Genomic DNA, 47,197 nt, shown 5'->3' on the forward strand with positions numbered 1-47,197 from the left:
TGGAGCGGCGCTTCTGGGAACCGGAACAAGGCCTGTACGCCGATCGCGCCAGCGCCGACTGGAACGTGTTGTTTCCCTACCGCGGCCAGGCCGCCAACATGCACGTCTGCGAAGCGCTGCTGGCGGCCTGGCGCGCCACCGGCCACGTGTCCTTTCTGCAGCGCGCCGAAACGATTGCCTGGAACGTGACCCAGCGCCAGGCCGCGCGCGCCGGCGGCATGCTGTGGGAGCACTATCGGCAGGACTGGAGTCCGGACTGGGACCTCGACCGGCGCGACGACCCTGGCCTGTTCCGTCCCTGGGGCTACCAGCCGGGCCAATTCACCCAGTGGAGCAAGCTGCTGCTGCAGCTGGAGGCCCACTGGTCGCTCCTGATGCGCGACCCGGACTGGCTGCTGCCGAGCGCGCAGGCACTGTACGCGGGCGCGCTGCGCCACGCGCTGGACCGGCGCCATGGCGGCCTGCACGCCGGCCTGGCGCCGGACGGCGGCGTGTGCGACGCCGACAAGCTTGCCTGGGTCCAGGCCGAGACCCTGGCCGCGGCCGCGCTGCTCGGCGCGCGCACCGGCCAGCAGCATTACTGGTCGGACTACGAGCGCATGTGGACCTATTGCTGGGAGCATTTCGTCGACCACGAACACGGCGCCTGGCATCCCGTCCTGCGCGCCGACAACGGCAGGTATTCGATCGGGAAGACCGCGGCCGGCAAGGCCGACTGCCACATCATGGGCGCCTGCTACGACATCATCCCGGCGCTCGACAAGCACCACGGGTAAACCGGCGGCCGGATCGCCGCCGGCGTGCTTGTCGGTCCGATTCTGGCCGATAATAGGCGACTGCATCCACCACGAATCAGGTTTACCGCATGGCCACGCTCTCTCCCCATTCCCTGCCGTCGCTGCGCCTGGGCGCCGGCCACTATCGCGAAATCGACGTCCTCGAGCGGCTGCGCGACCACCTGCCCGACGGCTTCGAGGTATTCCACAACCTGGCCCTGCACACGGTGCAGGGCGGGCGCGATTGCTATGGCGAGATCGACATCGTGGTGCTGGCGCCGCACGGCGCCCTGCTGCTGATGGAAGTGAAGGCCGGCGGCGTGATCCTGCGCGACGGCGGCGTCTACAAGGTCTACGGCAGCGGCGAGAGCGACGTGGCGCGCCAGGGCAAGCTGCAGCGCGCGGCGATGCAGAACCGGCTGCAGGCGGCCGGATTGCAGCCGCCGCTGGTCAGCTGCCTGGTGCTGCCCGACTACGACATCGGCGCCGGCCAGGTGCTGTCGATCCCGCGCGAGCGCATCATCGACGCCGCGGCCTACCCGGACATGGTGGGCACGGTGCGCGACTGGTTGGCCCAGGCCGACGCGCAAGCCCAGGCCAGGGCCCCGCTCGAGCGCGCCGCCCTGCGCCGCCTGCTGCTCAACCAGTTCCAGGTCACGCCGCAGCTGGACGCGCTGCGCGACCAGCTGCAGGGCGCGGTGCGGCGCCTGGCCGACGGCCTGGCCACCTGGGCGCCGCGGGTCGAGGCGCCGTCCGGCATCGTGCGGGTGCAGGCCACCGCCGGCTCGGGCAAGACCCAGCTGGCCCTGCAGCTGCTCGAGAGCGCCCAGGCCGCGCGCCTGAACACGGCCTACGTCTGCTTCAACCGCAGCCTGGCCGACCACGTGCGCCGGCTGGCGCCGGCCGCGTGCGAGGTGGTCAACTTCCACGAGCTGTGCGTCGAGCACTGGCGCCGCCACGGCGAACCCGACTTCTCGCCGCAGGGTTTCGAGCGCATGGCCACGGCCTACCATGAAGCCAGCGCCGGCTTCGCGCAGCGCCTCGACCTCTTGATCATCGACGAGGCGCAGGACTTCGAGGCCGGCTGGGTCGAGAGCCTGTGCAGCCAGCTCAAGCCCGAAGGCCGCCTGTACGTGCTGGAAGACGAAGCCCAGCGCCTGTACCGCCAGGATGGCTTCGAGCTGCGCGATGCGGTGACGATCCGCTGCAGCGACAACTTCCGCAACCCGCGCGCCATCTGCGACACCATCAATGCGCTGGCGCTGGTGCAGCCGCCGGTGCGCAGCCTGAATCCGTATGCGGGCGAGGTGCCCGAGATCCGCACCTATACGTCCGACGCGGGCCTGCTGGCCGCCACCGAAGCGGCGGTGGCGGCGCTGCTGGCGCGCGGCTTCGCGCCGCAGGACATCGCGATCGTCTGCGGACGCGGGCGCGAACGCTCGCTGCTGCTCAACCGCGTCGCGATCGGCCCGCACCGCACGCGCCGCTTCACCGGCGAATACGACCGCAACGGCGAGCCGCGCTGGAGCGATGGCGACCTGCTGGTGGAATCGGTGTACCGCTACAAGGGCCAGAGCGCGCCCGCGGTAGTGGTGGCCGAATTCGACTTCGACCGGCTCGGCGACAGCGAACGGCGCAAGCTGTTCGTGGCGCTCACGCGCGCCCAGATGGCGCTCGAGCTGGTGCTGTCGGCGCCGGCCGAGCGCTGCCTGGCGGCGCAGCTGGAAGCGGCGCTGGCGGACGCATAGCCGGCGCCTGGGCCAATGCGTCAGGCGTAGGCGGCCGCCATCCGCTGCGCGATGCCGGCCAGTTCGGCGCGCAAGGCCGCCGGCTCCTCGATCACGACGCCGTCGCCGAAGCCCAGCAGCCACCACACCAGCGCGCGCGTATTGGGCACGTCGGCGCGCAGGTGCAGGCGGCCGTCCAGCCCCACCGTCAATTCCTGGTCCTGGTCGAGCGGGGTCTCGTACAGGTGCTCGCCGGCGGCGCGCGCGAACACCGCGTGCAGCCGCACCGGTGCGCCGGCGATCACGCCAAACTGGCCCGATGCGATGTAGTCATCGAGGTCGAAATCGGGCTTCGGGCGCGCCGGCTCGTACAGCGCCTCGGCCTGCTGCACGCGGTGCAGCGCGATGGTGCGCACGTCCTCGTAGCCGGCGAACATGCACACCAGGTAGACCAGTGCGCCGCGCTGAACGATGGCCAGCGGATGCACGGCCGGGTACAGCGTCGCTTCGACGGCGTCGCGCTTGAGATAGTGCAGGCGCAGCTGGCGGTCTTCCATCAGCGCGCGGTAGACGATGCGCTGGCAGTCGGCGTCCATCCGCGGCGCGACCAGCGGCTGCTGGGGCGGCACGCTGCGCACCTTGTTCAGCCACGCCTTCGATCGGGTCGCGCCGTCCACGGTGGACAGGGCGCGTTTGGCCGACGCGAAGTGCGGCTGCAACGCCTCGACGGTGCTGGGCGGCAGGTGGTGGTGCAGGTGCTGCTCGACAAGGGTCAGGGTCAGCGCCTCGGGCAGCGACAGGCCGGGCAGGTCGAAGCTGGACGCGTCACGCAGCCAGCTCCAGCCATACGGCTTGCTCTCGTAATCCACCGACAGCGGGAACACCTGCGACAGCTCGTTCAGGTCGCGCTCGACGGTGCGCTTGGTGACCGGGAATTCGAGCGCGCGCAGGCGCTCGCACAACTCGCCGGCCGAGATGCTGAGCGGCGCGCGCGGCACCAGCCGCAGCATGTTCCACTGGCGCAGGAGCGATTGCTGGTTGGTCGCCATTCAGGACTCCCGCGCCTGAGGGAGGGAATGAAACGCGTTCGTGGTGCAAAGGTGATGCGATGCGGGCATGGGGTGTGTGGTCAGGTGCGCCGTGTGGCGCGTTCAAGAAGCGATGGTAGCAAAATGCTTACCGACAGGAAACTCCGGCCTGCACTTCAGGTGCGGGAAGCTACCCTGGGGACGCGACAAATGCCGTCGCACCGTTCGCACCTTTTGTCCCAGCCCGGCCTGTGATGAGCGACACGCTTTGTCGCCACGCGCCTTTATGCTGTTTTCTTCACAACGTTGAAGGGAACCGATGTCTGGACCGCGCTGGGATGTGCAATGGTATCTTCCGCTCGAACACTGCCGCAGCCTGGACGAGATCCGCCAGCGCTTGCAGCCCCTGCTCGAGGCCAACGACAGCCTGCCGGACCAGCAACCCCAGCGTCACCACGACGCCCTGCTCGCCTTCATCGGCATGTCGTCCCTGTCGCCGCACCTGAAACTGGCCGCGATACTGGCCTGCGTTTCCAGCACCGATTTCGATCCGCGCCTGGCGCTGGGCGCGCTCGACGACGCGGTACGGGCCGGTCGCGCGCTGTGGCCCGGCTCGGTGGCCGGCGCGGTGGCGCACCACGGCCCCGCGATGCAGGTAGCGAGCGAGGAAGACTGGCTGGGCGCCTTCGTGGTCGGGCGCCTGGCCGGCCTGCGCGACGCGATGGCGCTCGACGGCGGCGGCGCCAATCTCTGGCACGCCGCGTTCTGGAACCGTTTTTTTGCGATGGCGTCGCGCCGCGGCAGCGCCGCCGGAATGCGGCTGGCGCTCGAACAAGGGGCCGATCCGCGTGCAGGACACGATCCGCAGCGCCCGGCCGGGCCGGCGCGTCTGACGCTGGTGAAGTGACTGAGCGTTTGACAGAACCGTCAGACATACCGCCAGCAAATGCGCGAGCAAGCAAGCGAAAGGAACGCCTGATGAATGCCTGCTCGTCGTTAGCGCAAGATGCGTAGCCTGCGAAAGCTTCAGAAGACCCAGTTGGGGGCGCGTACTCATTGATACGTGGGCGCTCGACCTTCGGCAATTGTCGGTGGCGCGGAAGATGGACGGCAATCAGCACCCAAAGTCATCGCGAAGAATGCTCGGGCCATGCGATCACTCCGGTTGCGAGCACGGCCGCTGCTTTAAATCTCAGACATGAGTCCATTTACATCCGCTATCGATCAAAAGCAGACAAAGTGTTCTGCTCACGTGAGCACTTCCATCTAGTTGCAAAAGGACGACAATGGAAATTTTCCAATGGAATTTTCGTTTCCAAAAAGATACTATGCAGTGCAGCACTTACAACAACTATAGGGATGGAAAATGAAGAATATTCTTTTGGCTGGACTCTTACTTGCGACTCTGGCTGGCTGCGCGACTAGACCCGAGAGTATCCCCGCGTCATATGTCTCCCATGAGAAGTACAGTGCAATCGACTGCATGCAACTTTCTACTCACTTGGGTGATGCACGTGCTCAACTTCAAAAAGTCTCTGCAATGCAAGACTCCAAAGCTAACATGGATGCCGCTACGGTATTTTTAGCGCTTGTTCCTGCTAGCAAGCTGACTGGCGACCACGCTGCAGACGTTGCAAAGTTCAAAGGCGAAGTTGAGGCTATTGAAACAGCTCAGATCAAACAGGGCTGTAAGTCCGCAAAAGTAATTTAAGTTAGCATTAAAGCAGTCGGTGGCGATGGAGCGACTACAGTTGGGTCATCGCCACCCCGCGACCCATCAACTAAACGCTTGAGGAAGTATCTGCGGCTTGGTATACAGGCAGGTCGAGAAAGGTCCGCTGTTGGCCGATAACAGACCATCAGCGAAGCTCAGTGTATGAGCTTGTCACCATCAGAAAAAGTAACTAGCCTTGTCAGCCGTTCAAGCCGCTCCGCGATCGGATGCAGCGCCCGCGATGCGCACCTCGACACGGTGGTCGCGCCGGTCGCCGCCCAGCGGGACGATGCCATCGGCGCACGGCTGGCCGTCCAGCAACACCTCGTCCCTGTCCGCCCCCGCATGCATCGTGATTTCGTAGATCGCGCCATGGTGGCGGTAGCACAGGCGCAAGCCATCCCATTCCGGCGCCAGCCGTGGCCGCAGGGTCAGCTGCGAACCGCTGCAGCGCACGCCCAGCAGGCCTTCGGCCAGCGCCAGCCAGCTCCACGCCGCGGCACTGGTGAAGCAAGCGCCGATGGCCCGTCCCGGGTACGGTGCGATGGTGCGCACGCCGTCGACCACGAAATACGGCGGCGCGGCGTAACGTGCGCAGTCCTGCGGCGTGCCGCCGCGCGCCAGCGGATCGAGCAGGCGCGCCAGACGCCATGCCGCCTGCGCGTCGCCCAGGCGCGCGAATCCGAGCGCGGCCAGCGCCAGCGCGCGATGCTCCTGACCGGGCCAGGCCTCGACCCGCTCGGCCCAGTGGCCGTCGACCGCCGGCTCGCACAGCGCCACGGCGCCTTGCGCATCGTCGGCCAGGCGCCGCGTCGCCGCCTGCAGCGCGTCCAGAGCGCGCGGCGCGCCGGCCAGCACCGCCCAGCCCTGGGTCAGCAGGTCGACGCGACAGGCGGGATTGGCTGCCGCGCCCAGCACGTTGCCGCTTTCGAGATAGCACCAGCGGTACCAGTCGCCGTCCCAGCCGTGTTCCTCGCACTGCGCGCCAAGGGCCAGCGCGGCGCCACGGCAGGTGGTGGCGAAGCCGAAGTCGCCGCGCCGGTCGGCCAGCTCGGCGAAGCGCTGCAGCGTGGCCGTCATGAAGAAGGCCAGGCGCACGCTCTCGCCCTGCCCGCCCGGCGTCTGGTCGTGCAGGATCGCGGCCGCCGGCGGCAGGCCGCGGGTGCCGAAGCGCAGGCTGCCGCGCAGGCCGTGCACGCAGTGCAGGTACAGGTCGTCGGTGGCGGCCAGCCGGGTAGCGGCGTCATTGGCGGCGTCACCGAACGGCAGCGCCGACAGCACCTCAAGGTCGCCGCTGGCCGTCACATAGCGCGTCAGGGCGAACGGCAGCCACAGGAAGTCTTCGACCGCCGGGTCGCCGGAGGCGAAGTCGCGCGCCGCGCGCAGCAGCTCGGCGCGCAGCAGTTCGGGGCGTGCGTGCAGCAGCGCCAGCGCCGACTGCAGGCGCGTGGCGGTGCAGCGCTCGCCCATCATCGCCATGTAGGCCTGGTACGGCAGCCAGCCGTTCAGGCGCAGGTCGAGAGACGGCTCGGGCGACGCGATGCTGAACGCGCCGAGCGTGTCGTCCCACCACGCGCGCAGGCTGTCCCACGCGGCGCCGGCCGCCTGCGCGCCGCCATGCTGCTGCACCATGCGGCTGGCGTCCAGGCTGGCCGGGCCGGCCACGCCCAGCACGAACACCAGCTCGCGTGTCTCGCCCGGCGCCAGCGTGAGCGCGACCTGCAGCGCGGCGCACGGATCGAGCGCGGCGCCGCTGCGGCCGGACAGGCCGGCGCGCTTCAAGCCTTCCGGCCGCGCCAGGTCGCCGTGGCGGCCGACGAATTCCTCGCGGTCGCAGGTCGAGGCCACCTGCTCTCCATCGACGTGGAAGAACGCCACCTTGTCCGCGAAGCCGGCGCCGAAGGCGTTACGGGCCAGCAGCGCACCGCTGGCGAGATCCGGCTCGGTGACCACCTGCAGTCCGGTCGTGGCGTCGGCATTGTTCGCATCATCGAGCAGCCAGTCGACGTAGCCGGTGGCCGACAGGCGCCGTGGCGCGTCGCTGTCGTTGCGCAGCGTGAGCACCGTGTACCTGAGCGGCGCGTCGAGCGGCACGAAGGTGCGCAGGGTCGAGCCGATGCCCTGGTGGCGGTGTTCGAACACGCTGTAGCCGAAGCCGTGGCGCGTGAGGTAAGGCTGGCTCGATGGCGCCGGCCAAGGCGTGGGCGACCACACCATGCCGCTGTCCTCGTCGCGCAGGTAGAACGCTTCACCACCCTGCGGCGCCAGCGCATCGTCGCAGCCGCTGATGCGCGCGGCGCGCTCGCCGCTCCAGCTGGCGGCGTGGCCGCGTTCCGAGACCACGCTGCCGAATGCGGCGTTGGCCAGCACGTTGACCCACGGCGCGGGTGCGGCCGGAGTATCCGGCGCGCTGCGGATCACGTATTCGCAGCCGTCCGGCGTGAAGCCGCCGATGCCGTTGTCGTGCGTGAGGGCCAGGACGGGATCGGGCGCCGGCGCCGCGTTCCATGCCGGCGCATCGGCCCTGGGCGCGAACGGCGGCGGCAGCGTCGCGACAGGATGCGCGGCGCGGCGCAAGCGGTCCGCCAGCTCGCCGTCTTCGCTGGACAGCAGCACGTGCGCGCTGGCGCGCAGCAGAAGGCGGTCTTCCTGCGGCACCTCGGTCAGCAGGTGCAGGTGGACGCCGCCCGGGCTGTCGAAGCTGTCCGGGTCGAGCAGCGGCGCGGCCAGGTGCATCAGTTCCTCGCGCGCGGCGCGGTTCTCGCACAGAACCAGCAGGTCGACCGCCAGGCCGCGGCTGCGCCAGCAGGCGTGCGCCTGCAGCAGCTGACGCGCCAGTTCGCTATCGGCGCCCTGCGCCAGCTGCAGCAGCAGGATCGGGCGTTCGCTGCCGACGCCGTATGACGCCAGGGCTTCGCGGCCGCGCACGTTGCGCGCGATGACGGCCGGCTCGGCGCGCAGCGCGGCCCTCGGATGCAGCAGGCAGCCGGCCAGGCGCGTGAACAGCTGGGCTTCGGCTTCGCCCAGCTCCAGCCGGTGCAGGAAGGCCTGGCCGTGGGTCCAGGCGGCTTCGATCGCGTGGTCGAGCGCATTGTTGGCGAGATGGCCGGCGCCGTAGCGCAGCGCCAGTTCGCGCGCGATGGCGCGGCTGCTCGCCGCTCCCAGCACCAGGTCGGCGATGATTTCCTGGCCCGGGGCCAGCGTCACCGTGCGGCGCAGCGCCAGCAGCGCTTCGTCGGGTTCCGGGTCCAGGCCCGGCAAGGCGCCGCCAAGCGTGACCGCCTGCGGCGAACGCAGGTCGTGGCCGCGGCCGATAAAGCGCGCGCGGCTGGTTTCAAAGCTTGGCTGGCCGCTCACGCCGCGCAGCGTCATGCGGTGCACCACCACCGGCGCGTCGGGCGCGGTCACGCACAGCAGGCTGTCGCTGGCGGCGTCGAATTCGACGCGGATGCCGCTCCGCATGCCCGGCACGGGCGGCGGGCCGGCCAGCGCCACGCAGCTGGTCAGCTCCAGCGTATGCGCGGCCTTGCCGTGGTTGACGATGCGGATGCGGCGCAGCTCGACGTCGTGGTCCGGCGCCACCGCGACGTCGGTCCAGGTCTCGATGTCGCCGTCGACGCGGCGCAGGCTGGCGCGGCCTTCGGTGAAGATGGTCTCTTGCTGATCGGGCTTCGGCAACATGGTGCTGGTCCAGCTGCGGCCTGATGCGACATCGCGCACGTGGCACGTCATGCCGCTCTCGCCGCGGCCGGTACGCCGGGTTCGCGTAAGCGGCAGGTCTTCCCAGCGCGTGGCGCCGATGCCGTCGCTGTCGAGCGTCAGGTGCATGCGGCCGTTCGACAGCAGCTGTACTTCGGGCAGCGCCGAACCCTCGGCGCCGATCACGCGCGCATAGGGCCGCGCCGCCGCGCCTTCCACGGCGCTGGCGCTCGCGCGCAGCGGCGCGGCGGCGCCGGACGCGGGCGGCGCTTCCTGCAGCAGGCCGAGCGCGGCGCGCAGTGCGGGGTCGGCGCAGAAGCGGCGCTGCATCGGCTGGCCCAGCAGGTGGCGCGCCAGCGCCAGCAGCGTCATCGCCTGGTGCGGTCCGTCGTAGGCGCGCACCAGCACCTGGCGTTCGCCCTGCGGCAGGCGCTGCGGCGCGTAGTCGATCGCCTCATACATGCCGATCTCGCCCTGCAGGCCCTGGGCCGCCATCCGTTCCAGGTTGCCGGCCGCCAGCGCCGGCGCCGCCTCCAGCGCCAGCGCGGCCGCATACGGCGCCGCCACCAGGTCGTCGGGCGCCGCCCGCAGCAGGCCGGCCGCCGGCAGGCCGAAGCGCCGGAAGCGGTAGCGCGCCGCCGCGTCCACCGCGTTGCACAGCGATTGCGAGAACCCCCATAGCACGCCGTGGCGGCGGGCGTGGATCGCCTGCATGCGCACCACGGCGCGCGCCGCGTCGCCCAGCAGCGTATCGCGCCAGGACGGCATCACCAATTGCGGCGCCAGGTAGTCGGCCAATGCGCCATGGCGCGACAGCAGCAGCGCGCCGCTGTCGGCCATGCGCAGCGGACGGCCCAGCGACCACCAGTGGCGCTGGTCCAGCTGGTCCTGGGCCACGGCGGCGAAGCAGGCCATGCGCGCATTCGACGCCAGCAGGTCGCAGCCGTCACTGGCCAGGCGCTTGTCGTCCACCTGCCAGCCGGCCGACAGCTGGCCCGTGGCGGGGTCGTGCAGCGCGCCGAAGTCGGCTTGCGCCAGCGCGCGCGCGTCACGCGCCAGGGCCGCGATGCGCTCGATGCGCTCGCGCGCGCAGGCGCGGCCTTCCTCGACCAGCTGCGCCAGGCCGGCCGCGGCCTGCGCCGGCGCGTCGAACCCGGCCAGCGCGTGCAGGGTCGGGATGCCGGTCAGGCGCGCATCCAGCACGTATTCCTGCGCCACGCGCACCCATGGCGCCAGCGCGAACAGGTCTTCCAGCTGCGCTTCGCACTGCGCGCTCAGGCGCGCCGACCACGCGATCAGCGCCGGATCGGCGTCCGGCGCCAGGCTGGCCGCCAGTTTGCCGGCTTCCTGCGCTACTCCGCGCAGGCAGTCGGCCAGGCCGGGCAGCGTGTCGGTGGCGCGGCAGCGCTCTGGCTGCAGGGCGCGCGCCACCGCATCCAGGGCCTGGCGCACGGCGGGTGTGGCGGCAGTGGCGTGCTGGCGCGCCACGTTCAGCGTGTCGCGGATGCCGTCCAGCAGCGCGCGGCCGGCGATCGGCTGCGCAGGCAGTTCGTCCAGGCCGGCGGCGAAGGTGCGCAGCGCCAGCACCAGGCTGCCGCTGGCGGCGGTGTCCACCCGCGCCGGTTCGACCGGGGCCAGGGTGGCGCCGTCATACCAGCCGAACAGGTGGCCGTGCCAGCGTTCCAGCAGCGCCATCGACATCAAGGCCTTCTCGCTGCGTTCGACCAGGCGGCCCAATGGGATGAAACCGAAGTCGCGCGCCCCGAGGCCGGCCAGCAGCGACAGGCCCATGCCGGCCGGCGACACACGTTCGTCGAGCGCCGCTTCGGGATGCTCGAGCACCGCCTGCGGCGCCAGGCCGTGCGCGGCGCCGTCGTGCCGTTCGAAGAAGGCCCAGGTGCGGCGCGCCAGCGCGCGCAAAAACTGGGTCTGGCCGCTCGCCAGACGCACGCCGCGCCGCGCCGGCTGGCTGGCCCACCATGCCAGCACCGGCGCCAGGAACCACACCAGCAGCAGTGGCGCGGCGGCGAACAACCCATACGGATTGGCGAAGGTCAGCAGCACGGCGGTGCCGACCGCCAGCAGCGGCGCGAACCACATGCTGCGCCAGTTGTTCTCCATTGCGATGCTGGAGCGCGCCAGCGCGGGCGGACGCAGTTCGAGCAGGTGACGGCGCGTCACGTTGCGGCGCCACAGGCCGCGCACCAGCGCGTCGCCCGCGTACCAGGCCGCATACGGCAGCAAGGCGGCCGAGAAGGCGGCGCGCACCAGCGGCGCCCGCGCGCCGCGCGCCCAGGCGTCAAGGTGCTGGCGCCAGGGCGCGTCGTGCGGACGGTCGGCCAGCGCCACCAGCATGCCGGCCAGCGCCGGCACGAAGAACACCGCCAGCACCGCCGCCGACCAGAACGCGGGCGCGGCCAGCGTGCTCCAGCACAGAACCAATAAGGCGGTCAGCGTCGGCGCCACCAGGCCGGCGCGCAGGCGGTCGAACAGGCGCCACCACTGGCGCGGCGCGCGCAGCGCCTCGGCGCCGCGTTCCAGGCGGCGCGTTTCCTGCCAGGCGGCGCGCAAGGCGCGATGGCGGCGCAGCACGTGTTCGCCGTAGCTGCCGACGTGGCGCGCTTCCAGGCGCAGGTCGCTCACCCAGCGCGCGCGCAGGCGGTCTTCCTCGACCAGGCCCGGTTCGGCACGGCCTTCGTCCCGCAGTTCTTCGCCCAGCGCGCGGCGCCAGGCGTCGACGTCGTGGATCGCAGCCCAGCTGCGCGCGCCATCCGGCCACAGGCGGGCGTAGCGCGCCCCTTCGCGCAGCGGCAGCGCCGCCCGCACCGGCACGCGCAGCATGCCGTGGCCTTCATTTACGCGGCCATCCTTGCCCTGCAGCGGCAGGTGCAGCGGATGCGTCATCGCCGCCACCAGGCTGCGCGCGGCGTCGCGATCCAGTCCGGTGTCGGCGTCGAGCGAGATCACGTAGCGCACCTCGGCCGCGGCGCCGGTGTTGCCGGCGGCGAGGAAGAAACGCTCGCGCGCGCCGCACAGCCAGGCGTTCAGGTCGGCCAATTGGCCGCGCTGCCGCTCGCGGCCGATCCAGAGTCCCGTGCCTGCATCGAGACTGCGCGCGCGCACCAGCAGCATGAAGGGCTGGCTGCGTTCATGTTCGTGCCTGCGGTTCAGCGCTTCGATCGCGGCGCGCGCCGCGTCGCACAGCGCGTCGTCGCTGGGCAGGTGCTGTTCCCGTGCGTCGGGCAGGTCGGCCAGCAGGCAGAAACGCAGGTGGCGGTCGCGGTTGCCGAGATAGCGCACCTCGAGCTCGGCGCACAAGGCGGCGATGCCCTGCGCATCGTTCAGCTGCGCGCAGACCGCGACGATGGTGGCGGCGTCCGGCGGGATGCCGTGTTCCAGGCGCATGCGCGGCGTCGGGCGCGCGGGCGCCAGCCAGCCGCGCATCATGCGCACCAGCGCGCGCGCCAGTTCGCCGGCGCCGGGCAGCGCCAGGATGCCGATCAGGGCCATCAGCGCCAGCCCGGCGCCGCCCTGCTGCGCGTGGACCACGATGGCGGCGACAAAGGCCAGCGCCAGCAGCGCCGTCGCGCCGACCTGCAGCGGCAAGGCCGGGCTGCGCACACGGTCGCGCATTCGATCACGCAATGAGCGGGCGCTGCCCAGCCGCGCCGCGAGCGCCGCGCAACCGGGACCGGCCAGGTAGTAGCCGACGTGACGGGTGCGGCCATCCAGTCCGCCCTCGCCCGGCGCGCGGTGCACGCCGGCCAGCGCCACCGCTTCGCGCGCCACCTCGATTTCGCTGCGGCCCGACCTGCGCGCCAGGCGCTCGACCGCGTGGCGGTAATGGGCGCGCGTGGCCGCGTCCATGCGCGCATGGCTGCCGTCGGGATCGGCGCGCAGCGCCTGTTCCGCCGCGCCCAGTGTTTCGGCCAGCACGGTCCAGTCGACGCCGCCCAGCAGGCGCAGGCTGGCCAGGCTGTTGCCGGCCGAGACGGCGTCGTCGGCCAGCTCGGCGCGCTCGCGCTGCGTCAGCTGGGCGATGCCCGCGCCGTCGTCGGCCAGGCGCGCGTCGAGCCACTCCAGCACCTGGTTCAGCGGCGCGCCGCGGCCCTGCAGGCGGCGCGCCAGCTCGGCCACGAAGCCGCTGTCGCCGCTCGGCGCGCTGCGCACCATGTCGGCCACCTGCAGCAGCAGGTCGCCGGGACGCTGCGCGGCCGTCTCGGCCAGTTGCTGCGCCCACTGCGCCGCCTGGGCGCGGCCGGCGCACACGCGCGCGGCGCGCTGCGCCAGCCGGCGCAGGTTGTCGATCAGCGCCATGCGCAGCAGCGCCGGCAAAGCGTCGAGTTCGGCGATGCTCAGGGGCGCCGTTTCGCCATACGCGGTCAGGAAGCGCTCCAGCGCGGCCGGGTCGAGCGCGCCGTCGCCGTGCGCCACGACATCCAGCGCCAGGCGCCAGGCGCGCGGCTCGCCTTCCGGGTCGAGGCGCGGCAGGCGATACGCGCCGCGCCGGGCGTCGTGCAGCAGTTGGCCGCGCGCCAGGCGCACCTGGGATTCGAACAGAGGGATGGCGTCGAGCAGCCGGACGGCGGCCGGCGGCAGCGGCACGCCCGCGCGTGCGGACCCTTCCAGCGCGCCGCAGGCGTCGCCGATGGCGTCGGCGTTGGTGGCCAGCAGCGCCAACAAGTCAGCGACGGCCGCGCCGGCACGCACCCGGTGGCGCGCGGCCAGGCGGCGGGCGTGGTCGGCCAGCTGCGTCGCGCCGAGCGGTGCGGCGCGCCAGGGCGCATCAAGGCCTGCGGCCGGCGCCGCATCCTCGGACGCCCGCTGCGCGGCGGCCATCGGGTTGTTCTCAACTTTCAACGGGGACCTCGGAGCTGGAGGCGCGCGCATCAAACCGCCGGAATACGGACAACAGGACGCCAGGGCGCCGGGGGGCGGTTCAGGGCAGGAAACGCTGGGCGCGCGCGGTCAACCCCATGCTAGAGAAAGGAAGAGCACACCACCGTGCGCTGGCGTACACACACCGCCGGTGGCGGCAAACGGCGCGTCAGGCGAGCGCGAGACCGCCGGCCAGCGACCAGGCGCGCGGATGGCCCAGGCTGCGCAGGGTGCGCGCCGCGCGCACGCTGCGGGCGCCGCTGCGGCAGACGAACAGCAGCGGACGGGTGTCCGCGTCCAGCCAGTGGCTGGCGTGTTCGGTAACACGCGCCAGCGGCACGTTGAGCGCGCTCCATCCATGCAGGTCGAGCGGGCCGACCGCATGCTCGCGCGCGCAGCGCACGTCGACCACCAGCGCCTCGGGATGCTCGGCCAGCCAGCGCGCCACGGCGCCGGCGTCGAGCTCCATGTCCGCTTCCGTTTGCGGCCTGGCCTGCGCCGTCATCCCTGGCGTGACGACCGGCGCACCTGAGCCATCGAACGCGAAGCGCAGCGCCAGCACGCCGTCCTGCAAGCGCCCGAACAGATACTTGCCGCCGTCGCGCACCAGCACCTCCCGGCCAAGCGCGATCGCCGACAGGCGACGGCCGTCTTCCAGGCGCGCCTCGATGCCGCCGTCCGGCCAGCCGGCAATGCCCTGCCCCGCATGTGCGCACAGGGCCAGCGCTCCGGCTCCGGCGCCGTCGTGCGCGGTCGACAGCGCGGCCAGCAGGCGATAGCCGCCGGCGTTGACCATGGCGGCAGTGCGTCCGGCCAGCGCCGCCGGCGGGTCGATGGCGATGCACGTGCGGCCGGCGGCGTCGAACAGCAGCCAGCCGGCGCCGCCTTCGTGCTCCAGCTGGACCAGGCCGGCGCCATCCGCAGCCAGCGGCGACGCTTGCAGCAGCGGCAGCGCCAGCGCGCGGGCGCAGGCCGCGATGCGCGCGCACGCCTGGTCGATGACGACATCCTCGGCCAGCGGCCCGAACGACATGCGCACCGCCGACGCGCCGCGCCAATCGGGCACGCCCATCGCATCGAGCACGTGGCTCGGCGCCGTTTTCGACGCCGAACAGGCCGAGCCGGCGCTGACGCGCAGACCGGCGGCGTCGAACACTTCCAGCACGTCGGCGCTGGACAGGCCCGGCACCGAGAAGTTGATGGTGGTCGGCAGCGCGTGTTCGAGCGGCGCGTTGAACACCACGCCGGGGAAAGCGTCCTGCAGCGCCGCCACCAGGCGCGCGCGGCAGCCCAGCAATGCAGCGTGGCTGCGGAAGGTGTCGCCGCGTTCGAGCGCATCGAGCACCGCGCCCAGCGCGGCGATGCCGGCCATGTTCTCGGTGCCCGAGCGCTGCCCTTGTTCCTGTCCGCCGCCGCACATCAGCGGCGTGAACGGCGCGCCGGCGCGCACGTACAGCATGCCGATGCCCTTCGGTGCATACAGCTTGTGGCCCGAGAACGGCGCGTAGTCGATGCGGCTCGCGCTCAGGTTTAAAGGCAGCTTGCCCAGCGCCTGCACGCAGTCCACCATCCACAGCGCCGGGCTGGCGGTATCGCGCAGCACCTGTGCGATGCCATCCAGGTCGGACACCACGCCGGTCTCGTTGTTGGCCGCCATGGTGCAGACCAAGGCGGCGCGCGGCGCCAGTTCGCGCAGCACGTCGAGGCGGTGACGGCCGTCGGTGTCGACCGGCAGCGTGCGCAGCTCGAGCCCGGCGCCGAGCAGGCGGTTCCAGTGCGCCAGGCTTTCCGGCACCGCCTTGTGTTCGGTGGCGCCGACCAGCACCAGGTCGCCGCACGGCTGGCCGTTGGCACGCGCGTCACGCAGCGCGACCAGCGCCGACAGCACGGCGGTCTGGATGCCCTCGGTGGCGCCGCTGTTGAACGTCAGGCGTCCCTCGGGCGCGCCGAGCACGCGGCGGGCGCAGGCGCGTACGCTTTCGCGCAGCGCGCGGGCGCGCAGGCCGGCCGCATGGCTGCTGCTCGGATTGCCGAAGCCGTCCGCCATCACGGCCATCGCGGCGCTGGCTGCGGCCGGCAGGACGGGAGAAGTGGCGTTGGCGTCGAGGTAGATTTCCGGGTTCATGAGAGATGCCAAAATATAAAAAAAGGTGTCGCACAAGATGTTAATGTCCAGTAATATGGTACGGAGTTGCGCCGATCGATACGTTCTAAATTTCCCGGTTTTCTGGCGGAATGAAGGATGATTATTCTTAAAAATTATCAAACGGTAATATGAATTCACTGGACAAGTTTGATTGTGCGATCCTCGCCGCCCTGCAGGCGGATGCCACGCTGTCGATCTCGGGCCTGAGTGAAAAAGTCGGGTTGTCCAGCACGCCTTGCTGGAAGCGCGTCAAGCGCCTCGAAGAAGAGGGCTATATCGAAAGCCGGGTCACCATCGTCAACCGGCAGAAGGTCGGCTTGCCGGTGACGGTGTTCGTCAGCGTGCGCACCGCCGAACACGACGAGAAATGGCTGGACCGTTTCGCGTCCGCCGTGGTCGCGCTGCCCGAAGTGCTCGAATTCCACCGCATGAGCGGCGACGTCGACTACCTGCTGAAGGTGGTCACCACCGACATCGCCGGCTACGACCGCTTCTACAAGAAACTGATCAAGGCTGCGCGCCTGACCGGCGTCTCGTCGGCCTTCTCGATGGAACAGATCAAGTCGACCAGCGCCCTGCCGCTGGAACTGATCTCGCACGGCGTGCCGGCCTGAAGTCAGCCGCGTCCTGTTTCGCGGGCCGCATGAATCGTGCGATGATGCAGCCGTTGCCATCAACGGAGACCTTTGGGAATGCCATCGAAAATGAACATGGCGCCGCTGGCGCTGGCCGTGCTGTCGGCCCTGACCTTCGCTCACGCTTCGGCCCACGCCGCCGAGCAGGTGGTCAGGATCGGCGTCAGCGGCCCGCTGTCGGGCGCCAACGCCTTTGCCGGCAAGGACAATGAAAACGGCGTGCGCCTGGCCGTCGAAGAACTCAACGCACAGAAAATAAAGATCGGCGCCGATGTGCTGCGCTTCGAGCTGCGCTCCGAAGACGACGCGGGCGACCCGAAACAAGGCGTCAGCGTGGCCCAGAAGTTCGCCGACGCCGGCGTCAAGTTCGTGCTCGGGCCGTACAACTCGGGCGTGGCGATCCCCGCCTCGCGCGTCTACAACAATGCCGGCATCCTGATGTCGACCGTCGGCACCAACCCCAAGATCACCGCCGCCGGCTACCCGACGGTGTTCCGCATCGTGGCCAGCGACACGCAGGTGGGCGGCTCGGTGGCCGGCTACGCGGCCAAGGAACTGAAGGTGAAGAACGTCGGCGTGATTGACGATCGAACGGCGTTTGGCCAAGGCATCGCGATGGAATTCAAGCGCCAGGCGCAGGCCGCCGGCATCAAGGTCGCGGGCCACGAATACACCAACGACAAGGCGACCGACTTCGCCGCCATTCTGACGTCGCTGCGCGCCAAGCGCGTGGACGCGATCTTCTTCGGCGGCTACGCGCCGCAGGCGGCGCCGATGGTGCGCCAGATGAAGCAGCTCGGCCTGAACGTGCCGCTGCTCGGCGGCGACACCCTGTGCAGCCCCGAGATGGCCAAGCTGGGCGGCGCCGCCGTCGGCGAGAACGTGCGCTGCGCCCAGGCCGGCGCGATCGTCGCCCAGCAGCCGGGCGGCGCGGCCTTCCTGGCCGACTACAAGAAGCGCTTCGGACGCGAACCGGACGTGTACGCGCCGTCGTTCTACGACCAGACCAAATTCATCGCGCAGGCGATCCAGAACGCCAAGTCGGTCGATGCAGCCAAGGTCGGCGCGGCGATGCACGCGATCAGCTACCAGGGCGTGGTCGGCACCTATGGCTACGACGCCAAGGGCAACCTCAAGAAAACCGCGGTGACGGTGTACACCTTCAAGAACGGCGCGTTGACGCCGTTGGCCAGCTACTAAGCAGTCGATAAGGACAACAAGGAATGAAACAGATCTTCAAGCTGGGCGCGCTGGCGACGGCCGCCCTGCTGGCGTGCGCGCCCGGGTTTGCAGCTGACAACGCAGCCGGACAAGCTGCCGCCGCCGCGCCGGCCGCAAGCAGTGCCGACACCCAGGCCGCGAAACAAATCAACAAGCTGGCCGACGAGTACTACGAAGCCTATGCCCGCTTCGAACCGGTGTGGGCCACCGAGAGCGGCGACGGCCGCTTCTTCGACCAGCTCGGCCTGTCGATCGCGCCCAGGAACCGCGACCGACAAATGGCCCTGTACCGCGGCTACCAGAAGCGCCTGCAGGCGATCCCGCGCGATCGGCTGAACGCGCGCGACCAGGCCAGCCACGACATCCTGCAGTTCGAGCTGAACGCCGCGCTGCGCCTGAGCGCCTTCCCCGAGCACCTGCTGCCGCTGGACCAGATGTTCAACATGCCGGCCTTCCTCGCCAACTACGCCGGCGGCCAGGGCGCCCAGCCTTTGGCCACGGCGCAGGACTACCGCGCGTACCTGAGCCGCCTGACGCAGCTGGCGCCGTACATCGACCAGGCCATCGCCAACATGCGCGAAGGCGTCAAGCGCGGCATCGTCCATCCGCGCGAGCCGATGCAGTCGCTGCTGCCGCAGCTGAAGCAACTGGTGGCGGCCAAGCCGGAAGACAGCATCTTCTACACCCCGATCAAGAACCTGCCGGCCGGTTTCTCGGACGCCGACAAGACCAAACTCACGGCGGACTACCGCAAGACGCTGGCCGACAATCTCAATCCGGCGCTCAAGCGCCTGGCGCAGTACGTCGAGCAGGACTACCTGCCGGCCACCCGCACCACGGCCGGCTGGAATGCGCTGCCGCAGGGCGAGGCCTGGTACGCGGCGCGCGTGGCGGCGATGACTACCACCACATTGAGCCCGGCCCAGATCCACGAGATCGGCCTGAAGGAAGTGGCGCGCATCCAGGGCGAGTACGGCAAGATCGGCCCGAAGATGGGCTACGACGGCCCGGCCGCCGGCCTGCCGCGCTGGGTTTCGCAGCAACAAAAATATAAACCGTTTACCTCGGACCAGCAGGTGATCGAGGTGTTCCAGAAGCTGGACGCCACCGTGCGCACCAAGCTGCCGGCGCTGTTCGTCTTGACACCGAAGGCGCCGCTCGAAGTGCGCCTGGAGCCGGAGCTGACGCGCGAGACGGCGTCCGACCACTACACCTCGCCGGCCGCCGACGGCTCGCGTCCGGGCGTGTTCTGGTCGGTGGTGAACGATCCCAAGCAGTACGGCAAGACCGGCATGGTCACCCTGTACCTGCACGAAGGCCAGCCGGGCCACCACTTCCACCTGGCGCTGACGCAGGAGCTGGGCCTGCCCAACTTCCGCAAGTTTGGCGGCAACACCGCCTTTACCGAAGGCTGGGCGCTGTACGCCGAAACGCTGGGCAAGGAGATGGGCCTGTTCGAGCAGCCCGAGGATTACTTCGGCCACCTGAACGACGAAATGCTGCGCGCCGCGCGCCTGGTAGTGGACACCGGCATGCACAGCAAGGGCTGGAGCCGCGAGCAGGCGATCGCCTACTTCAAGGACACGCTCGGCTACTCAGACCTGGAAGCGCGCGCCCAGATCGAGCGCTACATGGTGATGCCGGGGCAGGCGCTGGCGTACAAGATCGGCGCGCTGAAGATCGTCGAACTGCGCCAGCGTGCGCAGGCGGCGCTGGGCGACCGGTTCAAGCTGCCCGAGTTCCACAAGGTGGTGCTGGACGAAGGCACGCTGCCGCTGGCGGTGCTGGAGGCGAAGGTCGATCGCTGGATCGCGGCGTCGAAATAAGCTTGGGCTGATGGGGAGCGTGGCACGTGGCGCCTATATCGCGTCCAACGTCGCCACACTTCGAACAGCCCCACCCTCACCAACGTCATCCCCGCGCAGGCGGGGATCCAAGTTCGTTGCGCTGCCACTAACTGCGAACGTCGTCGGAATGCGAGCTTAACTTGGATCCCCGCCAAGGGGGGGCGCCTAGCCCGGGGATGACGTGCAAGTGGAGCAGGTCGATCNTGCCACTAACTGCGAACGTCGTCGGAATGCGAGCTTAACTTGGATCCCCGCCAAGGGGGGGCGCCTAGCCCGGGGATGACGTGCAAGTGGAGCAGGTCGATCGTAGAAGCAGGTGGTACACGTACAAGATCGACTCGCCAGGTTTTCGGATCAATTCATGCTCGAGGATTCACCGTGACTCTCATCTCCCGCACGGCAGCACTGTGCCTGATCGCCCTGTCAGCCCAGGGCTGCGCCCCGAAAACCGCTGCCGACAACACGGTCGTCGCCACCACCGCGACCACTCCCACCCTGCGCGAGCAGATCTCCATCAACGACGGCATCCGCACGCGCGAGGTCTTTGCGATCAAGGACGGCTTCAAGGAAATCACGCTGGAGGAGAACACCCGCAACGGCCAGCTGCACGGCGCCCAACGCAAGTATTCAAAAGGCCGGCTGATCGAAGAAGTCCACTACAAGGACGGAAAGCGAACCAAGGTCGAGAGCCAGGAATGGATCGACGAAATGAATGAACTGCGCAGCGAGAACTGCGTCCTCGAGAAAACCCAGGACTACGCCGATCCCGAAGCCACCGATCCCGTCGTGCCGCAGGCCTTGCTCGATCAGTGGAATGCGCGCTGCAACGAGCGTCCGTTTGCAACAGACATGTAATCGAACGCGTGGACGGCAGAGCCATCCACGCTACGCAAGCGATCAGCGCTCGATCATGAACACCGGATAGCGATTCCACTCCGGCTCGCGATAGCGTTCGCAGTTGGCATAGATGAAGTCCAGCACCGCCTCCTGGCTGGTGATCAGCCCCGGATTCTCCGCCTTCCACTCGGCGAACTTCGCCGCCAGTTGCGGCTCTTCGCGCAGCAGCGCTTCGGCGGTGTCCTCGAACACGTAGTCCGAATAGTGCTCCTTCTTCTCCAGCACGCTGTTGAAGAAGCCCCAGCGGAAGAAGCTGTCGTGCGCCAGCGGCTCCAGTGTCTCGACCGCATAGCGCGCCCGGTCCTGGTCCAGCGGCACGATGTAGTCGCCGGCGCGCAGCTGCACCTGGCCGATGCGGCGGTCCAGCTTGACCTCATCATGGAACAGATGCCCTTCGTAGGCCGAAGGACGCGACAGCACCGACAGCACGTGGTAGTACGCCACCCGCTGCACGCGGTCCGACTCGACGCGCTCCATCTGCACGCCATTCAGCTGCAGGCGCTCGATCGCCTCGCGCCACTGCTGCGGCACCACGTAGGCTTGCGGCGCCGGCACGCTGACGTCCACCGGGAAGCGGTTGTACCAGGCGATGTCGCGCTCCCAGGGGCTGCTGCGGTCGTAGTACAGGCGCGTGTAGTCGCCGATGACGCTTTTCTTATACTTGGCTTCGTAGCCCTTGAAGCGGAAGCTCGACGGATTGTCGGCATCCATCTTCCAGCGCACCGGCCACTCGCCACGCGTGCGGCCTTCTTCGCGCGCGGCGCGGCGCAGCGCCTGGATGCGCCCGGCGTTGGCCACGGTGAACTCGAGCGCCGTCTCGACCAGCGCGCGCATCGACTCGTAGCGGTCCTTGAAGGGCTTGAGCATGTGGGTCTCGGGCATGAAGCCGATCGTGTGGTGCAGGGCCGCGTAGCCGGTCGAGAAGCGCGCGGTCTCGAGGAAGTCGGCGATGCCGTGGTCCGGGCTGTCCTGCACCGGATTCACGTATGGGCAGGTCGGCCAGCCGCGGCGCTCCATGTCGGCATACATCGCGGGCAGCATCTCGCTGCGCAGGAACTCGCCCAGGCCGCCGCCCAGCTTGTCGGGCTGGGTGTGGATCAGGGTCATGGTGTAGCTGTAGTCGGCGCCGTTGGAAGTATGGGTGTCGACCATCACGTCCGGATCCCAGGTCGTGAACAGGCGGTTGAACACCTGCGCCGTGAGGGTGTCGCACTTGACGAAGTCGCGGTTCAGGTCGAGGTGGCGGCTGTTGCCGCGAAAGCCGAACAGCTCCGGACCGTCCTGGTTCACACGCGAGGTATCGGCGCGGTTGAAGGCGCCGTCGACGTTGTATAGCGGGACGAACAGGAACACGGTCCGGCCCAGCGCAGCCAGACGCTCGGGCTGCAGGCAGAAGTCGCGCACCAGCGCCATGCAGCCGTCGACGCCTTCCGGTTCGCCCGGATGGATGCCGTTGTTGTTGAAGAAGACCGGACGCCCGGCGCGCTTGATCGCCTCGACGTCGAACACGCCGTCGCCGCTGACCACGCCCGCGTGGATCGGCACGCCCGCATCCGACACGCCCACTTTTTCGAAGCGCAGCACGTCGGGGAAGCGGCGCGCCAGGTCTTCGTACCAGGCGATGCACTCGCTCCAGGTGGTGGTCTGGTTCAGGTTGCCCTTCTCGTAGGGCGTCAGCAGTTCAGTGGACATGGATGTTTTGACAGGAGATGAAAATCAGGAAGCCGACGCCGGCGCCGCCGGCGTGGTCAAGGATGGCTGCGCCGGCACGCTCAGTGGCAGCGCGATGGCGACGTCGGTGCCTTCGCCCGGGCTGGAACGCACCTCGATCGTGCCGTGCAGCGCGTAGGCGCGCTCGCGCATGCCGATGATGCCGATGCCTTCCGACGCGCTGGCGGTGTCGAAGCCGGCGCCGTCGTCGACCACGCGGATGCGCAGCACGCCCTTGCCTTCGTCCAGCAGCAGGCTGACGTGGGCCGAGCGCGCGGCGGCGTGCTTCATCACGTTCGACAGCGCTTCCTGCACGATGCGGTAGGCCGAAATCGCCAGCTCGTTCGACAGGCGCGCGAAGTCGCCTTCGCTGTGCAGGTCGAAGCGGCAGCCAGAGGTGGTGTCGTAGTGGCGCACCACCTCTTCCACCGCGCCGTGCAGGCCGAGCATGTCCAGCACTTCGGGACGCAGGCGGCGCACCAGGCGCCGACCGTTGGCGTACAGGTCGAGCGCCAGCTTGGTGATGGCTTCGGACTTGCGCCGGATCTCGTCGACTTCCGGCCCCGGCGGGGCTTTCGCCGCCAAGAGGCCGATCGCCTGCGCTTCCAGGCGCGCCGCGATCAGGGACGCGTTGAGTTCGTCGTGGATCTCGACCGCGATGCTCTTGCGCTCGTCCTCGATGATCTCGTTGACCTTCTGGATCAGCTTGCGCTTGTCGGCGTCGGCGCGCAGCGCTTCGTTGCGCGAGGCGAGCAGGTCGCGCGTACGCTCGGCCACCTTGTTTTCGAGGTCGCGCTTGGATTCGCCCAGCGCCAGCGCCATCTCGCCGATCGATGACTGCAGTTCGCCGATCTCGCCGCCGGTGCTCACCAGCGGATTGACCTGGAAGTTACCGCCGCGGATCTGGCGCAGACTGCCAATCGCTTCGCGCAGCGGCACCGTCAAGGAACGCGCCAGCACCCAGGCCAGGATGCCGCTGGCGGCCAGCGCCAGCGCCGCCATCGACAGCTCGATCTGGAAGCGGTCGGTCTGCTTGGCCATCATGTTCGAGGGCGACATCGTCACCCGCACCCAGCCCACCACTTCGGTGGTGAGGGTGGGCGGACGCGAGTCGCTCGACGCCGACACGTGTGGCGTGCCGTTGTCCGAGAACAGGTTGATCCACACCACCTGCTTGCGGATCGGCGCTTCGTAGAAATGCGGCTGGGCGTCGGTGGCCGATTCGGACACCACGCGCACCGAGGCGCGCCCGGTGACGTCGACCACGTCGACCCGGTAGATGCTGCGGTCGGACTGCACCAGGCCGTTGATGGTCAGGCGCAGGTCGGACAGGTTGCCCGAGATGACGTTGTATTCGGAAGTCTCGGCCAGCGCGCGCGCCAGGATGCGGCCACGCTCGGCCAGTTCCTCGGCCACCTGGGCGCGATGGGCGTACCAGGAATACCAGACGAAGGAAGTGAACAGCAGCGCCACCGGCAGCATGGTGATCACCGCCATGCGGCGCCCAACGCCCCAGGCGCGCCAGAAGCGCAGGTTCATGGCGCGGGCGCCCGGCGCGCGAAATTGCGCGCGGCGTCAGTCACGCGCAGGTCGAGCGAGCTGGCCACGCCTTCGTTGATGATGGTGCGGAAGTAGCGCGGGAACTGCGGCTCGGCCAGTTCGCCGGTGGCGACGAAAGCGGACGCGATCTCGGCCACCTGGGCGTTGATGTCCTCGATCTCGGAATACGTGGTGGCCAGCGCGCCCACCTTCACCATGTCGCTCGAGAAGCCCAGCACGCCCTGCTTGCGGCGGTAGGTCGAGAGCAGGATGTTGCGCACGTTCTCGGCGTTGTAGATGTCGCTGTCGGGCAGCGCCAGCAGCATCTCGGCGCGCGTCATGCTGTTCAGGGTGTGGTTCAGGTCTTCACCGGGCGAATACATCTGCACCTCGGCCGCGTCGTGCAGCACCGGGCGCAGGAAGGCGGTGTCGGGGCCGAGCAGCACGCCGACCCGCACCGGGCGCCCGTACAGCAGCGCGGCCAGGCGCATCTGGTCGCGCGGCGCCGGTTCGGCGTAGATCGCGGTGGCCACCGGACGCCGCGCCTTGCTCTGGCTGGGACGCGAGGTCACGGTGCGCCACACCTGGCTCGAGGTGTAGGCCGAGATCACCACGCAATCGCAGCGGCGCGACAGCGCGTCGCGCAGCGCGGTGGGGCCGATCGCGATGTACAGCATGCGGCGCTTCTGCGCCAGCTCGGTGCGGAAGGCGGCGAAGGTCGGCACCAGGCGTTTATACAGGTCCTCGGCGATGCGGTGGGTGACGGCGGAATCGTCGCCGGTGATGATCTCGAAGCGGAATCCCTGGGCTTCGCCGCGCTCGGCGCGCGTGGCCGGCGTCGCGGGAGTGGCCGGCGGTGGCGCGTCCTGGATCAGCGTGGTGGCGGCCGCGGGCACGGCCGCCGGCGCCTGGCCGGATGGCTGGCCCGGCGCCTGGTTGGGCGCATGGATCGGAGGCTGGCCGGCAGCCTGGTTCGGCGCCTGCTGCGCGGCCGGCGCCGCCTCGACGGCGCCGGCCGCCAGCGCGATCAGCAAGGACAGCGCCAGCAGTGACGCCAGCGCAGGGGCGCCGGCGCCCGGATGCAGGCGGCGCAATGCTCGGTCCAGGCGGTTCATCTGCGCTTACGGTTCGATCAGGCCGTGCTTGACCGCCAGCAGCGTGATGCTGGCCTGGCGGTGCACGCCCAGCTTTTCCTTGATCGACTGGCTGATGTTGCTGATGGTCTTGGTCGACAGGTCGAGCCGTTCCGCGATCTCGGCGTTGGTCATGCCCTCGGCCATGAACTTGAAGATCTCCAGCCCGCGCTCGTCGAGCTGCGACTGCGGCGTGACTTCGCCGCGCACCGCCATGCTGGCCAGGCGCGCCGCGATGTGCGGCAGGAAGTACAGCTTGCCCTCGTGCGCGTGGCGCACCGCGGTGGCCAGGTCGGCCGGGTCGCAATCCTTGGTCACGAAGGCGTGGGCGCCGAGGCGGTAAGTCTCCTTGATCAGGCTGTCCTGGTCAAACTGGCTCAGGAAGACGATCTTGGCCGACGGGTCGGCCTTGAGGATGTCGTGGGCGGCGTCCATGCCGGTCAGTTCGGTGCCGAAGCGCATGTCGAGCACGGCGACGTCGGGCTGCTGGGCGGCGTACAGGGCGGCCGCCTCGCTCGGGGTCTTGGCCTGCCCCACCACCTGCATGCCAGCCGCTTCCAGCGACATGGCGAAGCCGGTCATCACGATCGGGTGGTCGTCCGCGAGCATGACGCGGATGGGTTTGTTCTGGTCTGCCAATTTGTTCTCCTGGCGCGCTGGCCTGTTGCGTTGCTTAGCCAGTCTCTGGCGTTTCAGGGCCGGGCGGGAAGCCACGGCACAGTTGGGAATTATTTCATACAACGGGCGTGGAAGCGATGGGAAAGGGCTGCGGATTTTGAAGTGGGCAGTCATCCGTATGGGCAGTGCGGGCGGTGGTTGGACGCGTGGAAGGCGAAGCCGCCCACCCTGCCGGCTTACAAAAGGAAATGTATTTTTCTAATTAATGGATTTGCAAATTGCTAGTACATAGCATATATTTATTCCAACAGCGGTAAGTGAGCAGTTCTTCCCAGGTAATAAAACCCGGCGGCGCAAACGCCGGGACCAATAAACAGGAGGTAGCCATGCATTTCACTCACGTTGATCAAAGCGCCGGCGGCAAGGCCGGCAAGTTCGCCCTGGTGGCCGGGCTGCACGTGCTGGTGGCGCTGGGCGTCATCAACACCATGAATTCGAAGACGATCTCGCTGCCGGCGGTGCTGGACGATACGCTGGTGTGGGTCAAGCCGGATATTCCGCCGCCGGCCCCGCCGCCGGAGCCGCCCAAGCCGCAGGTGCGCAGCGCGCCGCCGGAAGTGATTGTGCCGGAGGTCGAAGTCGATGTGCCGCCGCCGCCGGTCGAACCGCAAGTCCAGGCCAGCACCGAGGCGCCGCCGGAACCGGCACTGCCGATGCAGACCGAAGCGCCGCCGCAGCCCGCCGCGCAGCCGTCCGCCAACAGCGGCCAGATGCGTAACGCGGTGCTGGCGAATGCCGACGGTTGCGCCAAGCCGGACTATCCGATGCGCGCCGCGCGCAATGGCGAGACCGGCACCGTGACGCTGGCGTTGCTGGTCGGCGCCGACGGCCGGGTGCAGCAATCGCGCGTCCAGTCGTCCAGCGGCTCGCGCGAACTCGACCGCGCCGCCGTGAATGCGCTGAGCCTGTGCCAGTTCCAGCCGGCCAACAACAACGGCACACCGGAAGCAGGCTGGGCGCAGATCGCCTACGTCTGGACACTCGAATAAACCGCTTTCCTCTTCAACCCGCCACCTTCACCGGACCGGCGGGTTTTTTTTCGTCCTTCGGCAGCAGGGCGGTGGCTGCCCGCACCCTGAAAAACATCACAACGACAAAGAGAGAACGACCATGGAGATTGCTGCCCCTGCCCCCGCCCCTGCCTCCTTCGCTACGCCCGCGCCTGCGGCCCGCCTGACGAATCCGGCCACGTTCGCCCTCGCCGGCCTGATGCTGGCCGTCGTCGCCTGGCTGGCCTGGCTGGCGCTGGCGCCGCCACGCATCCCGACGCCCGGGGTCGAGGTCGCGGCGGCAGGATGGAACGCGCGCATGGCGGGCCACCTGCAGGCCCTGGGCGAGCCGCGCCCGATCGCGACCGACGCCAACGCCCGCGCGCGCGACTACCTGCTGGCGCAACTGCGCGCGGTCGGCGTCGCCCCCGAGGTGCAGCGCGCCACCGTGCGCCGCTCGGTGGTGTATTTCTTCGGCGGGCGCCACAACACCATCGGCGTGGTGCACAACGTGGTGGCGCGCATTCCCGGCAGCGCGCCGGATGCGGCGCGGCGTCCGGCGCTGCTGCTGACGGCGCACTACGACAGCGGCGCCAGCACGTTTGACGCCGCGCGCGGCGCCGGCCACGTCGCGGCCCTGCTGGAGACGGCGCGCGCCTTGCGCGCGGCGCCGCCCGCCAACGACGTGGTGCTGCTGTTCGCCGACGGCGACGCGGTGGGCGGCCTGGGCGCGAAAGGCTTCGCCGAACAGCACCCGCTGGCGCGCCGCATCGCGCTCTCGCTCAAGTTCGACGATGGCGGCGGGCCGCTGCGCTTGTTCAGTGCCCGCGGCGCCGGCGCCGCCGCGCTGGCCGGCTGGCAGCGCGCGGCGTCCGACCTGCCCGGCTCCTCGCTGCTGGCGGAGATGGCGCGCATGCTGCCGGACGCGCCGCAGGCCGGCCCGCTGGCCGGGCTGGATGCGCCGCTGCTGCTGTTCACCGGCGGCGGCGCGGCGGGCGCCGCGCCCGCGCCCGGCCAGCTGACGCACCTGGGCGACGCCATGCTGCGCCTGGCGCGCGCGTACGGCGCGGCGCCGCTGGCGCACGGCGTGCAGTCCGGCCGCAGTTATTTCGCGTTGCCGCTGGCCGGGCAGGTATCGCACGCGCCAGGCGTCTTGTGGGCACTGATGCTGGCCTCGTGCGCGGCGCTGGGGCTGGCCTGGCGCCGCTTCCAGCGCCAGGACGGCGCCACCGAAGCGCTGCAAGGCCTGTTCGGCGTCGCCTTCCTGCTGCTGGTCACGCGCATCGGCACCTGGACCTGGCGCGAAGAGATGATGGAGGCCGGCGTCGCCGGCGCCGCGCGTCCGCCGCTGGCGCTGCTCGCCGTCACGCTGTGCGCATTCATCGCCGGCCTGGCCCTGTTGCGACGCAATGTCGGCGCCAGCGCTGCCACACTCGGCGCCCTGTTCTGGCCCGCCCTGGCGCTGCCCGTCGTGGCGCTGGTGCTGCCGGGCGCCGCCTGGCTGCTGGCATGGCCGCTGCTGCTGGCGCTGGCCGCGGTGCTGGCGCTGGATTCGGCGTGGGGCCGGCAGCTGGACGCCTGTGCGCGCGCGGCGCTGCTGCTGGCCGGGATGGCGCCGGCGCTGGTCATGATCCCGCCGGCGCTGCGCGACACCTGGCTGATGCTGGCGCCGCAGCGCATGTACATGGTGCCGATGCTGATGGCGCTGCCCCTGCTGTGCTTTGCCGGCCTGGCCCTGATGCTGCGCGCGGGGCCCGCCATCGCGGGCGCGCTGGCGCTGGCCGGCGCCGCCTTCTGCCTGGCCGTGCCCACGGCGAGCGGTGCGCCATCCTCATCGTCCGTGGCGCCGGACGCCGGCCTGGAACGGCTGGTCTACTTCAAGGACATGAACACCTGGCGCGCCTACTGGCTGCTGCCGCCGCAGCCGCTCGACGACTGGGGCCGCGCGCTGTTCGCCGGCCGCGACGAACCCGCGGTCTACATGGAAGTCTTCGGCTGGCACAGTCCACGCCAGTGGTACGCCGTCGCGCCGCGCGACGACGCCATCGCCTTCCCCGAATGTTTCGTCCTGCTCGACCACGTCGGCAAGGTGCGCCTGGGACGCTTCACGGTGCGCTCGAAGAACCGCGCGCCGCACATCGAGATGTGGATGTCAGGCGCCAAGGCGCTGCGCTCGCGCCTGGACGGCGTGACGCTGACGGACAGCGAAGGCCCGTGGCGCCTGTCGCTGTACGGCATGGAAGACCGGCTGCTGCGCTTCGAGATCGAAAGCGCGGCCGACGAGATCTTCGCGGTGACGGTGCAGGAACGCATGACCGGCCTGCCGCGCCACCTGCTGCCGCAGCCCCCTGCCGACGCGGCGCCGCTGCCGGAATATGCCGGGGCCACTCACTCGACCGATATCCTGCGGTTTTACTGATCCCATTTCCAATATGCCGGGCATGCCTTGGCTTATTGGAATGCGCGAAGTGGATCCAGCCACTGCGTTGCGATATCGCGTCATGAAGACCGCGTCATGCGTCATTTCTGTAGATGGTGCCCGTCGCAGTAGTAGGATCGCGTATGCGCGGGAGGTGCCATGCAAGATAGCGTTCATGCCGTCAGACGCCGGGGGCCGCAAACTGCTTCGGGGCGGTTCATGGCCCGTAGCAAACAGCCAGGGATCGGCCGGCGTTTTCATCATTGGGCCAAGGATCACCTGCTGCTGTACCTTGCCATCTGGGGTGCCCTGTTCGCTGTGCTGACATTCTTGTACAAAGAGATCCTGTTGCCCAACAAGGCGCCCGTGAATATCAGCCTTAACCTGGACCTGAAAAAGATCCATGTCGCCAACACACCGGCAAGCGCCGCGGGCCAGCCGATCATTCCGGTCGAGATGCAGCTTACTGCGACCAATCCGAGTTCGAGAGAAATTTATTTGCTATCGAACGTATGGATTGCCCATGGCTATCGCGCTATGCCATCTACCTCCGATGCAGGGGCATTTGGCGAGCGCATGAATGACGCCCTGTCGCGCAGGCGAATGCGTCCGGCGCAGCGGTATGCGATCAATTCGGCCGGTGTCGCGCTCGCCGGCGGCATGCTTCTGTCCGACACCAGGCTCAAGCCGAACGAAAAGGTGGTGCGCAAAGTGGTCTTCTTCGTCCCGAAAGATACCTACGATGTAATCGAGGTATGGATTTCCATTCCAACGACATCGCGCGATGGCGGTTTGCTGACATCGTGGAAGTTCGAGAATAATGAAATGGTGCCCGATTTCCGCTACGCCAGGGACCGCCGCCAGTTGGCGCGAGGCGCCGACAACACCTTTATCGAAAAGCACCTCGAACTACAGAATTCCACCGCGCGGGTAGCGATGTCCTTGTCTGATTGAGGATCGCAGGCCGTATTTACCGGTGCGCACCGGCATGCGCACATGGCAAGATATCCTGCAATTGCGTTGATGAGTTGTCATAGAATGAGGCGCGCACGTTCGCGCGTGCCATCCGTTCATACAATCAACTCACGCAGCAGGATTCCATGTCCAAGATCGTCTCCTCCGTTGTCCTCACCGCCCTCGCCGCCAGCCTGTCGCTGGCCTATCCGGCCCACGCCCAGACCAAGAAGCAGACCGCGACCGTCCAGGAAGCGCCGCTGCGCGCGCACCTGGCCTTCCTCTCGTCCGACGCCCTGGAAGGTCGCGGCACCGGCCAGCGCGGCGGCGAACTGACCGTCACCTATCTCGAGACGCAAGCAGCAGCGGTCGGCCTGAAGCCGGCCAACGGCACCAGCTTCCGTCAGCCGGTGAAGATCGCCGGCGTGCGCGCGCTGCCGGAAAAGAGCAATGTCGGCATCGTCGCCAATGGCCAGGCCGTGCCGCTGCAGTTCGGCGCCGACTGGGTCTGGGGTCCGGGCGACGCCAAGGCCGACCACGTGCTGGATGCGGAACTGGTGTTCGTCGGCTACGGCATCGACGCGCCGGAGGAAGGCGGCTGGAACGACTTCAAGGGCATGGACCTGAAGGGCAAGGTCATCGTCATGATGGTCAACGACCCGGCGCCGACCGCTGCGGAACCGAAGCGCTTCAACGGCGCCGGCCTGACCTACTACGGCCGCTGGACCTATAAATTCGAAGAAGCGGCGCGCCAGGGCGCGGCGGGCGCGATCCTGATCCACACCGACGCCTCGGCTTCATACGGCTGGAGCGTGGTGCAGAACAGCTGGGCCAACGCCGAGCGCTTCCAGCTGGCCGAGGGCAAGCTGGGCACCGGCCTGCAGGGCTGGATGACCGACGCCACCGCACGCAAGGTGTTCGCCGCCGGCGGCCAGGACCTGGATAAACTGCGCGCCGCGGCCGAGGACAAGAACTTCAAGCCGGTGGCGCTGAATGCGCGCGTCAAGGGCGAAGCGCGCGCGCAGGTGCGCTCGCTGGACGAGTTCAACGTGGCCGGCATCGTGCCGGGTACCGATCCGAAGCTGAAGGACGAAGTGGTGATCTACAGCGCGCACTGGGATCACATGGGCAAGCAAGGCCTTGATGGCGACACCATCTTCAACGGCGCGGTCGACAACGCATCGGGCACCGGTGCGCTGCTGGCGATGGCGGCGGAAGCGGTGAAGCATCCGGCCAAGCGCAGCCAGATGTTCCTGTGGGTGGCGGCTGAAGAGCAAGGCCTGCTGGGCAGCGCGGCGTATGCGGCCAAGCCGCTGTGGCCGATCGAGAAGACGGCGGCGAACCTGAACCTGGACAGCCTGAACTGGGTAGGCCTGGTGAAGGACGTCAGCGTGCCGGGCAGCGAGCGCACCGAACTGGGCGCGATGGCGGCGGCTACGGCCAAGTCGATGGGGCTGGTGATTGCGCCGTCGCGTCCCGACCTGGCAGGCGGCTACTTCCGCAGCGACCACTTCAGCTTCGCCAAGGCGGGTGTGCCGGCGTTCTCGGTGGGCGCGGGGCACGGCTGGGTGAAGGATGCCGAGGCCAACACCGCCAAGGCCGCGACGTATCGCGCCAAGTACCACCAAGTGGGCGACGAGTACGATCCGACCTGGGATCTGTCGGGCATGGTGCAGCAGGCGCAGTACACGCTGAACCTGGGCCGCATGGTGGCGGATGCGCCGAAGATGCCGGCGTGGAAAGCGGGTGATCCGTTCGGCAAGGCGCGCGCGGCGAAGTAAGCTGGCGCAAGCCATTTCCGTTAGCTCCAGCACGTCGTTCCCGCGCAGGCGGGAACCCAAGTTCTGTTAGTGTCATCGAGACGCTCGCAAACTTAGGTTCCCACCTGCGTGGGAACGACGTTTATTTTTGGGCCAACGCTTTTACTTAGCCATGGAGGCGGTGATGAGGGAAGAAGACCTGGTGCTCGGCGATGGGCGCACGCTGCACTTCTACGATCACCCGCCGCAGGACCGCGCGACGGAGCTGGCGGTGTTCTGGCATCACGGGACGCCGAATATCGGGCGGCCGCCGGAGCCCTTGTTCGAGGTGGCTGCGGAACTGGGAATACGCTGGATCGGGATTGATCGGCCGGGGTATGGCGGGTCGACGGCGGTCAGCGGGCGCGATGTCGCTTCGATTGCTGCCGATGTGGCGCGGGTTGCGGACCGGCTTGGGATCAGGCGGTTTGCGGTGATGGGGCATTCGGGCGGCGGGCCGCATGCGCTGGCGTGTGCTGCCTTATTGCCGGAGCGGGTGCTGGCGGCAGTTAGCGTGGCGGGGCTGGCGCCGTTCGATGCGCAGGGGCTGGACTGGTTCGCGGGGATGGGCGCGTTCGGCGCGGCGGCGCTGCGGGCGGGCGTGCAGGGGCGTGCGGCCAAGGCATATCACGAAGGGCTGGGACTGGAGTTCGATCGGGAGATGTTCACGCCGGAAGACTGGGATGCGCTGGCGGGACCCTGGGCCTGGTTCGACAGCGTGATCGGGCCGGCGGTGGCGCAGGGATTGGATGGCTTGATCGACGACGATCTGGCATATGTGGCGCCGTGGGGATTCGATTGCGCGCGCATCGCTTGTCCGGTGCTGCTGGTGCATGGAATGCGCGATCGCGTGGTGCCGGCGGCGCATAGCGAATGGCTGGGGCGGCATTGCCGGTCGTCCGAGTTGTGGCAGCGGCCGGACGATGGGCACATCTCGGTGCTGAACTATGCGGCGTCGAGCTTGGTCTGGCTACGCGGGCAGGTGCGCAGCGAATGAGGGCTAAAGCGGACAGCGATTGCTGCCCGCTATGTTCAGTCGCTTATTGAATCACACCGCACGCCATGCGCGCGCCGCCGCCACCCAGCGGCGCCGGATGATCGGAGTGGTTTTCGCCGCCGACGTGGACCATCAGGGCCTTGCCCTTGATATCGGCCATTTTCAGGCGCGGCGCCAGGACCGGGTAGTTGGCCATGCCCTTGGCGTCCACGTGCAGGCCTGGCAGGTCGCCCATGTGGCCGTCGCCCCAAGGGGTGCCGTGCTTGTTGGTCTTGGCCGGGTCGAGGTGGCCACCGGCCGCGCCTGCCGGGACAGTCTTGCCGTCAGCCTGGTTTGGAGCACAGCTGCCATTGGCGTGGACGTGGAAGCCGTGCAGGCCGGGCGTCAGGTCCTTGAGCTCAGGGGTGAACACCAGGCCGTGCTTGTTCTCGCTGATGGTCACGGTGCCGATCGCGGCGCCCTCGCCTTTTTCGGTAGCCATCTTCAGCGACACTTTCGTGTCGGCGGCATTGGCGCCGGCGCATACGGCGCTCAGCAGGACGGCACTCATCCATTGCTTGTTCATTGTTCGCTCCTTTGAAGGTCTGAAGGGGATAATAAAAAGTCAACCGAGTTTATCCCATTGTCATACGAGGAGGCGTTCTGCTGACTTCCTCATGATGACTTGAGTCTCCGTAACTTGGCTCTTGGCTGGATGGCGAATCATCTGCTGTGGACAACCACACACCAAGCCATTCAACCTTCAGAGGACGAAACATGGGAAGGTATTCCGAGGAAAGGTCTTTTCCGCGCATTCCTACATGCGGAAGATCACGCATCTCGCTTACGTTCGACGGGAAAACGTTGTCGGCTTATGGCAGCAAGCTCCCGATATTTTTCCAAGCGGTATCAGGAAGACCCGATGCCAAGGGATTGTTCGAATACTCGACAGAAAAGCAGAAGATCCCTTTTCAAGGCCCGATTCCTGCTGGTGAGTACTGGGTCCAGCCGTCGCAACTATGGGAAAACAATTGGCTTAAAAGTGCACTTAACTCCTCACGCAATGCGTGGGGCAACTTCAGGCTTACAATCCATCCGTATCCCGGAACACAAACCTATGGTCGTGGAGGCTTCTTCATCCACGGCGGCACGGCTGCGGGAAGCGCCGGCTGCATTGATCTCGTTCTGAATATCGACAGGTTTGTTGAGCAGCTAAAAAAGGAGCTTGGAGGACTGCCGGAATGCTATATCCCGCTAACCGTACGTTACTGAGCGTTGCTTGGCTGGTAATGGCTTTCTACCCTGCGTCGGCTTTGGCCGAGGTGAGTGACAAGGAGCCGACTGCCAACCTTTTCTGGGCAGTTGGTCTGACCACTGCCATCCTGTGCTTCCTGCTTACACGCCTCAGCCCATGGCTTGGGATGGCGGTTTTGCTGCCTGTTTTGCTATGGTTTGCATCGTCGTTTTGGGAAATACATTCACCGGACATCAGCCCGCACCTGCAACGGGAACAAGGCTCTATCTATTACTTGCAAGTCTATGCCGCTCTCATGACGGTCATTGGTGGCTTCGCATTCGGATATCGTTGGCGTAAGCGCAGTTCGTCGCCAGGAAAGGCTGATGCGTAAGTAAGATCTGTCAGCAGGCGAATTCGAATTCCCACTCTTATAAAGACACTTGCCTCAAGCGCAACGCAATAAAAAACGGCACCCCTCAGGGTGCCGTTTTCGCTAACGCTCTAACGATTACTCGTTATCGCCATGCTGCTCAGCCGAAGCCGACGCAGTCTGCTGGTCCTCCATCGCCTGCAGCTCGGCAGCCATATTGGCCTTCTCCTGCTGCAGCAGCGCCTGGCGCTCTTCCGCTTCCCACACTTCCTTCTCCTTGCGGGCGCGGTGGAATGCCAGACCGGTACCGCCTGGGATCAGGCGGCCGACGATGACGTTTTCCTTCAGGCCGCGCAGACCGTCGCGCTTGCCCATGATCGCCGCTTCGGTCAGCACGCGGGTGGTTTCCTGGAACGATGCGGCCGAGATGAACGAGTCGGTCGACAGCGATGCCTTGGTAATACCCAGCAGCACGTTTTCGTACTGCGCCGGCAGCTTGCCGACGGCGTTGACCTTGTCGTTCTCGTCCAGCAGTTCCGAACGCTCCACCTGCTCGCCGACGATGTAGTCGGTGTCGCCTGCGTCGGTGATCTGAACACGACGCAGCATCTGGCGAACGATCACCTCGATGTGCTTGTCGTTGATCTTCACGCCCTGCAGACGGTACACGTCCTGCACTTCGTCCACGATGTAGCGCGCCAGCGCTTCGATACCCAGCAGGCGCAGGATGTCTTGCGGATCGGCCGGGCCGTCCACGATCATCTCGCCCTTGTTCACCACCTGGCCGTCGTGCACCAGCACTTGCTTGTCCTTGGTAATCAGGAACTCGTGCTTGTTGCCGTCCATGTCGGTGATTTCCAGACGCTGCTTACCCTTGGTCTCTTTACCGAAGGCCACGGTACCGGTGACTTCCGCCAGCATGCCCGCGTCTTTCGGCGAACGTGCTTCGAACAGTTCGGCAACGCGCGGCAGACCACCGGTAATGTCGCGGGTCTTCTGCGATTCGGTCGGGATACGTGCCAGCACTTCACCAACGGTGGCTTGCTGACCGTCCTTGACCATAATCAGCGCGCCGACCTGGAAGCCGATCGTCACGGCGTGCTCGGTGCCGGCGATCTTCACTTCCTGGCCTTCTTCGTTCAGCAGCTTGACCTGCGGACGCAGCACCTTGCCCGAACCACGACGCTTCGGATCGATCGCCACCAGGGTCGACAGGCCGGTCACTTCATCGACCTGACGCGCAACGGTGACACCCTCTTCCACGTTCTCGAAGCGGATGGTACCGGCGTATTCGGTGATGATCGGACGGGTCAGCGGATCCCAGGTCGCCAGCGCGGTGCCGGCCTTGACCACTTGACCGTCCTTGACGATCAGGGTCGCGCCGTATGGCACCTTGTGACGCTCGCGCTCGCGGCCGTGGTCGTCCGTGATCAGCACTTCGCCCGAACGCGAAATGACGATCTGGGCGCCCTTGCCGTTGGTCACGTAACGCATGGTCGCGGTGAAGCGGACCGTGCCGTTCGACTTGGCTTCGACCGACGATGCCACTGCTGCGCGCGATGCCGCACCACCGATGTGGAAGGTACGCATGGTCAGCTGGGTACCCGGCTCACCGATCGACTGTGCAGCAACGACGCCGACTGCTTCGCCCGAGTTGACCAGCATGCCGCGGCCCAGGTCGCGGCCGTAGCACTTGGCGCACAGGCCGAAGCGCGTGTCGCAGTTCAGCGGGGTGCGGACCTTGACTTCGTCGATGCCGACGCGTTCGATCTCTTCGACCATGTCTTCGTCCAGCAGCGTGCCGGCTTCGTACAGGGTCTCTTGGGTTTCCGGATTGACGATGTCGGTGCCTGCAACACGGCCGAGGATACGGTCGCGCAGCGGCTCGATCACTTCACCACCTTCGACCATCGCCTTCATGTGCGTGCCGTTGCTGGTGCCGCAATCGTCCTCGATCACCACCAGATCCTGGGTCACGTCGACCAGACGGCGGGTCAGGTAACCCGAGTTCGCGGTCTTCAGTGCCGTATCCGCCAGACCTTTACGAGCGCCGTGGGTCGAGATGAAGTACTGCAGAACGTTCAGGCCTTCGCGGAAGTTCGCGGTAATCGGGGTTTCGATAATCGAACCGTCCGGCTTCGCCATCAGACCACGCATACCGGCCAGCTGACGAATCTGGGCTGCCGAACCACGGGCGCCCGAGTCGGCCATCATGTAAATCGCGTTGAACGATTCCTGGGTGCCTTCGGTACCGTCGCGCTTGGTCACCGGCTCGATCTTGAGCTGGTCCATCATCGCCTTGCCGACTTCGTCCGAGGTCTTGCCCCAGATGTCGACGACCTTGTTGTAACGCTCGCCGGCGGTGACCAGACCCGAGGCGTACTGCTGCTCGATCTGCTTCACTTCCGCTTCGGCGGTGGCGATCATGCCCTTCTTGACGTCCGGGATCAGCATGTCGTCGACCGCGATCGAGATGCCGGCGCGGGTTGCCAGGCGGAAGCCCGACTGCATCAGCTTGTCCGCGAAGACGACGGTTGCACGCAGGCCGCACTTGCGGAACGACGTGTTGATCAGCTTCGAGATTTCCTTCTTCTTCAGCGAGCGGTTCAGCACGCTGAACGGCAGGCCTTTCGGCAGGATCTCGGACAGGATCGCACGGCCGACGGTGGTCTCGTAACGGGTCAGGGTCTGGTCGAAGCCGCCTTCGGCGTTGCGTGGGTATTCCACGATACGCACGGTGATGCGGGTTGCCAGTTCGACTTCCTTGTTGTCGTACGCGCGGATCACTTCCGACACGTCCGGGAACATCATGCCTTCGCCCTTGGCGTTGATCGCCTCGCGCGACGCGTAGTACAGACCCAGCACGATATCCTGCGACGGCACGATCGACGGTTCGCCGTTCGATGGGAACAGGATGTTGTTCGACGCCAGCATCAGGGTACGCGCTTCCATCTGCGCTTCGATCGACAGCGGGACGTGGACTGCCATCTGGTCACCGTCGAAGTCGGCGTTGAACGCCGCGCAGACCAGCGGGTGCAGCTGGATCGCTTTACCTTCGATCAGGACCGGCTCGAACGCCTGGATACCGAGACGGTGCAGGGTTGGTGCACGGTTCAGCATGATCGGGTGTTCTTTGATGACTTCTTCCAGGATGTCCCAGACCACCGGCTCTTGCACTTCGACCAGTTTCTTCGCAGCCTTGATGGTCGTAGCCAGACCCATCAGTTCGAGCTTGTTGAAGATGAACGGCTTGAACAGTTCCAGGGCCATCAGCTTCGGCAGGCCGCACTGGTGCAGTTTCAGCTGTGGACCGACCACGATGACCGAACGGCCCGAGTAGTCGACGCGCTTGCCCAGCAGGTTCTGACGGAAACGGCCGCCCTTACCCTTGATCATTTCAGCCAGCGACTTCAGCGGACGCTTGTTGGCGCCGGTCATCGCTTTGCCGCGACGGCCGTTGTCCAGCAGCGAGTCGACCGCTTCCTGCAGCATGCGCTTTTCGTTGCGCGTGATGATCTCTGGAGCGCGCAGCTCCATCAGACGCTTCAGGCGGTTGTTACGGTTGATGACGCGGCGATACAGATCGTTCAGGTCCGAGGTCGCGAAACGGCCACCGTCCAGCGGGACGAGCGGACGCAGTTCTGGCGGCAGAACCGGCAGAACTTCCATGATCATCCACTCAGGCTTGATGCCCGAACGCTGGAACGCCTCGAGCACTTTCAGGCGCTTGGCGTATTTCTTGATCTTCGCTTCCGACTTCGATTCCTTGAGTTCCACGCGCAGGGCTTCGGCATCGCGATGGATGTCGATCGAGCGCAGCAGTTCACGGATACCTTCGGCGCCCATGAAGGCGGTGAAGTCGTCGCCGTACTCTTCATACTTGGCGGCGTAGTCGTCTTCCGACATGATCTGGCTCTTCTTGAGCGGGGTCATGCCAGGATCGGTCACCACGTATGCTTCGAAGTACAGCACGCGCTCGATATCGCGCAGGGTCATGTCCAGGACCATGCCCAGACGCGACGGCAGCGACTTCAGGAACCAGATGTGGGCGACTGGCGACGCCAGCTCGATGTGGCCCATGCGCTCACGACGCACCTTGGCCAGGGTCACTTCCACGCCGCACTTTTCGCAGATCACGCCGCGGTGCTTCAGGCGCTTGTACTTGCCGCACAGGCATTCGTAGTCCTTGATCGGGCCAAAGATCTTGGCGCAGAACAGGCCATCACGCTCAGGCTTGAAGGTGCGGTAGTTGATGGTTTCCGGCTTCTTGACTTCGCCGAACGACCACGAACGGATTTTTTCAGGCGACGCCAGGCCAATCTTGATGGCGTCGAAACTCTCGTTTTGCTGAACTTGCTTGAATAGATCGAGCAGTGCTTTCATGTATCACTCCAAAGGTGATTGATTCTGTACTGAATACTACTACCGCCAGCTTCTCGCCGATTTTCGCCGGCGTTTGCCCAACCCGCTAGTTTACCCTAAAAAGCGTCATCCCCGCGCTGGCGGGGATCCAAGTTTGCCGGCAAACCACCGGGCTTAGGCCCCAGGCTGCCCCGGGGCGACGACTCGAAGGTCGCGGAACCAGCCCGAAGGCTGGCGGCCATGCAGGCCCTGCTTAGTTGCGCTCGAGATCGATGTCGATACCCAGCGAACGGATTTCCTTGACCAGCACGTTGAACGATTCCGGCATGCCGGCGTCGATCACGTGGTCGCCCTTGACCAGGTTCTCGTACACCTTGGTACGGCCGTTCACGTCATCCGACTTGACGGTCAGCATCTCTTGCAGCACGTACGATGCGCCGTACGCTTCCAGTGCCCACACCTCCATCTCACCGAAGCGCTGGCCACCGAACTGGGCTTTACCGCCCAGCGGCTGCTGCGTCACCAGCGAGTACGGACCGGTCGAACGGGCGTGCATCTTGTCGTCGACCAGGTGGTGCAGCTTCAGCATGTGCATGAAGCCGACGGTGACCTTGCGCTCGAACGCTTCGCCGGTGCGGCCGTCGAACATGGTGACCTGGTTCTTCGACGGCGTCATGCCCAGATGGGCAGCGATGTCGTCCGGGAACGCCAGGTCCAGCATGCGGCGGATGTCTTCCTCGTGGGCGCCGTCGAACACCGGGGTCGCGAACGGCACGCCGTTCTTGAGGTTGCTCGCCAGGCTCAGGATTTCTTCATCGCTGAAGCTGTCCAGGTCTTCCTTGCGGCCGGTTTCGTTGTAGATCTTGCCCAGGAAAGTGCGCAGATCGGCAGCTTTCGCTTGCGCCTGCAGCATCTCGCCGATACGCCAGCCCAGGCCTTTTGCCGCCCAGCCGAGGTGGGTTTCCAGGATCTGACCGACGTTCATACGCGACGGAACGCCCAGCGGGTTCAGCACGACGTCCGCAGGACGGCCATCGGCCATGAACGGCATGTCTTCCACCGGCACGATACGCGAGACCACACCCTTGTTACCGTGGCGGCCTGCCATCTTGTCGCCCGACTGCAGGCGGCGCTTGACGGCCAGGTAGACCTTGACCATCTTCTGCACGCCAGGCTGCAGCTCGTCGCCCTGGGTCAGCTTCTTGCGCTTCTCTTCGAAGGCCAGGTCGAACTGGTGACGCTTCTCGTTGATCGATTCCTTGATCGCTTCCAGCGCGGTCGCGGTGTCGTCTTCGGCCGGACGGATGTCGAACCAGTGGAACTTGTCCAGGTCCGCCAGGTATTCCGAAGTGATCGCCGCGCCCTTGGCCAGCTTCTTCGGACCGCCGTTGACGATCTTGCCGACCAGCATACGCTCCAGACGCTCGAAGGCATCGCCTTCCACGATACGCATCTGGTCGTTCAGGTCCAGGCGGAAACGCTTCAGCTCGTCGTCGATGATCTGCTGGGCGCGCTTGTCGCGCTGGATGCCTTCGCGGGTGAACACTTGCACGTCGATCACGGTGCCGACCATGCCCGAAGGCACGCGCAGCGAGGTGTCTTTCACGTCCGACGCTTTTTCGCCGAAGATCGCGCGCAGCAGCTTTTCTTCCGGCGTCAGCTGGGTCTCGCCTTTCGGGGTGACCTTACCGACCAGCACGTCGCCGGCGGTGACTTCCGCGCCGATGTAGACGATGCCGGATTCATCCAGACGGGCCAATTGATTCTCGGCCAGGTTCGAGATGTCGCGGGTGATTTCTTCCGCGCCCAGCTTGGTGTCGCGGGCGACAACGCTCAGCTCTTCGATGTGGATCGAGGTGTAGCGGTCGTCCTTGACCACGTTTTCCGAGATCAGGATCGAGTCTTCGAAGTTCAGGCCGTTCCACGGCATGAACGCCACCAGCATGTTCTGGCCCAGTGCCAGTTCGCCCAGGTCGGTCGATGCGCCGTCGGCGATGACGTCGCCGCGGGCAACGCGGTCGCCCACTTGCACGATCGGACGCTGGTTGATGTTGGTGTTCTGGTTCGAACGGGTGTACTTGATCAGGTTGTAGATGTCGACGCCGACTTCGCCAGCCTGCGCTTCATCGTCGTTCACGCGAATCACGACACGGCCCGCATCGATGTAGTCGACCATACCGCCACGCAGCGCCTGCACGGTGGTGCCCGAGTCGACCGCCACGGTGCGTTCGATGCCGGTACCGACCACGGCCTTTTCAGGACGCAGGCAAGGCACGGCCTGACGCTGCATGTTGGCGCCCATCAGTGCACGGTTCGCGTCATCGTGCTCCAGGAACGGAATCAGCGAAGCTGCGACCGACACGATCTGGCCTGGGGCGACGTCCATGTACTGGATGCGCTCTGGCGAGACCAGGATCGTTTCGCCGGCTTCACGCGCCGACACCAGCTCGTCGATCAGCTGACCTTCGTCGTTGATCTTGGCGTTTGCCTGGGCAATGATGTAGCGGCCTTCTTCGATCGCCGACAGGTATTCGATCTTGTCGGTGACTTTCGAACCGTCGACCTTGCGGTACGGGGTTTCCAGGAAGCCGTATTCGTTCAGGCGGGCGTACAGTGCCAGCGAGTTGATCAGGCCGATGTTCGGGCCTTCAGGCGTTTCGATCGGGCACACGCGGCCGTAGTGGGTCGGGTGCACGTCGCGCACCTCGAAGCCGGCGCGTTCGCGGGTCAGGCCGCCCGGTCCCAGTGCCGAGACGCGGCGCTTGTGGGTGACTTCCGACAGCGGGTTGGTCTGGTCCATGAACTGCGACAGCTGCGACGAACCGAAGAACTCGCGGATCGCGGCCGAGATCGGCTTGCTGTTGATCAGGTCGTGCGGCATCAGGTTGTCCGCTTCGGCTTGGCCCAGGCGTTCCTTGACGGCGCGTTCCACGCGGACCAGGCCGGCGCGGAATTGGTTCTCAGCCAGTTCGCCGACGCAACGGACGCGACGGTTACCCAGGTGATCGATGTCGTCGACTTCGCCGCGGCCATTGCGCAGCTCGACCAGGATCTTGATCACGGCCAGGATGTCTTCGTTCGACAGGGTCATGTCGCCGGTCAGTTCGTCACGGCCGATACGGCGGTTGAACTTCATGCGGCCGACAGCCGACAGGTCGTAGCGTTCCGGCATGTAGAACAGGCCGTTGAACAGTGCTTCGACCGATTCTTCGGTCGGCGGCTCGCCAGGACGCATCATGCGGTAGATCGCCACGCGTGCGGCGGTCTGGTCGGCGGTGTCGTCGGTGCGCAGGGTCTGCGAGATGTAGGCGCCCTGGTCCAGATCGTTGGTGTACAGGGTCTGGATGTCGGTCACGCTGGCGTCGCGCAGCTTGCCCAGCAGCTCGTCGGTCAGCTCGTCGTTGGCCACGGCGATGATCTCGCCGGTGTCCTGGTCGACGATGTTCTTGGCCAGCACGCGGCCGACCAGGTAGTCTTCAGGCACCGAGATCGACTTGATGCCGGCGGCTTCGATGTCGCGCACGTGCTTGGCGTTGATGCGCTTGTCCTTGGTGACGATGGTCTTGCCCGACTTCGGATCGACGATGTCGAAGCGCGCGACTTCGCCGCGCAGACGCTCGGACACGAACTCGAGTTCGCCGCCGTCGTTACGCAGGGTGAAGTTGTCGAAGACGAAGAAGTTCGCCAGGATCTGCTCCGGCGTCATGCCGATGGCCTTCAGCAGGATCGTGACCGGCATCTTGCGGCGGCGGTCGACGCGGAAGAACAGGATGTCTTTCGGGTCGAACTCGAAGTCCAGCCACGAGCCGCGGTAAGGGATGATACGGGCCGAGAACAGGAGCTTGCCCGATGAGTGCGTCTTGCCGCGGTCGTGTTCGAAGAACACGCCCGGCGAACGGTGCAGCTGGGAGACGATCACGCGCTCGGTGCCGTTGATCACGAACGAACCGTTCGTGGTCATCAGCGGCAGTTCGCCCATGTAGACTTCCTGCTCTTTCATTTCCTTGACGACCGGCTTGGTCGGCGATTCCTTGTCCAGGATCACCAGACGCACCTTGGCGCGCAGCGGCGACGCGAAGGTCAGGCCGCGCTGCTGGCACTCTTTCACGTCAAACGCAGGGTCGCCCAGCACATAGGACAGGAACTCGAGGCGCGCAAAACCATTGTGCGACACGATAGGGAAGATCGACGAGAAAGCCGACTGCAGGCCTTCGTTCTTGCGGACGGACGGGACGGAATCGGCCTGCAGGAAGTTCTCGTAGGATTCCAGCTGGGTAGCCAGCAGGTAAGGAACGTTGTGAACGTTGGCGCGCTTCGCGAACGACTTGCGAATGCGCTTCTTCTCAGTAAATGAGTAGTGCATGGACACTCCGTGAGTGACAGAAAGGATGAGAATTCAGGGATTGCCAGTGGCAAGTGCCACAGCCCACATGCAATTCCTGAAGTCTCTTACTCTTTCGCGCCAGATGAAAAGGACAAGCAAACTGCTGTGCTACGATATTGCTGTGTTGCGGATGCCGCTTTTTAAGGCAGGCAAGATAAAACCGACGTTTGTCGCAGGGACGACAAAAGAGCCAAAGCCGCATTCCCCGCCTTGCGGCAGGTTTTGCAAGCTTTGACTCCCGCGCTGGGCGCTTGAATCAAGCGCCCGGTGCATATGTATTACTTCAGCTCGGCCTTGGCGCCAGCTTCTTCCAGCTTCTTCTTAGCGGCTTCAGCGTCAGCTTTCGGCAGGGCTTCTTTCACGGTCTTCGGTGCGCCGTCGACCAGGTCCTTGGCTTCTTTCAGGCCCAGACCGGTGATTTCGCGGACTGCCTTGATGACGCCGACCTTGTTCGCGCCGACTTCCGACAGCACGACGTTGAATTCGGTCTGCTCTTCAGCAGCAGCTGCGCCGCCAGCGGCGCCGCCAGCTGCCGGTGCTGCCATTGCAGCTGCCGACACGCCGAACTTCTCTTCGAAAGCCTTGACCAGGTCGTTCAGTTCCATGACCGACATTGCGCCAACTGCGTCCAGGAACTCTTCTTTGCTAATTGCCATTTGAAACTCCAAATATATAGTGTGTGTAGTACAGGTTTGGTTCTACTTGAACAAAAAGACCCGAAGCGATTACGCTTCGGTGGCTTCTGCTGCCGGAGCAGCATCTGCCGCCGGAGCGGCGCCTTCGCCTTTTTGTGCTGCGACTGCAGCCAGAACTCGTGCAAAGCCCGACACCGGTGCCTGCATGACGCCCAGCAGCTGGGCGATGAGGACTTCACGGCTCGGGATGCTTGCCAACGCGGTCACGCCAGCTACGTCGAGCGGCTTACCAGCGTAGTTACCAGCTTTCACGACCAGCTTGTCGTTGGTTTTCGCGAAGTCAGCGATGACTTTAGCGGCAGCAACGGCGTCGTCCGAGATCGAGTAGATCAGCGGACCGGTCATGGCATCAGCCAGCGGGGCAAACTGCGTGCCTTCGACCGAGCGACGAGCCAGCGTGTTCTTCAGAACACGCAGGTAGACGCCCTGGGCACGTGCGGTTGCACGGAGTTTGGTCAAGTGAGCAACCTGGATGCCACGGTACTCAGCCACGACGATGGTCTGCGCGGTTGCAACTTTTGCGCTTACCTCTTCGACGACGGCCTTTTTGTCATTCAGATTAAGACCCACGGTCAATCTCCTTAAATGATGCGGACAACATGTCTGCATCGGTTCGAACACGGCGTCCGAAGTTAAGAAGCCAATCTGACGCGGATGAACTCACGCAGCGTGGACTACAAAACTTGTTCGGGTCACCATCTGCGTTGGGTGGTCTATTAACCTCCGGCTCAACCTCTGCCTTCGGCCCAACGGTCTTTGATTGCCTGCCGCAGCGATCAATTGCTGCGACAGCCCAAAGATGCGCGCCGCGATGTTTTGCGGCGACTAAATTTTTACAGCCTATTAGGCTGCAGCAGCGATCGAAGCGTGATCGACACGGACGCCAGCGCCCATGGTCGACGAGATCGCGACCTTACGCAGGTACACGCCCTTCGAGGTTGCTGGCTTGGCCTTGTTCAGTGCGTCGATCAGGGCAACCAGGTTGCTCTTCAGTTCTTCGTCGCTGAACGACTTGCGGCCGATGGTAGCGTGGACGATACCAGCCTTGTCGGTACGGTACTGGACCTGACCGGCCTTGGCGTTCTTGACGGCCTCGGCGACGTTCGGGGTCACGGTGCCAACCTTCGGGTTCGGCATCAGGCCGCGTGGGCCCAGGATCTGGCCCAGGGTACCGACGATACGCATGGTGTCCGGCGAAGCGATGACGATGTCGAACGGCATGTTGCCGGCCTTGACCATCTCGGCCAGATCTTCCATGCCGACGATGTCGGCGCCGGCTGCTTTTGCAGCTTCAGCCTTGTCGCCCGAAGCGAAGACAGCGACGCGCACGGTCTTGCCGGTGCCAGCAGGCAGCACGACCGAACCGCGGACCACTTGGTCCGACTTCTTCGGGTCCACGCCCAGTTGCACGGCGACGTCGATCGACTCGTTGAACTTGGCGGTGGCGAATTCCTTGACGATCGACACAGCGTTGTCGAACGCGTAGACCTTGTTGCGGTCCACTTTAGCTTTGATTTCTTTGACGCGCTTGGACAGCTTAGCCATTACACACCCTCCACCGTGATGCCCATCGAACGTGCCGAGCCGGCGATGATGCGCACTGCGGCATCCATGTCGGCGGCGGTCAGGTCCGGCTGCTTGGTTTTTGCGATTTCTTCAGCTTGAGCGCGGGTCAGCGTTGCAACCTTGTCGGTGTGCGGCTTGGCCGAGCCCTTGGTGATGCCAGCGGCCTTCTTGATCAGGAAGGTTGCCGGTGGGGTCTTCATCACGAAGGTGAACGACTTGTCGGCGAACGCGGTGATCACGACCGGGATCGGCATGCCTGGTTCCATACCTTGGGTCTGGGCGTTGAACGCCTTGCAGAATTCCATGATGTTCAGGCCGCGCTGACCCAGTGCTGGGCCGATCGGAGGGGATGGATTTGCCTTACCAGCTGGGACTTGCAGCTTGATAAAGCCAATGATTTTCTTTGCCATGAATGGCTCCTAGATTGGCATTGAGTAGTAGCGCCCCACCGCGACTACTCGCAGGCGGGGCTCCTCTGTCGGATTCCGCCTGACTGCTGCGACGTTCCGATCGGACGTTTTAGACTTTCTCTACCTGCCCGAACTCCAGTTCCACCGGAGTTGCGCGGCCGAAGATGGTGACAGAAACACGCACCTTCGATTTTTCGTAGTTGACTTCCTCGACGTTGCCGTTGAAGTCGGTGAACGGGCCTTCCTTGATGCGGACTTGCTCGCCCACTTCGTACAGCACTTTCGGCCGCGGCTTTTCGACACCCTCTTGCACCTGCTGCATGATCTTGTCGATTTCGCGGGCCGGGATCGGGGTCGGCTTGTTGCTCTTGCCGCCGATGAAGCCGGTGACCTTGCTGGTGTTCTTCACCAGGTGCCAGGTCTCGTCGGTCATTTCCATCTCAACCAGCACGTAGCCCGGGAAGAAGCGGCGCTCGGAAACGGCCTTGGTGCCGTTGCGCATCTCGACAACTTCCTCGGTCGGCACCAGGATCTGGCCGAACTGTTCTTGCATGCCGCCGCGCTCGATACGCTCGGTCAGGGCGCGCATCACGCTCTTTTCCATGCCCGAGTAGACATGGACGACGTACCAGCGCTTGTTGCTGACCGGGACGCTCAGCGGAGCGGCTTCCGGCGTCGCACCAGCGTCTTGTGCCGGAGCATCGCCCGGCACTTCATCTTGTACGTTTTCGTTCATATTATTTCCAGCCCAGGACAAAGTCGTACAACAGGAGCTCGAGAAGCTTGTCCGTGCCCCACAGGAAAATCGCCATCACGACCACGAAGGCGAACACGATGCCGGTGATCTGCATGGCTTCGCGGCGGGTGGGCCAGACGACCTTCTTGGTCTCGCGCACCGACTCTTTGGCGAAGCTCAGGAAATCGCGACCAGTAGTGGAAGTCCACAAAAGCAGGACAGCAAAAACTAAACCAGCCACGAGGGCGCCTGCGGCGACCAAGGCTGGTTTGTTTTGACCGGTCAGATAAAAGAACCCGACCACGCCTGCAATCGTTGCAACCACCGCCAGCGCAACCTTGAACTTGTCATTCGAGGTGCTGACAGTTTGCACGGATTGATTAGACATTCTTCTTTACTTTCGGTGCCTGGCACCAGAATTCGGTGGCAGGGGCGGAGGGAATCGAACCCGCGACCTTCGGTTTTGGAGACCGACGCTCTGCCAATTGAGCTACACCCCTACGAAAACTTTGCTGCTGAATCCAGCATTATACAGCAAGCGCGCGCTTGCTGGCAATGCCGATCGAGGGGAAGTGGAAGTGTTTCCACTCCCCTCTGTCGCCTGATGAATTAGGCGATGATCTTGGCAACCACGCCGGCGCCGACGGTACGGCCGCCTTCGCGGATTGCGAA

The 47,197-nt window shown here is 66.3% G+C and carries 31 protein-coding genes, 1 tRNA gene and 1 pseudogene (1 of these 33 running past the window's edge); 15 read left to right on the forward strand and 18 right to left on the reverse strand.

Annotation, left to right across the window (positions count from 1 at the left end; translation table 11 throughout):
- Both QPK27_RS18550 and QPK27_RS18555 read left to right on the forward strand, forming a co-directional pair.
- Positions 1-776, forward strand: the 3' portion of a protein-coding gene (locus tag QPK27_RS18550) for an AGE family epimerase/isomerase (protein ID WP_290419655.1). 493 nt of this gene lie to the left of the window's left edge; only the last 776 of its 1,269 coding nucleotides appear in the window; the start codon falls outside the window, past its left edge; its stop codon occupies positions 774-776.
- A gap of 89 nt (positions 777-865) precedes the next feature.
- Positions 866-2,524 (forward strand): nuclease-related domain-containing DEAD/DEAH box helicase, encoded by a 1,659-nt coding sequence (locus QPK27_RS18555; protein ID WP_290419656.1) that lies wholly within the window; start codon positions 866-868, stop codon positions 2,522-2,524.
- Between the two features lie 20 nt (positions 2,525-2,544).
- Here QPK27_RS18555 and QPK27_RS18560 read toward each other — a convergent pair whose 3' ends face one another.
- The gene (locus QPK27_RS18560; protein WP_290419657.1) at positions 2,545-3,552 is read right to left on the reverse strand and encodes a YafY family protein; all 1,008 of its coding nucleotides are present in this window, start codon (positions 3,550-3,552) and stop codon (positions 2,545-2,547) included.
- A gap of 319 nt (positions 3,553-3,871) precedes the next feature.
- On the opposite strand from QPK27_RS18560, the gene QPK27_RS18565 reads away from it, so the two are divergent.
- Both QPK27_RS18565 and QPK27_RS18570 read left to right on the forward strand, forming a co-directional pair.
- The gene (locus QPK27_RS18565; protein ID WP_290419658.1) at positions 3,872-4,438 is read left to right on the forward strand and encodes a hypothetical protein; all 567 of its coding nucleotides are present in this window, start codon (positions 3,872-3,874) and stop codon (positions 4,436-4,438) included.
- 459 nt (positions 4,439-4,897) lie between these two features.
- The gene (locus tag QPK27_RS18570; protein WP_290419659.1) at positions 4,898-5,242 is read left to right on the forward strand and encodes a hypothetical protein; all 345 of its coding nucleotides are present in this window, start codon (positions 4,898-4,900) and stop codon (positions 5,240-5,242) included.
- 210 nt (positions 5,243-5,452) lie between these two features.
- Here the strand turns inward: QPK27_RS18570 and QPK27_RS18575 are convergent, their stop codons facing one another.
- Together QPK27_RS18575 and QPK27_RS18580 are read right to left on the reverse strand one after the other, a co-directional pair.
- Positions 5,453-13,804 carry a GH36-type glycosyl hydrolase domain-containing protein gene (locus QPK27_RS18575; protein WP_290419660.1) on the reverse strand — a complete coding sequence of 2,784 codons (8,352 nt, stop codon included), beginning with the start codon at positions 13,802-13,804 and terminating at the stop codon, positions 5,453-5,455.
- A gap of 187 nt (positions 13,805-13,991) precedes the next feature.
- Positions 13,992-15,947 (reverse strand): aminotransferase class V-fold PLP-dependent enzyme, encoded by a 1,956-nt coding sequence (locus QPK27_RS18580; protein WP_290419661.1) that lies wholly within the window; start codon positions 15,945-15,947, stop codon positions 13,992-13,994.
- A gap of 149 nt (positions 15,948-16,096) precedes the next feature.
- On the opposite strand from QPK27_RS18580, the gene QPK27_RS18585 reads away from it, so the two are divergent.
- The 4 genes from QPK27_RS18585 to QPK27_RS18600 all read left to right on the forward strand — a co-directional run bounded on the left by QPK27_RS18585 (position 16,097) and on the right by QPK27_RS18600 (position 20,526).
- Positions 16,097-16,582, forward strand: a complete 486-nt coding sequence (locus tag QPK27_RS18585; RefSeq protein ID WP_290419662.1) for an Lrp/AsnC family transcriptional regulator — start codon at positions 16,097-16,099, stop codon at positions 16,580-16,582.
- A 78-nt stretch (positions 16,583-16,660) separates the two neighbouring features.
- Positions 16,661-17,803 carry a branched-chain amino acid ABC transporter substrate-binding protein gene (locus tag QPK27_RS18590; protein ID WP_290419663.1) on the forward strand — a complete coding sequence of 381 codons (1,143 nt, stop codon included), beginning with the start codon at positions 16,661-16,663 and terminating at the stop codon, positions 17,801-17,803.
- A 23-nt stretch (positions 17,804-17,826) separates the two neighbouring features.
- Positions 17,827-19,650 (forward strand): DUF885 family protein, encoded by a 1,824-nt coding sequence (locus tag QPK27_RS18595; protein ID WP_290419664.1) that lies wholly within the window; start codon positions 17,827-17,829, stop codon positions 19,648-19,650.
- 399 nt (positions 19,651-20,049) lie between these two features.
- Positions 20,050-20,526, forward strand: coding sequence for a hypothetical protein (locus QPK27_RS18600; RefSeq protein WP_290419665.1), 477 nt, complete (start codon positions 20,050-20,052; stop codon positions 20,524-20,526).
- 42 nt (positions 20,527-20,568) lie between these two features.
- Here QPK27_RS18600 and QPK27_RS18605 read toward each other — a convergent pair whose 3' ends face one another.
- Genes QPK27_RS18605 through QPK27_RS18620 form a run of 4 tightly spaced genes read right to left on the reverse strand, consistent with a single transcriptional unit; the run spans position 20,569 to position 25,589 of the window.
- The gene (locus QPK27_RS18605) at positions 20,569-22,260 is read right to left on the reverse strand and encodes a M14 family zinc carboxypeptidase (protein WP_290419666.1); all 1,692 of its coding nucleotides are present in this window, start codon (positions 22,258-22,260) and stop codon (positions 20,569-20,571) included.
- Positions 22,261-22,284: 24 nt separating this feature from the next.
- Positions 22,285-23,817: an ATP-binding protein gene (locus QPK27_RS18610; protein ID WP_290419667.1), complete on the reverse strand. Its 1,533-nt coding sequence runs from the start codon at positions 23,815-23,817 to the stop codon at positions 22,285-22,287.
- Positions 23,814-24,932: a hypothetical protein gene (locus tag QPK27_RS18615; RefSeq protein ID WP_290419668.1), complete on the reverse strand. Its 1,119-nt coding sequence runs from the start codon at positions 24,930-24,932 to the stop codon at positions 23,814-23,816. The genes QPK27_RS18610 and QPK27_RS18615 overlap by 4 nt, the downstream gene beginning before the upstream one ends.
- A 6-nt stretch (positions 24,933-24,938) precedes the next feature.
- Positions 24,939-25,589 (reverse strand): response regulator transcription factor, encoded by a 651-nt coding sequence (locus QPK27_RS18620; RefSeq protein ID WP_290419669.1) that lies wholly within the window; start codon positions 25,587-25,589, stop codon positions 24,939-24,941.
- Positions 25,590-25,954: 365 nt separating this feature from the next.
- Between QPK27_RS18620 and QPK27_RS18625 the strand changes: the two genes are divergently transcribed.
- From QPK27_RS18625 to QPK27_RS18645, 5 genes are all read left to right on the forward strand, one after another.
- Positions 25,955-26,617, forward strand: coding sequence for an energy transducer TonB (locus tag QPK27_RS18625; RefSeq protein WP_290419670.1), 663 nt, complete (start codon positions 25,955-25,957; stop codon positions 26,615-26,617).
- A 121-nt stretch (positions 26,618-26,738) separates the two neighbouring features.
- On the forward strand, positions 26,739-29,036 hold the full coding sequence (locus tag QPK27_RS18630) for a M28 family peptidase (RefSeq protein WP_290419671.1): 2,298 nt from the start codon (positions 26,739-26,741) through the stop codon (positions 29,034-29,036).
- Between the two features lie 159 nt (positions 29,037-29,195).
- Positions 29,196-29,990, forward strand: coding sequence for a hypothetical protein (locus QPK27_RS18635; protein WP_290419672.1), 795 nt, complete (start codon positions 29,196-29,198; stop codon positions 29,988-29,990).
- 146 nt (positions 29,991-30,136) lie between these two features.
- Positions 30,137-31,771, forward strand: coding sequence for a M28 family peptidase (locus tag QPK27_RS18640; RefSeq protein ID WP_290419673.1), 1,635 nt, complete (start codon positions 30,137-30,139; stop codon positions 31,769-31,771).
- Positions 31,772-31,934: 163 nt separating this feature from the next.
- Positions 31,935-32,786, forward strand: coding sequence for an alpha/beta fold hydrolase (locus QPK27_RS18645; protein ID WP_290419674.1), 852 nt, complete (start codon positions 31,935-31,937; stop codon positions 32,784-32,786).
- 43 nt (positions 32,787-32,829) lie between these two features.
- On the opposite strand, the gene sodC is transcribed toward QPK27_RS18645, so the two are convergent.
- Positions 32,830-33,351: a superoxide dismutase [Cu-Zn] SodC gene (gene sodC, locus QPK27_RS18650; RefSeq protein WP_290419675.1), complete on the reverse strand. Its 522-nt coding sequence runs from the start codon at positions 33,349-33,351 to the stop codon at positions 32,830-32,832.
- A gap of 191 nt (positions 33,352-33,542) precedes the next feature.
- Here sodC and QPK27_RS18655 point away from each other — a divergent pair, with 191 nt between their 5' ends.
- Positions 33,543-34,037, forward strand: a complete 495-nt coding sequence (locus QPK27_RS18655; RefSeq protein ID WP_290419676.1) for a tlde1 domain-containing protein — start codon at positions 33,543-33,545, stop codon at positions 34,035-34,037.
- Positions 34,038-34,054: 17 nt separating this feature from the next.
- Entirely contained in the window at positions 34,055-34,393 is a 339-nt protein-coding gene (locus QPK27_RS18660) for a hypothetical protein (RefSeq protein ID WP_290419677.1), read from the forward strand.
- Between the two features lie 117 nt (positions 34,394-34,510).
- Here QPK27_RS18660 and rpoC read toward each other — a convergent pair whose 3' ends face one another.
- The 10 genes and pseudogenes from rpoC to QPK27_RS18710 all read right to left on the reverse strand — a co-directional run.
- Positions 34,511-38,755 (reverse strand): DNA-directed RNA polymerase subunit beta', encoded by a 4,245-nt coding sequence (gene rpoC / locus QPK27_RS18665; RefSeq protein WP_290419678.1) that lies wholly within the window; start codon positions 38,753-38,755, stop codon positions 34,511-34,513.
- Between the two features lie 232 nt (positions 38,756-38,987).
- Positions 38,988-43,097: a DNA-directed RNA polymerase subunit beta gene (gene rpoB, locus QPK27_RS18670; RefSeq protein ID WP_290419679.1), complete on the reverse strand. Its 4,110-nt coding sequence runs from the start codon at positions 43,095-43,097 to the stop codon at positions 38,988-38,990.
- 299 nt (positions 43,098-43,396) lie between these two features.
- Positions 43,397-43,774: a 50S ribosomal protein L7/L12 gene (gene rplL / locus QPK27_RS18675; protein WP_211518321.1), complete on the reverse strand. Its 378-nt coding sequence runs from the start codon at positions 43,772-43,774 to the stop codon at positions 43,397-43,399.
- Between the two features lie 69 nt (positions 43,775-43,843).
- Positions 43,844-44,383, reverse strand: coding sequence for a 50S ribosomal protein L10 (gene rplJ, locus QPK27_RS18680; RefSeq protein WP_290419680.1), 540 nt, complete (start codon positions 44,381-44,383; stop codon positions 43,844-43,846).
- Positions 44,384-44,656: 273 nt separating this feature from the next.
- Complete coding sequence (gene rplA / locus QPK27_RS18685) at positions 44,657-45,358, reverse strand: 50S ribosomal protein L1 (protein WP_290419681.1); 702 nt, start codon at positions 45,356-45,358, stop codon at positions 44,657-44,659.
- Positions 45,358-45,789 carry a 50S ribosomal protein L11 gene (rplK, locus tag QPK27_RS18690; protein WP_290419682.1) on the reverse strand — a complete coding sequence of 144 codons (432 nt, stop codon included), beginning with the start codon at positions 45,787-45,789 and terminating at the stop codon, positions 45,358-45,360. The genes rplA and rplK overlap by 1 nt, the downstream gene beginning before the upstream one ends.
- Positions 45,790-45,898: 109 nt before the next feature.
- Positions 45,899-46,525, reverse strand: a complete 627-nt coding sequence (nusG, locus tag QPK27_RS18695) for a transcription termination/antitermination protein NusG (RefSeq protein ID WP_290419683.1) — start codon at positions 46,523-46,525, stop codon at positions 45,899-45,901.
- Position 46,526: 1 nt separating this feature from the next.
- A complete protein-coding gene (gene secE, locus QPK27_RS18700) occupies positions 46,527-46,913 on the reverse strand; it encodes a preprotein translocase subunit SecE (protein WP_290419684.1) in 387 nt (128 codons plus the stop codon).
- A 36-nt stretch (positions 46,914-46,949) separates the two neighbouring features.
- Positions 46,950-47,025 (reverse strand) — tRNA-Trp (locus QPK27_RS18705).
- 109 nt (positions 47,026-47,134) lie between these two features.
- Positions 47,135-47,197 (reverse strand): annotated as a pseudogene (locus tag QPK27_RS18710) (elongation factor Tu); the annotation flags it as partial.

Origin of the sequence: Massilia sp. YIM B02443 (assembly GCF_030411955.1) — a bacterium.
Taxonomy (GTDB): domain Bacteria; phylum Pseudomonadota; class Gammaproteobacteria; order Burkholderiales; family Burkholderiaceae_D; genus Telluria.

What these genes read in the sequence shown, in the direction of transcription:
- QPK27_RS18590 (WP_290419663.1), top strand. Translation starts at nt 16,661, where the DNA reads ATGCCATCGAAAATGAACATGGCGCCGCTGGCGCTGGCCGTGCTGTCG.
- QPK27_RS18640 (WP_290419673.1), top strand. Translation starts at nt 30,137, where the DNA reads ATGTCCAAGATCGTCTCCTCCGTTGTCCTCACCGCCCTCGCCGCCAGC.
- QPK27_RS18625 (WP_290419670.1), top strand. Translation starts at nt 25,955, where the DNA reads ATGCATTTCACTCACGTTGATCAAAGCGCCGGCGGCAAGGCCGGCAAG.
- QPK27_RS18605 (WP_290419666.1), bottom strand. Translation starts at nt 22,260, where the DNA reads ATGTCCACTGAACTGCTGACGCCCTACGAGAAGGGCAACCTGAACCAG.
- nusG (WP_290419683.1), bottom strand. Translation starts at nt 46,525, where the DNA reads ATGAACGAAAACGTACAAGATGAAGTGCCGGGCGATGCTCCGGCACAA.
- QPK27_RS18615 (WP_290419668.1), bottom strand. Translation starts at nt 24,932, where the DNA reads ATGAACCGCCTGGACCGAGCATTGCGCCGCCTGCATCCGGGCGCCGGC.
- rpoB (WP_290419679.1), bottom strand. Translation starts at nt 43,097, where the DNA reads ATGCACTACTCATTTACTGAGAAGAAGCGCATTCGCAAGTCGTTCGCG.
- rplL (WP_211518321.1), bottom strand. Translation starts at nt 43,774, where the DNA reads ATGGCAATTAGCAAAGAAGAGTTCCTGGACGCAGTTGGCGCAATGTCG.
- QPK27_RS18595 (WP_290419664.1), top strand. Translation starts at nt 17,827, where the DNA reads ATGAAACAGATCTTCAAGCTGGGCGCGCTGGCGACGGCCGCCCTGCTG.
- rplA (WP_290419681.1), bottom strand. Translation starts at nt 45,358, where the DNA reads ATGGCTAAGCTGTCCAAGCGCGTCAAAGAAATCAAAGCTAAAGTGGAC.
- QPK27_RS18610 (WP_290419667.1), bottom strand. Translation starts at nt 23,817, where the DNA reads ATGAACCTGCGCTTCTGGCGCGCCTGGGGCGTTGGGCGCCGCATGGCG.
- rpoC (WP_290419678.1), bottom strand. Translation starts at nt 38,755, where the DNA reads ATGAAAGCACTGCTCGATCTATTCAAGCAAGTTCAGCAAAACGAGAGT.
- QPK27_RS18580 (WP_290419661.1), bottom strand. Translation starts at nt 15,947, where the DNA reads ATGAACCCGGAAATCTACCTCGACGCCAACGCCACTTCTCCCGTCCTG.
- sodC (WP_290419675.1), bottom strand. Translation starts at nt 33,351, where the DNA reads ATGAACAAGCAATGGATGAGTGCCGTCCTGCTGAGCGCCGTATGCGCC.
- QPK27_RS18555 (WP_290419656.1), top strand. Translation starts at nt 866, where the DNA reads ATGGCCACGCTCTCTCCCCATTCCCTGCCGTCGCTGCGCCTGGGCGCC.
- QPK27_RS18570 (WP_290419659.1), top strand. Translation starts at nt 4,898, where the DNA reads ATGAAGAATATTCTTTTGGCTGGACTCTTACTTGCGACTCTGGCTGGC.
- QPK27_RS18585 (WP_290419662.1), top strand. Translation starts at nt 16,097, where the DNA reads ATGAATTCACTGGACAAGTTTGATTGTGCGATCCTCGCCGCCCTGCAG.
- secE (WP_290419684.1), bottom strand. Translation starts at nt 46,913, where the DNA reads ATGTCTAATCAATCCGTGCAAACTGTCAGCACCTCGAATGACAAGTTC.
- rplK (WP_290419682.1), bottom strand. Translation starts at nt 45,789, where the DNA reads ATGGCAAAGAAAATCATTGGCTTTATCAAGCTGCAAGTCCCAGCTGGT.
- QPK27_RS18655 (WP_290419676.1), top strand. Translation starts at nt 33,543, where the DNA reads ATGGGAAGGTATTCCGAGGAAAGGTCTTTTCCGCGCATTCCTACATGC.
- QPK27_RS18630 (WP_290419671.1), top strand. Translation starts at nt 26,739, where the DNA reads ATGGAGATTGCTGCCCCTGCCCCCGCCCCTGCCTCCTTCGCTACGCCC.
- QPK27_RS18660 (WP_290419677.1), top strand. Translation starts at nt 34,055, where the DNA reads ATGGCTTTCTACCCTGCGTCGGCTTTGGCCGAGGTGAGTGACAAGGAG.
- QPK27_RS18560 (WP_290419657.1), bottom strand. Translation starts at nt 3,552, where the DNA reads ATGGCGACCAACCAGCAATCGCTCCTGCGCCAGTGGAACATGCTGCGG.
- QPK27_RS18635 (WP_290419672.1), top strand. Translation starts at nt 29,196, where the DNA reads ATGCAAGATAGCGTTCATGCCGTCAGACGCCGGGGGCCGCAAACTGCT.
- QPK27_RS18645 (WP_290419674.1), top strand. Translation starts at nt 31,935, where the DNA reads ATGAGGGAAGAAGACCTGGTGCTCGGCGATGGGCGCACGCTGCACTTC.